The 57671-nt window shown below is 44.7% G+C and carries 57 protein-coding genes, 1 tRNA gene and 1 pseudogene (2 of these 59 only partly in view); 35 read left to right on the plus strand and 24 right to left on the minus strand.

The window, feature by feature from the left end; genetic code table 11:
- On the minus strand, positions 1-19 hold the 5' portion of the coding sequence (locus P4S59_RS04110; protein ID WP_337168002.1) for a heavy metal translocating P-type ATPase. It extends 2678 nt beyond the left edge of the window; only the first 19 of its 2697 coding nucleotides appear in the window; its start codon is at positions 17-19; the stop codon falls past the left edge of the window.
- 479 nt (positions 20-498) lie between these two features.
- Between P4S59_RS04110 and chiP the strand changes: the two genes are divergently transcribed.
- From chiP to P4S59_RS04130, 4 genes are all read left to right on the plus strand, one after another.
- A complete protein-coding gene (gene chiP / locus P4S59_RS04115; RefSeq protein WP_085342939.1) occupies positions 499-1620 on the plus strand; it encodes a chitoporin in 1122 nt (373 codons plus the stop codon).
- A 125-nt stretch (positions 1621-1745) separates the two neighbouring features.
- The gene (locus tag P4S59_RS04120) at positions 1746-2339 is read left to right on the plus strand and encodes a YccT family protein (protein WP_012842058.1); all 594 of its coding nucleotides are present in this window, start codon (positions 1746-1748) and stop codon (positions 2337-2339) included.
- 178 nt (positions 2340-2517) lie between these two features.
- The gene (gene gltX / locus P4S59_RS04125; RefSeq protein WP_337168003.1) at positions 2518-3945 is read left to right on the plus strand and encodes a glutamate--tRNA ligase; all 1428 of its coding nucleotides are present in this window, start codon (positions 2518-2520) and stop codon (positions 3943-3945) included.
- 639 nt (positions 3946-4584) lie between these two features.
- The gene (locus P4S59_RS04130) at positions 4585-5547 is read left to right on the plus strand and encodes an OmpA family protein (RefSeq protein WP_006743033.1); all 963 of its coding nucleotides are present in this window, start codon (positions 4585-4587) and stop codon (positions 5545-5547) included.
- Between the two features lie 113 nt (positions 5548-5660).
- Here the strand turns inward: P4S59_RS04130 and P4S59_RS04135 are convergent, their stop codons facing one another.
- The 3 genes from P4S59_RS04135 to P4S59_RS04145 all read right to left on the minus strand — a co-directional run bounded on the left by P4S59_RS04135 (position 5661) and on the right by P4S59_RS04145 (position 7832).
- Entirely contained in the window at positions 5661-6167 is a 507-nt protein-coding gene (locus P4S59_RS04135) for a hypothetical protein (RefSeq protein ID WP_031780328.1), read from the minus strand.
- 277 nt (positions 6168-6444) lie between these two features.
- Positions 6445-6521: transfer RNA gene (locus tag P4S59_RS04140), tRNA-Arg, on the minus strand.
- A gap of 177 nt (positions 6522-6698) precedes the next feature.
- Complete coding sequence (locus tag P4S59_RS04145; RefSeq protein WP_337168004.1) at positions 6699-7832, minus strand: flagellar assembly protein FlgT; 1134 nt, start codon at positions 7830-7832, stop codon at positions 6699-6701.
- A 169-nt stretch (positions 7833-8001) separates the two neighbouring features.
- Between P4S59_RS04145 and P4S59_RS04150 the strand changes: the two genes are divergently transcribed.
- Both P4S59_RS04150 and flgP read left to right on the plus strand, forming a co-directional pair.
- Positions 8002-8640: a FlgO family outer membrane protein gene (locus tag P4S59_RS04150; protein WP_005382013.1), complete on the plus strand. Its 639-nt coding sequence runs from the start codon at positions 8002-8004 to the stop codon at positions 8638-8640.
- A gap of 9 nt (positions 8641-8649) precedes the next feature.
- Complete coding sequence (gene flgP / locus P4S59_RS04155; protein ID WP_047009552.1) at positions 8650-9081, plus strand: flagellar assembly lipoprotein FlgP; 432 nt, start codon at positions 8650-8652, stop codon at positions 9079-9081.
- Between the two features lie 114 nt (positions 9082-9195).
- Here the strand turns inward: flgP and P4S59_RS04160 are convergent, their stop codons facing one another.
- The 3 genes from P4S59_RS04160 to flgA all read right to left on the minus strand — a co-directional run bounded on the left by P4S59_RS04160 (position 9196) and on the right by flgA (position 10826).
- Positions 9196-9621, minus strand: a complete 426-nt coding sequence (locus P4S59_RS04160; protein WP_337168005.1) for a flagella synthesis protein FlgN — start codon at positions 9619-9621, stop codon at positions 9196-9198.
- Between the two features lie 27 nt (positions 9622-9648).
- Positions 9649-9963 (minus strand): flagellar biosynthesis anti-sigma factor FlgM, encoded by a 315-nt coding sequence (gene flgM, locus P4S59_RS04165; protein ID WP_005382018.1) that lies wholly within the window; start codon positions 9961-9963, stop codon positions 9649-9651.
- Between the two features lie 116 nt (positions 9964-10079).
- Positions 10080-10826 (minus strand): flagellar basal body P-ring formation chaperone FlgA, encoded by a 747-nt coding sequence (gene flgA, locus P4S59_RS04170; RefSeq protein ID WP_046874279.1) that lies wholly within the window; start codon positions 10824-10826, stop codon positions 10080-10082.
- A 76-nt stretch (positions 10827-10902) separates the two neighbouring features.
- On the opposite strand from flgA, the gene P4S59_RS04175 reads away from it, so the two are divergent.
- The 16 genes from P4S59_RS04175 to P4S59_RS04250 all read left to right on the plus strand — a co-directional run bounded on the left by P4S59_RS04175 (position 10903) and on the right by P4S59_RS04250 (position 28363).
- Complete coding sequence (locus tag P4S59_RS04175; protein WP_005382022.1) at positions 10903-11829, plus strand: chemotaxis protein CheV; 927 nt, start codon at positions 10903-10905, stop codon at positions 11827-11829.
- Between the two features lie 11 nt (positions 11830-11840).
- On the plus strand, positions 11841-12668 hold the full coding sequence (locus P4S59_RS04180) for a protein-glutamate O-methyltransferase (protein WP_005393137.1): 828 nt from the start codon (positions 11841-11843) through the stop codon (positions 12666-12668).
- Between the two features lie 307 nt (positions 12669-12975).
- Positions 12976-13371 carry a flagellar basal body rod protein FlgB gene (gene flgB / locus P4S59_RS04185; protein WP_237283679.1) on the plus strand — a complete coding sequence of 132 codons (396 nt, stop codon included), beginning with the start codon at positions 12976-12978 and terminating at the stop codon, positions 13369-13371.
- 5 nt (positions 13372-13376) lie between these two features.
- Positions 13377-13790, plus strand: coding sequence for a flagellar basal body rod protein FlgC (gene flgC / locus P4S59_RS04190; protein ID WP_005393132.1), 414 nt, complete (start codon positions 13377-13379; stop codon positions 13788-13790).
- A 17-nt stretch (positions 13791-13807) separates the two neighbouring features.
- Complete coding sequence (flgD, locus tag P4S59_RS04195; protein ID WP_005393125.1) at positions 13808-14518, plus strand: flagellar hook assembly protein FlgD; 711 nt, start codon at positions 13808-13810, stop codon at positions 14516-14518.
- 30 nt (positions 14519-14548) lie between these two features.
- Positions 14549-15862, plus strand: coding sequence for a flagellar hook protein FlgE (gene flgE, locus P4S59_RS04200; protein WP_005393123.1), 1314 nt, complete (start codon positions 14549-14551; stop codon positions 15860-15862).
- A 289-nt stretch (positions 15863-16151) separates the two neighbouring features.
- A complete protein-coding gene (gene flgF / locus P4S59_RS04205; protein ID WP_005382031.1) occupies positions 16152-16901 on the plus strand; it encodes a flagellar basal-body rod protein FlgF in 750 nt (249 codons plus the stop codon).
- Between the two features lie 18 nt (positions 16902-16919).
- Positions 16920-17708 (plus strand): flagellar basal-body rod protein FlgG, encoded by a 789-nt coding sequence (gene flgG / locus P4S59_RS04210; RefSeq protein WP_005382032.1) that lies wholly within the window; start codon positions 16920-16922, stop codon positions 17706-17708.
- A 30-nt stretch (positions 17709-17738) separates the two neighbouring features.
- Positions 17739-18518, plus strand: coding sequence for a flagellar basal body L-ring protein FlgH (gene flgH / locus P4S59_RS04215; protein WP_006743029.1), 780 nt, complete (start codon positions 17739-17741; stop codon positions 18516-18518).
- Between the two features lie 43 nt (positions 18519-18561).
- Positions 18562-19653 carry a flagellar basal body P-ring protein FlgI gene (locus P4S59_RS04220; protein WP_006743028.1) on the plus strand — a complete coding sequence of 364 codons (1092 nt, stop codon included), beginning with the start codon at positions 18562-18564 and terminating at the stop codon, positions 19651-19653.
- A gap of 16 nt (positions 19654-19669) precedes the next feature.
- A complete protein-coding gene (flgJ, locus tag P4S59_RS04225) occupies positions 19670-20596 on the plus strand; it encodes a flagellar assembly peptidoglycan hydrolase FlgJ (RefSeq protein ID WP_046874278.1) in 927 nt (308 codons plus the stop codon).
- Between the two features lie 159 nt (positions 20597-20755).
- Positions 20756-22696, plus strand: coding sequence for a flagellar hook-associated protein FlgK (flgK, locus tag P4S59_RS04230; RefSeq protein WP_012842055.1), 1941 nt, complete (start codon positions 20756-20758; stop codon positions 22694-22696).
- A gap of 13 nt (positions 22697-22709) precedes the next feature.
- Positions 22710-23903, plus strand: a complete 1194-nt coding sequence (gene flgL / locus P4S59_RS04235) for a flagellar hook-associated protein FlgL (protein ID WP_005393113.1) — start codon at positions 22710-22712, stop codon at positions 23901-23903.
- A gap of 423 nt (positions 23904-24326) precedes the next feature.
- The gene (locus P4S59_RS04240) at positions 24327-25481 is read left to right on the plus strand and encodes a flagellin (protein ID WP_006743025.1); all 1155 of its coding nucleotides are present in this window, start codon (positions 24327-24329) and stop codon (positions 25479-25481) included.
- Positions 25482-25987: 506 nt separating this feature from the next.
- On the plus strand, positions 25988-27121 hold the full coding sequence (locus P4S59_RS04245) for a flagellin (RefSeq protein ID WP_337168006.1): 1134 nt from the start codon (positions 25988-25990) through the stop codon (positions 27119-27121).
- Positions 27122-27238: 117 nt separating this feature from the next.
- Positions 27239-28363 (plus strand): flagellin, encoded by a 1125-nt coding sequence (locus tag P4S59_RS04250; protein WP_337168007.1) that lies wholly within the window; start codon positions 27239-27241, stop codon positions 28361-28363.
- 81 nt (positions 28364-28444) lie between these two features.
- On the opposite strand, the gene crr is transcribed toward P4S59_RS04250, so the two are convergent.
- From crr to cysZ, 5 genes are all read right to left on the minus strand, one after another.
- On the minus strand, positions 28445-28954 hold the full coding sequence (gene crr / locus P4S59_RS04255) for a PTS glucose transporter subunit IIA (protein WP_005382041.1): 510 nt from the start codon (positions 28952-28954) through the stop codon (positions 28445-28447).
- Between the two features lie 121 nt (positions 28955-29075).
- Entirely contained in the window at positions 29076-30800 is a 1725-nt protein-coding gene (gene ptsI / locus P4S59_RS04260) for a phosphoenolpyruvate-protein phosphotransferase PtsI (protein WP_005393100.1), read from the minus strand.
- Positions 30801-30940: 140 nt separating this feature from the next.
- Positions 30941-31198: an HPr family phosphocarrier protein gene (locus tag P4S59_RS04265; RefSeq protein WP_005382043.1), complete on the minus strand. Its 258-nt coding sequence runs from the start codon at positions 31196-31198 to the stop codon at positions 30941-30943.
- Between the two features lie 300 nt (positions 31199-31498).
- Complete coding sequence (gene cysK / locus P4S59_RS04270; protein ID WP_225461904.1) at positions 31499-32467, minus strand: cysteine synthase A; 969 nt, start codon at positions 32465-32467, stop codon at positions 31499-31501.
- A gap of 164 nt (positions 32468-32631) precedes the next feature.
- Complete coding sequence (cysZ, locus tag P4S59_RS04275) at positions 32632-33375, minus strand: sulfate transporter CysZ (protein ID WP_134648072.1); 744 nt, start codon at positions 33373-33375, stop codon at positions 32632-32634.
- Between the two features lie 251 nt (positions 33376-33626).
- On the opposite strand from cysZ, the gene zipA reads away from it, so the two are divergent.
- The 3 genes from zipA (at position 33627) to P4S59_RS04290 (ending at position 38606) form a co-directional block, all read left to right on the plus strand.
- A complete protein-coding gene (zipA, locus tag P4S59_RS04280; protein WP_337168008.1) occupies positions 33627-34583 on the plus strand; it encodes a cell division protein ZipA in 957 nt (318 codons plus the stop codon).
- A 90-nt stretch (positions 34584-34673) separates the two neighbouring features.
- A complete protein-coding gene (gene ligA / locus P4S59_RS04285; protein ID WP_248381602.1) occupies positions 34674-36686 on the plus strand; it encodes an NAD-dependent DNA ligase LigA in 2013 nt (670 codons plus the stop codon).
- Positions 36687-37196: 510 nt separating this feature from the next.
- Positions 37197-38606, plus strand: coding sequence for a hypothetical protein (locus P4S59_RS04290; protein ID WP_006742721.1), 1410 nt, complete (start codon positions 37197-37199; stop codon positions 38604-38606).
- 339 nt (positions 38607-38945) lie between these two features.
- On the opposite strand, the gene P4S59_RS04295 is transcribed toward P4S59_RS04290, so the two are convergent.
- From P4S59_RS04295 to P4S59_RS04320, 6 genes are all read right to left on the minus strand, one after another.
- Positions 38946-39125: a hypothetical protein gene (locus P4S59_RS04295; RefSeq protein ID WP_074191004.1), complete on the minus strand. Its 180-nt coding sequence runs from the start codon at positions 39123-39125 to the stop codon at positions 38946-38948.
- A 325-nt stretch (positions 39126-39450) separates the two neighbouring features.
- Positions 39451-39912, minus strand: coding sequence for an NfeD family protein (locus tag P4S59_RS04300; protein WP_053807089.1), 462 nt, complete (start codon positions 39910-39912; stop codon positions 39451-39453).
- Between the two features lie 3 nt (positions 39913-39915).
- A complete protein-coding gene (locus tag P4S59_RS04305; RefSeq protein ID WP_337168009.1) occupies positions 39916-40833 on the minus strand; it encodes an SPFH domain-containing protein in 918 nt (305 codons plus the stop codon).
- Between the two features lie 155 nt (positions 40834-40988).
- Entirely contained in the window at positions 40989-41843 is an 855-nt protein-coding gene (locus P4S59_RS04310; RefSeq protein ID WP_150918277.1) for a co-chaperone YbbN, read from the minus strand.
- Positions 41844-42322: 479 nt separating this feature from the next.
- Positions 42323-43150: an SDR family oxidoreductase gene (locus P4S59_RS04315; RefSeq protein ID WP_337168010.1), complete on the minus strand. Its 828-nt coding sequence runs from the start codon at positions 43148-43150 to the stop codon at positions 42323-42325.
- Positions 43151-43190: 40 nt separating this feature from the next.
- Positions 43191-44105: a TIGR01777 family oxidoreductase gene (locus P4S59_RS04320; protein WP_337168011.1), complete on the minus strand. Its 915-nt coding sequence runs from the start codon at positions 44103-44105 to the stop codon at positions 43191-43193.
- A gap of 252 nt (positions 44106-44357) precedes the next feature.
- On the opposite strand from P4S59_RS04320, the gene P4S59_RS04325 reads away from it, so the two are divergent.
- The 6 genes from P4S59_RS04325 to yfcE all read left to right on the plus strand — a co-directional run bounded on the left by P4S59_RS04325 (position 44358) and on the right by yfcE (position 47593).
- Positions 44358-45092, plus strand: a complete 735-nt coding sequence (locus P4S59_RS04325; protein WP_005393081.1) for a DUF1538 domain-containing protein — start codon at positions 44358-44360, stop codon at positions 45090-45092.
- Positions 45089-45880, plus strand: coding sequence for a DUF1538 domain-containing protein (locus P4S59_RS04330; RefSeq protein ID WP_337168012.1), 792 nt, complete (start codon positions 45089-45091; stop codon positions 45878-45880). The genes P4S59_RS04325 and P4S59_RS04330 overlap by 4 nt, the downstream gene beginning before the upstream one ends.
- The gene (locus P4S59_RS04335; protein WP_005393077.1) at positions 45870-46220 is read left to right on the plus strand and encodes a P-II family nitrogen regulator; all 351 of its coding nucleotides are present in this window, start codon (positions 45870-45872) and stop codon (positions 46218-46220) included. The genes P4S59_RS04330 and P4S59_RS04335 overlap by 11 nt, the downstream gene beginning before the upstream one ends.
- Positions 46217-46624, plus strand: coding sequence for a CBS domain-containing protein (locus tag P4S59_RS04340; RefSeq protein ID WP_005393075.1), 408 nt, complete (start codon positions 46217-46219; stop codon positions 46622-46624). Before P4S59_RS04335 ends, P4S59_RS04340 begins: the two co-directional genes overlap by 4 nt.
- A gap of 149 nt (positions 46625-46773) precedes the next feature.
- Positions 46774-46983, plus strand: a complete 210-nt coding sequence (locus P4S59_RS04345) for a hypothetical protein (RefSeq protein ID WP_005393073.1) — start codon at positions 46774-46776, stop codon at positions 46981-46983.
- 64 nt (positions 46984-47047) lie between these two features.
- Complete coding sequence (gene yfcE, locus P4S59_RS04350) at positions 47048-47593, plus strand: phosphodiesterase (RefSeq protein ID WP_104974381.1); 546 nt, start codon at positions 47048-47050, stop codon at positions 47591-47593.
- Positions 47594-47632: 39 nt separating this feature from the next.
- Here the strand turns inward: yfcE and P4S59_RS04355 are convergent, their stop codons facing one another.
- Genes P4S59_RS04355 through P4S59_RS04370 form a run of 4 tightly spaced genes read right to left on the minus strand, consistent with a single transcriptional unit; the run spans position 47633 to position 50139 of the window.
- Positions 47633-47911, minus strand: coding sequence for a SelT/SelW/SelH family protein (locus tag P4S59_RS04355; protein WP_005382088.1), 279 nt, complete (start codon positions 47909-47911; stop codon positions 47633-47635).
- A 21-nt stretch (positions 47912-47932) separates the two neighbouring features.
- Complete coding sequence (locus P4S59_RS04360; protein ID WP_048626125.1) at positions 47933-48688, minus strand: sulfite exporter TauE/SafE family protein; 756 nt, start codon at positions 48686-48688, stop codon at positions 47933-47935.
- Positions 48689-48734: 46 nt separating this feature from the next.
- Positions 48735-49250, minus strand: a complete 516-nt coding sequence (gene toxS, locus P4S59_RS04365) for a transmembrane regulator ToxS (RefSeq protein ID WP_005393067.1) — start codon at positions 49248-49250, stop codon at positions 48735-48737.
- Between the two features lie 10 nt (positions 49251-49260).
- Positions 49261-50139 carry a transcriptional regulator gene (locus tag P4S59_RS04370; protein WP_046874266.1) on the minus strand — a complete coding sequence of 293 codons (879 nt, stop codon included), beginning with the start codon at positions 50137-50139 and terminating at the stop codon, positions 49261-49263.
- 271 nt (positions 50140-50410) lie between these two features.
- On the opposite strand from P4S59_RS04370, the gene htpG reads away from it, so the two are divergent.
- The 3 genes from htpG to hemH all read left to right on the plus strand — a co-directional run bounded on the left by htpG (position 50411) and on the right by hemH (position 54413).
- Positions 50411-52315, plus strand: coding sequence for a molecular chaperone HtpG (gene htpG / locus P4S59_RS04375; protein WP_005393063.1), 1905 nt, complete (start codon positions 50411-50413; stop codon positions 52313-52315).
- 321 nt (positions 52316-52636) lie between these two features.
- Positions 52637-53281, plus strand: coding sequence for an adenylate kinase (adk, locus tag P4S59_RS04380; RefSeq protein ID WP_005393061.1), 645 nt, complete (start codon positions 52637-52639; stop codon positions 53279-53281).
- Between the two features lie 169 nt (positions 53282-53450).
- Entirely contained in the window at positions 53451-54413 is a 963-nt protein-coding gene (hemH, locus tag P4S59_RS04385) for a ferrochelatase (RefSeq protein ID WP_337168013.1), read from the plus strand.
- 47 nt (positions 54414-54460) lie between these two features.
- Here the strand turns inward: hemH and P4S59_RS04390 are convergent, their stop codons facing one another.
- The gene (locus P4S59_RS04390; RefSeq protein WP_005393058.1) at positions 54461-55849 is read right to left on the minus strand and encodes a peptide MFS transporter; all 1389 of its coding nucleotides are present in this window, start codon (positions 55847-55849) and stop codon (positions 54461-54463) included.
- 334 nt (positions 55850-56183) lie between these two features.
- On the opposite strand from P4S59_RS04390, the gene rfaH reads away from it, so the two are divergent.
- Positions 56184-56684, plus strand: a complete 501-nt coding sequence (gene rfaH / locus P4S59_RS04395; protein ID WP_005393056.1) for a transcription/translation regulatory transformer protein RfaH — start codon at positions 56184-56186, stop codon at positions 56682-56684.
- Between the two features lie 147 nt (positions 56685-56831).
- Here the strand turns inward: rfaH and asnB are convergent.
- Positions 56832-57671 (minus strand): annotated as a pseudogene (asnB, locus tag P4S59_RS04400) (asparagine synthase B) (it continues 824 nt past the right edge of the window).

Consider the following 57671-nt stretch of genomic DNA (forward strand, 5'->3'; position numbering starts at 1 on the left):
GTATGACAAACTGATACATAATCTGCACCTCAATAATAGTGATACATTGAGCTTAAACCTTCCTGCAAGGGTAAGGTCAATACCCATTTTTTGCTCTCAACAATTTCGTCAAAATCGCTTGAATCACAAAAGTTCACTGCCATTTTACTTGCGAGTGATCTCAAGGTTTTTTCTCTCTGAATATAAAGTTCCGTTAAAACACCTAAAAGATGAATGAAGTCGCTCACGCTTTTGAGATGCTCTCAATGTCAGTTCAGTGTCAAAAAGTGCTTTTAACGTTTTTGATTTTTTATATTTAAATTTAAGTTTTTGATTTTTAATTGATTATATTATTTTTGATCTTCTCATTTTGAAGTCGCTCAGATTGCTGTAGGGAAAGTTTTTTAGTGCGAAAAAAGTTTGTCATATTTGCCCCGTCCAAACATTGTTTCAAGTTCCTGCCATGTCCTAGTTAGCGAATTTGAAAATGGAAAAAACTAAAAAATATAGGGGTTAAAAATGTCTTACCTAAAGAAAAGCCTACTTGCTACGGCAATCACAGGCATGATGTTCAGTGGTGCTGCATTTGCTGATGGTGCAAACAGTGACGCAGCAAAAGAGTTCCTAACCAAAGATTCATTCTCTTATGAAGTTTACGGGATCATCGCGATGCAGGCCGCGTACCGCGATTACGATTCTGGCAACAAAGCAACGGACGATGATCTAGGTGGCATGCAGCTAAACAACGAATCTCGCATCGGTTTCCGCGGTAAAAAACAATTTGCTAACTTCGGTCCTACTTTTATTTGGCAAATCGAAGGTGGTTACGTTGACCCTAGCTTTGGCGGCGAGGGTGCAGGTCTTGGTGAACGTGACACATTCGTCGGTTTTGAAAGTGCATCTTGGGGTCAAGTTCGTTTAGGTCGAGTATTAACACCGATGTACGAATTGGTTGACTGGCCTGCATCTAACCCAGGTCTCGGTGATGTTTACGACTGGGGTGGTGCAATCGGTGGTGCTAAGTATCAAGACCGTCAATCAAACACCATTCGTTGGGACTCGCCAATGTATGCGGATAAATTCTCTCTAGATATTGCGGCTGGTGCAGGTGACAAAGCGGGTCTGGGTGAAGGTGATGACTACTGGGGTGGTATCGCAGCGCACTACAAAATTGGTCCAATTCAGTTAGATGCCGCATACGAGGGTAACCGTAACATTAAGATGGAAGGCCAAACGTGGGAAAACAACACATACTTGGTGGGTGCTCAAGGCTGGTTTGATAACGGTATTTCCTTCTTCGCGCAATACAAATACATGGAAGCTGACGCAAGCAACGGCGTGAGTGAGAAGCAAGACGCAATGTCTGCCGCTATCATGTACACCACAGGTGATTGGCAATACAAACTGGCTTACGCAGCGAACTTTGATCTAGAGCGTGATGGTAAGACAATTAACGATACAGCAGACGATGTACTATCTGCACAAGTTATGTACTTCGTAGACCCATCGGCAGTGCTTTACGTACGTGCTCGTACTCTAGACTTTGGCGACGGTGCGTCTCAACTGGATAAACCAACAGAAGGGCGTTGGAAATCTGCGGACTACGATGAGTTCTCTGTGGGTGTTGAATACTACTTCTAATAAAGAAGCAGCTAAAAGGGCGGAAACGCCCTTTTTGTCTTGATACTGATTCAAATAAGCCTTTGGAATGACTGGCCTGTAAGTTTTAGAGGCTTATCTAAATTGGTATAAAGTGAGAAACCACGATGAAAAAAACAACGACACTTCTCGGACTTTGCGCAATGCTTTCTGCGCCTGCTTTTGCTGCTCAACTGACTCTGCAAGCTGAACTGGTTCCTCGCGTTCTCAACGGTGAGTTCGTGTACCCTGAGTGGATTTCCAAAAATAACAGCATCGAGCTGAAGGACGGGGAAAATCAGTTGGCGGTGACGGTTGGACAAATTGTCTTTGAAGATGGCAAGCGCCGTAAGTTCGATTCGCAGCCACTGGTATTAGAGTTTGAAGCAGAAAAAGACGCCGAACTATCGCTGACTTACAAAGCGTTCCGTACCATCGAAGAAGCGAAAGCTTTTGAACTCGATCCAAAAGTGGTATTGAAAGACAAACACGGAAAAGAAGTGGCATTCTCTATGGTTCAACTTCGTAAAGGTGGCTTGCAAGGTTTTCGTGATTACGAGCGAGAAGTGGCTGACTATAACAATGCAATGAACAAAGAATCGACCAAGGCAAGCATTGCGTCTTCTCCGGCGGAAACCAAAACAATCAAAGCATCGTTTAATGAGTTAAGCCGTGAAGAGCAGCAAGAATTTATGCAATGGGCGATGCGTAACCTGAAGTAATTTCGTTCTGCACTTTAACAGTAAATAGGAGGGCAGTACCTTTATTGGTGCTGCCCTGTTTGTATTTCTGGTGTCAAACCGATTGTAGAATTGACTTACGGTGGTAAAATGTCGCCACTTTTATCCTTGACATTACAACGAGAGATCTCTCGTTGCTCATTACCCCTAAGGAACTCAAATGACGGTTAAAACTCGTTTTGCTCCTAGCCCAACTGGCTATCTACACGTTGGTGGTGCGCGTACTGCACTTTACTCTTGGCTATACGCTAAAAACCAAGGTGGTGAATTCGTTCTACGTATCGAAGATACAGACCTTGAGCGTAACTCTCAGGAAGCGGTTGATGCAATTCTTGAAGGCATGGAATGGCTAGGCTTGGAGTGGGATGAAGGTCCTTACTACCAAACTCAACGTTTTGACCGTTACAACGAAATGGTTGATAAGCTGTTGGCAGAAGGCAAAGCTTACAAATGTTACGCGTCTAAAGAGCTGCTAGATGAAATCCGTGCAGAGCAAGAAGCAAACAAAGAAATGCCTCGTTATGATGCGAACCATCCAAAAATCAAAGCGGCAAACGAAGCGGCAAAAGATGGCGATCCATGTGTTATCCGTTTCCGTAACCCGAAAGAAGGCAGCGTAGTATTTGATGATCAAATCCGTGGTCGCATTGAAATCCGCAACGATCAAATGGATGACCTAATCATTCGTCGTACTGACGGTTCACCTACTTACAACTTTTGTGTAGTAGTGGATGACTGGGACATGGGTATCACTCACGTTGTTCGTGGTGAAGACCACATCAACAATACGCCTCGTCAAATCAACATCTACGAAGCACTAGGTGCGCCAGTACCAACGTTTGCGCACTGTGCAATGATCTTGGGTGATGACGGTGCGAAACTGTCTAAGCGTCATGGTGCTGTATCGGTCATGCAATATCGCGATATGGGTTACCTACCTGCGGCACTAAATAACTACTTAGTGCGTCTAGGTTGGTCTCATGGCGACCAAGAAATCTTCTCTCAAGAAGAGATGATCAATCTATTCAGCCTAAATGCAGTATCTAAGTCAGCGTCTGCCTTCAACACGGACAAACTGCAATGGTTGAACAACCATTACATCAAAAACTCAGATTCTGCGTACGTTGCAGAGCACTTACAATGGCACCTAGATCAACAAAAACTAGACGTAACGAATGGTCCTGCTATCACTGACGTGATCAAGCTAGTGGGTGAGCGTTGCAACACGCTGGTTGAGCTAGCTGAGCAAATCCGTTACTTCTACGAAGATTTCTCTGAGTTTGAAGCGGGCGCAGCGAAGAAACACTTACGCGGTGTGGCTAAAGAGCCTTTAGAGCTTGCTCTAGCGAAAGCTGAAGCACTGACCGAGTGGACAACAGCAAACATCAAAGATGGCGTTATCGCTGCAGTCTGTGAAGAGCTAGAAATCGGCATGGGCAAAATCGGTATGCCATTACGTGTTGCTGTAACAGGCGGCGGTCAATCTCCTTCTGTCGATGCAGTAATGGAACTGGTTGGCAAAGAGCGTTGTGTTGCTCGTATTAAGATGGCGCTTGAGTTCATTGCTGAGCGTGAAGCAAACGCATAATTGCTTTGAACTAAAGGTTCTTTTGAATAAATAGTCACAAAGCCGCGGTAAACACCCGCGGCTTTTTTGTATCTGAATCCTAGATAATGAGAAACCTTCTCATATGTCGGTGAAGGATGTGGTATTTAGGACCGTAATTCACCTAGGTATGGATAAGATTTTTTAATCCAAATATCGTTGGCATGAATAAAAAACGAGCGATTATATATCAAATATCTGATTGATTTTTATCCACCTTCCTTAAAGTTCCATTTTTGCTGTCTCATTTTTAAGAAAAAACTTTGCTTAAGTTGTAGTGTTCCAGAAAATAAAGCAAACGTTTGCGTCGTGATTGTGTGGGGATTTTTTTGCTTAGGATCACATGTTGTTGAGATTTTTGATGACAATAAATTGACAGAATTGGGATTTTTCTCGCGATTTCTTAGCGTTATAGTTCACCCCGTCAGTGATACCGAGATGGCGATATGTATCACTGAACAGGAAATGTACGTAAGTAGCTTCCATAAAAAAATGCATGTGCATAAAAAGAAGCTGACTAAGTATCTCACTCAAGGAATGAATAAAAAGAATTGAAATACAACGTCAGTCAGACGGCGCATTTCGGCATCTAACAAAAGAACTTCTTTAGAGGAATCAATAATGAAAAAATTAGCAGCGGTAATTTCAGCGTCTCTACTTATGGCTTCAGCAGCACAAGCAGAAGTATACGTTGGTGGTAAGATGGGTAAGTCATGGATGGAAGACGCGTGTGTAGCGGGCCAGGCTTGTGACAAAGACGACTCTACTCTTGGCGCTTTTGTTGGTTACGAAATGAATAAATACTTCGCAGTAGAAGCAGGTTTCGACAACATCGGTGATTTTAACCAAACTTCTTTCGGTGGCCATGTAGAAGCAATCACTCTTGCACCTAAATTCAGCCTACCAATCACTGAAGACATCGCACTTTACGGTAAAGTGGGTGGCGCTTACGTAATGTTTGATGGTAAAGATGATTACTCTTACCTAGGCGCAGCTGGCCTTGAGTTCAACCTAAGCCAAAACGTAACTGCTCGCGCGGAATACCAAACTCTGACTGATATCAGCAACGATGTAACTCGTGCGACAGGTAACACAGCAACACTGGGTGTTTCTTTCAAATTCGGTGGCAACGATGAGCCAGTAATCGTAGAAGAGCCAGTTGTTGTTGAAGAAGTGGTTGTAGAAGAAGTGGTAGAAGAGCCAGTAGTTGTAACGAAAACATTCGAAACTCAAACAATCGGCACTGGTAGCTTTGATCTAAACAGCACAACTCTAAAACCAGAGAGCGCTGCAAAACTTGATAACCTAGTTGCTTTCCTAAACGAGCACCCACAAGCGAACGTTGAAGTTGTAGGTTACACAGATACTTCTGGCCCAGCAGCTTACAACCTAAAAGTTTCTGAGAAACGCGCGGAATCTGTAGCTAACGCACTTGTTGAAAAAGGCATTGATTCATCACGTATTCAAGCGCGTGGCGAAGGTGAAAACAATCCAATCGCTTCAAACGACACTCGTGAAGGTCGTCAGCAAAACCGTCGCGTAGAAATCGTTGTTCCAGAATTTGAATACCAAGTTCAGCAATAAGCTTCTATCCGACCGTAGTATAGAAGACTAAAGCTGAAAGCCCCAAAGAGTTCGCTCTTTGGGGCTTTTTCATTTCTATTTGAAACGGACTGAAAAGTTAAAAACGGTAAACATCACTTGAGGTCAATGCTGTTTAAGCGCCCCATGAACGTTAGGATTTCCAAGTTGTCTTTATGTGCTTCTAGCAACGCTTTTTTGGTTTGCATGTAGGCGGCAAGCTTGCCGTATTTACTAATAGAGCGAACCACCGTTTTGTATTTGTAGTCACCGTCGTCATTGAACTCTCGCCACTTAGCGATGTAACACGTATCTCGGTTATCTGGGTTTTCAAGAGTGGGGTTAGGTTTGTGAACAATTTTTGGCTCAACGCTGTGTGGGAGTCTGGTCATGAGATAAGGATCCTTCAAAAGACGTCGCCAAAATTTGCCCCACATTTGCCGGCCTAATTCGTTTCTCAGCTTAATGGCTTTTTGTAAGCCTTTCTTTTCTCCAATACGAACAAACCCAACCGAGCGGTGCAATACCGTGTCCTCGGGGGTATGGATATGAATCTTAAAGGCAGTCTTGCCTTTAGAAATAAAGCGGTGTCCAGTGTTAGTTATTAAATTGCTCTTAGACATAGTGCTAACTAATAATTTTATTAATAGCTAAAAGGGTAAGCAAAACTCATAGATAATTAAAGTAATAAAATACAAAACTGTAAATAGGGCTTGTTGAAATGATTTCAAGGGGAAGAGGTCGGAACAGTAAAAGGTTTTATCTCGTCGAGTAAAGGAGCGAGGCGATCATATTGATTACTGAGGAAATTGTTTCACACGTTACTTGGAAACGCTCTGTGAAGCTCGAAATAGTGGATACAAAAAAGCCTTAGCTCAAGTGGGAGCTAAGGCTATGATATGGCGCCCCCAGTAGGATTCGAACCTACGACCTGTCCCTTAGGAGGGGACTGCGCTATCCAGCTGTGCCATGGGGGCGTAATACCAATAGTTGCAGTTCATTGAACCGTTTTACTGAATGCAAACCTAGCAACTTTGTTTAGGTCTTTATCAGCATCACTTTGAACGACTTACTACGGTCATTGGTATAATCAAATAAGATGCGCTGCCTATGATATTCAAAAGTGAGCATATCTCAAGACTTAATGTTTGCTTTTATAGGATCTTGTTCATTACGTCGCCAATTTGAACACTAGAGGCTAAATTTGGCTGATCAATCGTCAGCTCGGCTTCGTGTTCGTATATACGAGATACCGTCAATGTAATTTCACTTTGCGATACTTTATTTCTTGGTAATCCGTTTTGGTCGATAAATGATGCGGTGTGCCAAAGCTGCAATTTGTCTCCCTCTTTTACGCCATGCATACGGCCGAGATCCATCGTTACTGTGTTGCCGAAGACAGCAACGACCTCTGGCAGCGTAATTTTGCAAGACAGCTCTGACTCTAGATCCAGCATTATATTGCGACTAACGCGTAGCATCATCTCGCCATAGGTCGACGCCCAAAAGCGCGCACTGCGAGTATCCACTTGGCTCGTTTTGGCAAATGGCCAACGCGCCACTTCACGGTAGGCTTTGTTGAAGACTTCATGGCCAGTTTTACCATCAAATACTTTCATCTCTAACGCAAACTGACGATTGATGATGTCATCTTGCAGTAGTTGAGATTCGACCGTTGCAGTGAGATCGGTAATGACTCCCCCAATGATGTATTGTGCGCCGTTGTCTTGTGCAATCATTTGAGTACGAGCGGGATAGTTACTGCTAATTGAATAGTCCGTTGTACCCACAGATACAAAGCTGCGAGAGGTTTGATCCAGCTGGCGATTCACCACGCGGCTAAAATCGTCACCCACTTGGTAAATCTGTCCCATCACCGCTTGTTGTGGTGAGGCAACCTCAATATTGCCGACAAGGATCGTCTTTTTGTATTGATCTGTGTGGCAACCCGTTGCCGATGGATAAATATCGACGCGAATTTTTACCTCGACTTTACCTCGACGTTTACGTTCAGACTCGACCAAAATGTAACGGACTTCATGGTTGGTAAACAGGTACTCGTTACGGCTTTCTTCTAATAGCGGCATCAAATTGCTAATACTGCCAATATCTGCGCCCGAAAAATTGACGGCTTTGAACAGCGCGTCTTCCAACGCATGGAGCCTTGCCGTCTCTTCTGAAGAAACGATAGTGGCAACGCCTGTTACTTCATACCAAGATGCCATTACTTTAAAAGGCACAAGCATCACTAAAGTGATTAAAAACAGACTGTTTAATATTTTTTTCATTGATTACAACCGTTCGGGTATAAATATTGCTTTAACAATTTCAGTGAAGTTTGGTGGATTTTTCTTCGTTAGGCAAACAAAGAAAAGCAAAGACTGTTCCAATATTCACTTTCTTAGAAAGGAATTAATCAAGAACGGTATCACCTAAGATTATCTGGAGAATCAAACCATGAAAAAGTGGCTTGTCGCCGCATCGATGATGACGCTTCTGACATCGTGCGCGTACTCACCGATTTACAATGGTAAAGAACCGTACTCAGGAAGCCAGTTCATGCTTATGGATAGTCCACGTCATACGATGGACTTTTTCATTGAAAGCATGACCGAAGACCTGATGGTTTCTAATGTGGCGGTATCTGCGCGGACACCGATTGCGATTACCTCGTTTGTTGATCTACAAAATATGGATGCAACAAACTGGTTAGGTAACTCGGTCTCGGAAGGTTTTATCCATCAGTTCCAGCGCCGAGGGTTTAAAGTGGTTGATTTCAAAACTACGGGCTCTATCCAAGTGACGCAGCAGGGCGATTTTGCTTTAAGCCGTGATTGGCAAGATCTGGCGCAAGAGCAACAAATTCAGTATGTACTGACTGGCACGATGCTGCGCCAAGAGGGCGGGGTGCTGGTCAATGCACGTGTGGTCGGTATGCAGAGCCGTGTGGTTGTAGCAACGGCGCAGGGTTTCCTTCCGGCTGACCGTATTGGTCGTGACTTAGATACGTTAAACAGTATCCGTACGCAAGATGGCGTGTTGATTCGCTCAGACCCAACCATTCGTCAGCCGTACACTGTGATTCTGCGTCCATAGGATAGAAGCATGAAGAAGTTATTATTTATTATTGCCACACTGGTATTGGTGGGGTGTCAGCCACTACAACAGATGCGTCAAGATGAAATCTTAGTGGCAGTGGGTTATGCGAGTGTCAGTGAGCAAACAGGCCGCACAGTAGAAGAAAAGCGCGTACGAGCAATGCGCGCATCAAAAATTGATGCATACCGTGAACTGGCAGAACAAGTGTATGGTATGCGTGTTAGTGGACGTGCAGAACTGCAAGACCAGCGTTTAGGTATTGAGAGCACTACAGGTGCGGTTGATGGTGTGATTCGCGGTGCAGAAGTTGTGCGTAGTTATCTTGTTGAGGACAGTTACGTGACAGAGCTGCGTCTTGATATTCGTAAAATGGATAAGCTACGTGATTACGGAGAAGTTCAACAGGTGCCTGAGAAGCGTCAACAAACCTTGTTCTAATGCACTAAGCGCATTACTTCAGAAGACCAGATAATCTTTCCCGCGGCTGATTGGCAACAATGAGTCGCTTTTTTATATCTACATTCTAGAGATGGTGTGGGGTAGGAGTGACGTTTAGGCTTTTATATTGGTGCCAAGTGTCGAAATAGTGTGGGTTTTGCCACCAGCATTGTAGGTCATGCCCACTTTGCCATGAGTTCGCTGAAGCATGTTATTGAGTTTATTGAAACTCAGCTGTGCGCGACTAAGCGATTCACCATTTACTTTGTTGACTTGTTGACAGTCGAGGACGATCGATTGGATTTGAGCAACAACCTGACTTAGGTGCTCATCTTCAGTAAGTTGATTGACGTGCGGGTGAGAGGCGATTCGCTGATCAGTTGTTCTAAGCTGATCAATGAGTGTCATCTTCTGTTTGGCAATACTCTCAATCTCGGTAGAGACACGCGCAGTTATCGCTTGTGTTTCTTGACGCAAAACAGCAGAAAGTGCCTTAGCATTTTCTAGTTGGAAATTGACGAGATCGGCTAATGCTGCCATAAAATACTTACCTTCGGCCTAAGTCAGTTAGCTTTTGCCTTGCAATTCGTTTTCAAACTTAATCATGTTGTCAGCCAATTTTTCAGGATCGACTTTGTATGAACCGTTTGTGATTGCTTCTTTGATTGCCGCGACTTTGGCGCTGTCATAGGCCGGAGAAGCTGCCATATCTTTTTGGAGTTTGCTAACGGCTTTGCTTTGCTGGCTGAGTGATACAGCGTCTTGTTGTGCGGGTGCTTTTTTCGATTCAGTCGTGCTGGTAGCATTGGAATCGTTACGCGCAGGTGCACGACTTGTCGTCGTCATCATTTGCCCTGAACGTATATTATCTATACCTGCCATGTTTAACCTTTGCCTTGTATCGTAATACTGGTATCCAGACTATCGACCAGTGCAAAAATAACTTTAGTCATTTTTTGCATTTTTATTGATCAGTTTAAACACGCTACCAGTGGGTATTAAAAATTAACAGTGATTTCCGCAATGCCAGTCACTATGCCTTCTATTATACGCTGTGACTTATCATTTTTCACTCTTACTTGATCGCCAGCCGCACCATCTTGCAATGCTGTGCCTTGCGTGGTGATCGTCATGCCAGAATTCACCGCTTTAATTGTGACCTTTTCATTCCGGCAAACGACACAGACATCATTACGTTCAACAACATCACCTAGGCGAACGTTGCGTTTTAGCTTTGCGCCAACCACTTGATCGTAGCTAGAAAAGCCATCTTTGCGAAAGCGCTGCAGCTCGATCATAGAAGTGGTGACATCCGATGCGCTGACGATTTCTCCTCTCCCTAGCGTTCGTGTTGCGACGATCATTGGCACCGATACAGAAATCCGTACAGGCACATAGACTTTCCAGTCATCCGGTGGGCATTCCACTAGAACATTGATGTTGCTTCGAGTACTGCTGGTGGAAGAAGCTGACGTATCTAGGGGCACTGGGCAGTCCGTTGCTTTTATTCTCGAGTCGATATCTGCCGCATTAACAGATAGCTCGCCACCATCAGGCTGATCAACTGTAGCAAGAATATGTTGTTCTGCTGCCGTTTTTATTTGCTCGATCTGATTATCTGAAGCTGAATGAACAAAAAAGCTAAACATACTGAGCAAAATGCCGATAGACTTAGCGTACTTTGTAATTAGCGCTCTACATATTGTCATAGTCAATGGTGTCGAAGTGAAAGTGAAATACGCCATACTGTCTCCCTGGTATCGTGCTTGCCAGTGGTAGAGTATCATTTAAAAACAAAAAGTTTGAGATGGAGATGAGCATATGACGGGGATTCTTGACTCGGTGAATCAGCGTACGCAACTCGTCGGTCAGAACCGATTGGAATTATTGACCTTTCGACTGATGGGCCGACAGCGCTACGGCATTAACGTATTCAAAGTGAAAGAAGTACTGCAGTGCCCTAAGCTGACTTCAATGCCAAATCTACACCCGCTGGTAAAAGGTATCGCTCATATCCGCGGCCATACCGTGTCCGTTATTGATTTGAGCCTGGCAATTGGTGGCCGCCCAACCACTGATCTGGATAAATGTTTTGTTGTTATCGCAGAATTTAACCGTACGATCCAAGCATTTTTGGTATCATCGGTTGAGCGTATTATCAATATGCATTGGGAAGCGATTTTGCCACCGCCAGACGGTGCGGGTAAAGCGCACTACTTGACCGCAGTGACGAACATCGACAACGAGCTGGTTGAAATCCTTGACGTTGAAAAAATCCTGGCGGAGATTGCGCCGGTTGATGAAACGATGGATTCCGCTATCGGTGAAGAAATCGCGCAAGCAGAACAAGAAAAGCCTATTGTACGCCGTATATTGATTGCTGATGACTCGACTGTCGCGCGTAAACAGGTAGAGCGTGCGATTACATCAATCGGTTTCGAGGTCGTATCTGTCAAAGATGGCAAAGAAGCGTACAATAAGTTGATTGAAATGGCTCAAGAAGGCAATATCTACGATCAAATTTCGTTGGTTATTTCCGATATTGAAATGCCAGAAATGGACGGCTATACCTTAACGGCTGAAATTCGCAGACATGCCGATTTGAAAGACCTTTATGTTATCCTCCATTCTTCATTAAGTGGTGTATTCAACCAGGCTATGGTTGAGCGTGTAGGTGCCAATACCTTCATTGCGAAATTTAACCCAGATGAATTGGGTAACGCGGTTAAATCTGCATTAACACAATAAAAGAGACATTAATGACTGCTATTACAATCAGTGATCAAGAGTATCGTGACTTTAGCCGTTTTCTAGAATCGCAATGTGGCATCGTGTTAGGTGATAGCAAGCAATACCTTGTGCGTAGCCGACTGAGTCCTTTAGTGACGAAGTTTAAGCTCGCATCGTTATCAGATTTGCTACGTGATGTTGTTACAGGGCGTAATCGTGAATTACGAGTGGCCGCTGTGGACGCGATGACGACTAACGAAACCTTGTGGTTTCGAGATACTTATCCGTTCACAGTTTTAGCTGACAAATTATTGCCAGAAGTAGCGGCAAGCAAGCGCCCAATCAAGATCTGGTCTGCAGCCAGTTCATCGGGCCAAGAGCCGTATTCTATTGCAATGACGATTCTGGAAACGCAACAGCGCAAGCCGGGTTTGTTACCAAACGTGTCTATTACAGCAACAGACATTTCAGCAAGTATGCTCGAGATGTGTCGTGCAGGTGTGTATGACAATTTGGCTCTAGGGCGCGGACTTTCACCTGAACGTCGCCGCACCTTCTTTGAGGATGCGGACGGTGGCCGTATGAAAGTCAAAGACAACGTCAAACGTTTGGTGAACTTTCGTCCACAAAACTTGATGGACAGTTATGCACTGATGGGTAAGTTCGACATTATTTTTTGTCGCAACGTGCTGATTTACTTCTCACCGGAAATGAAATCAAAAGTGCTTAACCAAATGGCGAGCAGCTTAAACCCAGGTGGTTATCTGCTGTTAGGGGCATCAGAGTCGCTAACTGGTCTGACTGATAAATTTGAAATGGTGCGCTGTAATCCGGGTATCATTTACAAGCTTAAATAGCGGTATCTCTTCATTGATAAAAAGCCTGACCTAGTGTCAGGCTTTTTTTGTTTGCTGGTTTCCTGACTTCGAGTGTTTCCACGTTTTCACTTGCTAAATTGAAGCGCGATTTTGCTTTGTTCCCTCATCACGGTGTATCTTTATTAAGTGAACAAAGTGAAACGACATGACATTCCAGTCACTTTGGCTCACTTATTGCTATTCCAATGGGTGATAGCTATTAAGTAGATAGAGCGCTTTATGTTTTTGGCATGCTAATTGCTTTTTGGTTATCAATCACGGTCAGTTCTTAATTGTAGAGGCAAACATGGCTATATCTTTTGACAATGCACTAGGCATCCACCAGCACACGGTGGGCGTACGTGAGCGCAATGCTGAGGTGATTTCCACCAACATTGCACAAGCCAACACGCCTGGTTACAAAGCAAGAGGTTTAGACTTTGCGAAGGAATTGCAAGCGGCAACATCTGGGGCAAGCATTGGTCTTAGTCGTACGGATGGTCGGCATATTCCTGCCACTACAACGTTGGTCGGGGACAAGCTATATCGTCTTCCTATGCAGCCTGATACGGGTGATGGCAACACGGTAGACTTGGATTTAGAGCGTAACTTGTTTATGCAAAACCAAATCAGACACCAAGCATCACTCGATTTTCTAGGCAGCAAATTCAAGAACTTAACCAAAGCAATCAAAGGGGAATAATTTAGATGAGCTTATTTAACGTTTTCAATGTGACAGGTTCCGCAATGAGCGCTGAATCCGTTCGTCTGAACACTACCTCAAGCAACTTGGCGAACGCCGACAGTGTCAGCAGCTCTGCGAAAGACACTTATAAAGCGCGCCATGCTGTGTTTGGAGCTGAGTTAAGTAACGCCATGCGTGGCGGTGATACGGTGCCAGTGAAAGTGATGGGCATTGTAGAAAGCGATAAGCCGCTGAGTGCGGAGTACAACCCAGACCATCCCCTTGCAAACGAAGAAGGCTACATCTACAAGCCGAACGTGAATGTAATGGAAGAAATGGCGAACATGATTTCAGCTTCTCGCGCATACCAAACCAATGTGCAAGTAGCGGATTCTAGTAAACAAATGCTGCTGCGTACGCTGCAGATGGGTCAATAAGGATAAGGAGGTAGCGTATGGCCGGAATTAACAACGTTGGTCAAAGCGGCTTGTCCTATATCGACCAGCTTAAAAGTCTACAAGAGAGCAACAAGAAGACGGAAGAGAGCACGGGTAAGCAAGACCTAAAACAGGAAGACTTCTTATCATTGCTCACGAAGCAATTGTCTCAACAGGACCCTTTTAAGCCGGTAAGTAATGACCAGATGATTGCGCAAATGGCTTCATTTGCGACCGTTGATGGCATCGGCAAGATGAATACTCAGTTTGAGAGTTTGAACTCGTCAATGACATCAAACCAAGCGTTACAAGCTTCCTCTTTGGTAGGGCGTGACGTATTGGTCCCAGGAGCGGCAGGTGTGAAGCAGGACGACGCGCCAATGGCGGCAATGGTTAAGCTTTCACAATCTATCGATAATCTGTTTGTTCGTGTAGAGGATGAAGCTGGCCAACTGGTTCGTACTTTTGAGGTAGGGGCGAAACCAGCCGGCGACACGCGTGTGCTTTGGGACGGTAAAGATGAAAGCGGAAATCCACTGCCTGCTGGCAAATACAAAGTGAAAGCGTCTGGCTTGGTTGAAGGGGAGTCGCAAGAGTTCCCAGTATCGACGTATGCCAACGTAAACAGTGTATTGCTCGGCAAAGGTGACGGAAACGTATTACTCAATCTGGCTGGTTTTGAATCGCCAGTTCGACTTGCAGAAGTATTGGAAGTCGGCAAAGCGTAGTCATAGCTCGCTAGATTAGGAGATTTTGGAATGTCATATGTATCTTTAAGCGGTTTGTCCGCCGCACAACTGGATTTGAACACCACCAGTAACAACATTGCGAACGCCAACACGTACGGCTTTAAAGAGTCCCGTGCTGAGTTTGCTGATGTTTACTCTAACTCTTTATTTACTAACGCAAAAACCACGCCGGGTGGTGGTGCGCAAGCAAGCCAAGTGGCGCAGCAGTTCCATGAAGGCTCAAGCATTTACACCAACAACCCAATGGATCTGCGTGTTTCGGGTACAGGTTTCTTCGCCGTGGCGAAGGAGCGTTTGACTCCACAACAGAATGAACTCACACGTAATGGTGCATTCCATTTAAATAAAGAAAACTACATGGTGACCGCGAACGATGAGTTCTTATTAGGTTACCAAGTGGATCCAAGCTCTGGTGAGGTTTCTTCATACGAGCCACAACCTATCAATATTCCTGCTGAATTTGGTAAGCCAAAGCAAACAGCAAACATTGAAGTGGGCGTGAACTTGCCAGCTAACGGTGATTTGAAAGATCCAACTCAGTTTGATTTTTCAGACCCAGATACATACAACCGTTCAACCTCTTCGACTATTTATGACTCGATGGGTCAGTCTTACAAGCTAACGACGTACTACTTGAAAGATCAGACTCAGCCAAACACGTGGAACACTTACTACACCGTGACAGACAAAGAAGGTGAAAAGCCTTTAAACGTTGCGGCAGGTGATGCACAAACGCCAACAGGCCATGTGGGTCATACCATGAAGTTCAACAATGATGGTACGTTGGCGAGCTTGAACAATGGTCAGCCAATTACGTCTGTGGCATTAGGCGATCCGGCGACGAACACGACACCAGTCGATATGAATGGTGCCGATCCTGCGCAGACGCTTAACTTTGGTTTAGGCTCGGCAACACAGTTTGCTGCTCCGTTCGAACTGACTAAGTTCGATGAAGACGGTGCAACAACGGGTTTCCTAACCAAAGTTGACTTCGATGAAAACGGCAGCGTAATGGGGACTTACTCAAACGGCGAAAACGTCACATTGGGTCGTGTCGCGCTAGTACGTGTTCCAAACGAGCAAGGTCTTGATAAGAAGGGCGGTACGCAATGGGATTCAACTCAGTTCTCTGGTGACAAGATTTGGGGTGAATCTAACAAAGGCTCTTTTGGCACCATCAACAACGGTATGCTGGAACAGTCAAACATTGATATGACACAGGAGCTGGTGGACCTGATTTCTGCTCAGCGTAACTTCCAAGCAAACTCACGTTCGCTAGAAGTGCACAACCAGCTACAACAAAATATCCTGCAGATCCGATAATCTGCATCATCAAGCTAGGCGTGCTTTCGCCGCTTGGCTTGATAACATCATGACATTCATCTGATGCTTAGCCTGAAAATACCTCAGTTCAGGTTAAGCATGCTTTGATCTCTGATTTGCCGCCGTTGCCGCCATGCGGATCAAAACCTTGCCCCTTGTTGCAGTTTTCTGCCACTGAAACCCCTCTTAATCTTTTGTTTCTTATTTAAATATTTGATAAATAAGCTCATTTTGTGTTGGCATAACTATTGCTTTTACTCCGTGTACAGAGAAGTTTTTGGAGTAATTTATGGATCGCGCACTGTTTCTCGCAATGAGTGGGGCCAAGCAAAATATGCAGGCACTACAATTGCGTGCTAATAACTTGGCTAACGTAAGCACGACAGGGTTTCGTGCGGATTTAGCGCAGGCTCGCTCAATGCAGGCTTATGGTGAAGGCCATCCTTCACGTGTTTTCAGCATGACAGAGCGTCCAGGGCATAACTTTGCTCAAGGTAGCGTGATTACAACAGGGCGTGATCTGGATGTGACGATTGAAGGCAGCGGCTGGATATCGGTACTCGATCATACAGGGAAAGAAGGGTTGACCCGTAACGGTAACCTAAAAGTCGATCAAAATGGCATGCTTACTAACGCAAGTGGCCATTTGGTGCTGGGTGAAAACGATGCGCCGATTACTTTGCCTATCCCTCTCTCTAAAATTGAAATCGGTCGGGATGGCACCATCTCTGTGCTTCCTCAAGGTGCCCCGGCGGAAGAATTCCAAGCGGTTGATCGCATCAAGCTTGTTAAGCCTAATGATCAAAGCTTATTTAAAGACACCAATGGCTTATTTCGCCATAAAACTCCAAACCAACCTTACGAAGCAGACGCGACTGTTAGCCTCCAGACAGGAGCGATTGAAGGCAGTAACGTGAATGCCGTAGGTGAAATGACCGCATTGATTGACTTACAGCGTCAGTTTGAAATGCAAGTCAAGATGATGAGCACTGCTGAAGAGATGGATAAATCTTCAGATTCACTGCTTCGTATGAGTTAACAGAGTTAGAGGTTCACTATGCATCCAGCACTATGGGTAAGTAAAACAGGTCTAGACGCCCAACAAACCAACATTGCCACGATTTCGAACAACTTGGCGAACGCCTCTACTGTGGGCTACAAAAAGAGCCGTGCGGTATTCGAAGATTTGTTCTATCAGAACATCAACCAGCCTGGCGGCCAATCATCTCAGAACACTGAGCTTCCGAGTGGCTTGATGCTAGGTGCGGGTTCTAAAGTGGTTGCAACGCAAAAAGTGCACACGCATGGTAATGCGCAGACAACGACCAACGCACTAGACATGATGGTTGAAGGCGACGGCTTCTTCCAAGTGACGTTGCCGGATGGCAACATCGGTTACACCCGTAACGGTCAGTTCACGTTAAATGGTGAAGGCACGTTAGTCACGTCGGGTTCTGGCTACCCTGTAGAACCTGAAATTGTGATTCCAGAAGATGCGATTTCTATCACTGTCGGTACAGATGGTGAAGTATCGGTTCGCGTCCGTGGTCAGCAAGACAACCAAGTCGTTGGTCAGCTAACCATTACAGACTTTGTTAACCCAGGAGGCCTAGAGCCAATTGGCCAGAACCTTTACTTACCAACGGGTGCTAGTGGCGATCCACAAGAAGGTGTTCCTGGTTTGGACGGTTTGGGTGAAATCCGTCAATCCATGTTGGAAGCGTCTAACGTGAATGTAACGGAAGAGTTGGTCAACATGATCGAAGCCCAGCGCGTTTACGAAATGAACTCAAAAGTGATCTCGTCAGTCGATAAGATGATGAGCTTCGTTAACCAGCAGTTATAACGGTTAAGAGCAAGAATTGAGGAGCTCACGATGAAACGTATTTGTCTACTTGCTTTGATTGCCACGATGTCGGGTTGTGCCATGTTAGAGCCGATTGAAACGGATGAAGTGACACAAGCAACGACGGTGGTTGACGCGGTAGAAGGCGATAAATCGAAAGAAGAGAGCAGCGGTATCGTGGATACACTGCGTGGCAGAAGCGATCCGGTTGCGGGTGATCCTGCATGGGCTCCTATTCATCCGAAAAAGAAACCTGAGCATTATGCTGCTGCAACAGGTTCACTGTTTAGCGCCGAGCACATTACCGATCTTTACGACGATTCCAAGCCACGTGGTATTGGCGACATTATTACCGTGACACTGGATGAGACTACCAGCGCCACGAAAAGCGCCAATGCCGATTTATCGAAAACCAATGAAGCGCAAATGGACCCGCTTCAAGTGGGCGGAGAAGAGCTGCAAATTGGTGGCAAATACAATTTCTCTTATGACTTAAATAACTCAAACTCATTTGCGGGTGACTCTTCTGCTAAGCAGAGTAACAGCATCAGTGGTTACATTACTGTTGAGGTGATTGAAGTTTTAGCAAATGGCAACCTCGTTATCCGTGGAGAAAAATGGATGACGCTTAATACGGGTGATGAGTACATACGTTTAAGCGGCACTATTCGTCCGGATGACATTAGTTTCGACAATACTATTGCATCAAACCGCGTTTCTAACGCAAGAATTCAGTATTCTGGCACCGGTGTACAACAAGATATGCAAGAGCCGGGTTTCTTGGCACGATTCTTTAATGTAGCGCTATAACACGCCGTGCTGACGGCAATTTGACTGCAAGAGATAAGTAAGCATGAAAAAACTCCTTTTAATACTGATGAGCGTTGCTCTGTTTTCTACCGCTGCCCAAGCTGCACGTATCAAAGACGTCGCGCAAGTGGCTGGTGTACGAAGCAACCAACTCGTGGGTTATGGTTTGGTTTCAGGCTTACCTGGCACAGGCGAAGCGAACCCGTTTACGGAGCAAAGTTTCGCCGCTATGCTGCAAAACTTCGGCATTCAGATGCCGCCGGGCACAAAGCCAAAAATTAAAAACGTTGCCGCAGTCATGGTAACGGCAGAGTTGCCGCCATTCTCTAAACCAGGTCAGCAAGTAGACGTGACAGTCTCTTCTATCGGTAGTGCCAAAAGTTTGCGTGGTGGTACGCTACTGCAAACGTTCCTCAAAGGTCTCGATGGTCAAGTTTACGCGGTTGCTCAAGGTAACTTAGTGGTGAGCGGCTTCAGTGCTGAAGGCGCTGACGGTTCTAAAATCGTAGGTAACAATCCAACCGTTGGTCTTATCTCTAGTGGTGCGACAGTAGAGCGAGAAATTCCAAACCCATTTGGTCGTGGCGATTACATCACGTTCAACTTGCTTGAGTCAGATTTCACAACGGCTCAACGTATGGCGGATGCGGTAAACAACTTCCTTGGCCCACAAATGGCGAGCGCAGTCGACGCGACGTCGGTACGTGTACGTGCCCCTCGTGATGTCAGCCAGCGTGTGGCGTTCTTATCGGCAATTGAAAACCTAGAGTTCGACCCAGCAGATGGCGCAGCCAAAATCATCGTTAACTCTCGCACGGGTACCATCGTAGTTGGTAAACATGTTCGCCTTAAACCAGCGGCGGTAACCCATGGTGGAATGACGGTCGCAATCAAAGAAAACCTGAATGTTAGCCAACCTAACGGCTTTTCTGGTGGGCAAACCGTTGTCGTGCCAGACTCAGATATCGAAGTCAGCGAAGAGCAGGGCAAGATGTTTAAGTTCGAGCCAGGCTTAACGTTGGATGATTTGGTCCGTGCCGTTAACCAAGTCGGCGCAGCGCCGTCGGATTTGATGGCTATCTTGCAAGCATTGAAACAAGCTGGTGCCATTGAAGGCCAGTTGATCATCATTTAATGGTTAGGAGGTAGGTATAATGAACAATCCTAACGACATTGGTTTTATTCATGACATCAGTTCGCTGGATACCCTGCGTCAAAAAGCAGTGAAGGAAGGTAAAGATGGCGAGCAAGAAGCACTGCGTGCAGCGGCTCGTCAGTTCGAATCTATTTTCACCTCCATGATGTTGAAATCAATGCGAGAAGCCAATGAGGGCTTTGAGTCCAACATGATGAACAGCCAGAACGAGAAGTTCTACCGACAAATGCTGGATGAGCAGATGGCGAGCGAGCTCAGTTCGTCTGGTTCAATGGGCTTGGCCGATATGATTGTTAAGCAATTAACGGCTGGGCAAGGTAACGACAAGAGTGAAACGGCAATGCGTGATGCGGCAAATAATGCCGTGGAATATCGTCGTGTTGACCCGAAAAAAGCGCGTGAGATTGAACAGCGCTTGATTGAATCTGGTCAGCTATCTCGACCAAGCAATGAACCAACTCGATTCGATTCGCCAGAATCTTTTGTTAACTCGATGAAGCCATACGCGGAGAAAGCCGCGAAAGCCCTAGGTGTCGAGCCATCTCTGCTACTTGCGCAAGCGGCTTTGGAAACCGGGTGGGGACAAAAGGTCGTGAAGAACGCGCGTGGCAGCAGCAACAACTTATTTAACATCAAAGCAGATCGAAGTTGGCAGGGTGACAAAGTGACGACTCAAACGCTAGAGTTCCACGATAATACGCCAGTGAAAGAGACGGCAGCGTTTCGCGCCTACTCAAATTACGAAGACAGCTTTAATGACTTTGTGCGCTTTTTAAATGACAACCCACGTTACGAGACGGCATTGCAACAGCGAGGGAATTCAGAGTCCTTCATTCGCGGCATCCACAGCGCGGGTTACGCGACCGATCCGAATTACGCAGACAAAGTCCTGCAGGTGAAGCAGAAAATCGAAAGTATGTAATTTACTCTTCGCCAGTTCATGTTGTTTTCGAAGGCTTGCCACAGTGCAAGCCTTTACTTTTTCTGAACATTCACACCTCTATTTTATTTGGCACACCTTTTGCTTTGATGTGTCTAGGTGATCGGTTTTGCCGATTTTATTTCGTTTTTGGGGGCATGTATGGCGTCAGATCTTCTGAATGTAGGTACTCAAAGTGTGCTTACTGCTCAGAGACAATTAAACACCACTGGTCATAACATTTCTAATGTTAATACAGAGGGTTATAGCCGCCAGTCTGTTATCCAAGGTACGAATGATCCGCGCATGTTTGGAGGCTCTACCTACGGCATGGGTGTGCATGTGGAAAATGTTCGCCGCTCGTGGGATCAGTTTGCCGTGAATGAACTGAACTTGTCGTCAACCAACAATGCCAACAAAACGGATACCCAAGACAATCTTGATATGCTCTCTAGCATGTTGAGCTCAGTTGCATCGAAGAAAATTCCAGAGAACTTGAACGAGTGGTTCGATGCGGTCAAAACCATGGCAGATACCCCGAACGATTTGGGGGCACGGAAAGTGGTATTGGAAAAGGCGAAAATCTTCTCTGATACATTAAATGACTTCCATGAAACCGTGCGATTGCAATCTGATGTGACCAATAAAAAATTGGATATGGGCATTGAACGCGTGAACCAACTTGCGTTGGAAATCCGCGATGTGCATCGGTTAATGATGCGCACACCCGGTCCACACAATGATTTGATGGACCAGCATGAAAAGCTGGTTACTGAGTTATCTGAGTACACCAAAGTTACCGTCACCCCACGCAAAAATGCGGAAGGGTTTAATGTTCACATCGGCAATGGACACACACTTGTTTCTGGCACGGAAGCAAGCCAGCTCAAAATGATTGACGGCTATCCTGATGTTCACCAAAGACGCTTAGCAATGGTGGAAGGGGATGGCATTAAAGCGATCAAGTCTGACGACATGGATGGCAAAATCGGTGCCTTGCTTGAAATGCGCGACAAACACATTCCGCAACTTCAGGATGAAATGGGCCGCTTAGCGACGGGCTTTTCCTACAAAATTAATCAGCTGCAATCTCAAGGCCTGGATCTTAACGGTAAGATAGGTAAAGACGTATTTACCGACGTGAACTCTGAGCTGGTGGCAAAATCTCGAGTTTTTGCTGCGCCTGACTCTCAAGCAGATGTTGCGGTTTACATTGATGATATTTCAGCGATCAAAGGTGGTGAATATTCGCTACGTTATGATGGCGACCAGTATAGCGTGACAACACCGAAAGGTGAGCAAATGTCGTTGAACATTGATCAATCAGATTCTTCGTTTGTTCTGGATGGTATGAAAGTGCAAATCGGTGAAGGTCTTGCCGCTGGTGAGCGCGTATTATTGCGCCCAACACGAAGTGGCGCAGCCATCATAAAGATGGAAACCAATGATGCAAAAGCCATTGCAGCGCAAAGTTATGAAGCTTCAACCACTTTTGCTCAAGGTAACGCCAAGTTCAAAATTCGTGAGGCGGGGGATGTCAAAGAGTTTGAGGTCACCGTACAACCAGCCGACGAGAAACATGATAAGCCATGGTTAAAGATCACGGACAACAAAGGCAATTTGCTATCGGACAAATACTCATACCCGCTAGACAAAGATAACCCGATGATTGAAATCTCAGTGCCGAAAAGTCATCCGCTGTATAAAAATGGCGATGCGACTGTATTTGAGCTGAGCGAAGGTGCGCTGATGAATGACAAGTTCACCGCGAACTTGGTGCCTTCGGAAGGTGGTAATGGCAACTTGAGAAAAATGCAGAAGATCCAAACAGACAAGATGATGGACGGAAAATCCAGTACTTTGATTGATGTTTATCACAACCTCAATACCGAAGTCGGATTGAAATCTTCTACAGCAAACCGATTAGCTTCTGTCGCTCGCTTAGAGCATGAGGCGGCACAAGAGCGCGTTGCTTCTATCTCTGGCGTTAACCTCGATGAAGAAGCGGCCAACATGATGAAGTTTCAACAAGCGTACATGGCTTCATCACGTGTGATGCAAGCGGCGAATGACACCTTCAATACCATTTTACAACTGAGGTAAGGAGAAGAGATAAGTGCTAACCCGAATTTCTAGTTTCCATAACTATCAGTCCGTACAAAATGACTTGCGTCGTCAAGAGAATAAGGTTCACCATAACCAAGAGCAACTTGCTTCAGGGAAAAAGTTACTGAAACCTAGCGACGATCCCCTTGCGTCGCATTACATTCAAAATATTAGTCAGCAACAAGAGCAGCTACAACAATACCTTAGCTCAATAGTGTTGGTGCGTAATCGTCTAGAAAACCACGAAGTTAATATCGCCAATGCAGAGAATTTTGCCGACGAGTCGAAGCGCTTAACGATGGAGATGATTAACGGTGCGTTTTCTGCGGAAGACCGACAAGCAAAGAAGCGTGAGCTAGAAGAGATTGCGAACAACTTCCTTAACTTAGTGAACTCGCAAGATGAATCTGGTAACTACGTGTTTGCTGGCACTAAGCCAAAAAGCCAACCATTCTATCGCGATAAAGACGGTAGTGTTCAGTACGCTGGAGACGATTACCAGCGCAAAATGAAAGTCTCCAGCATGCTTGAGATGCCAATGAACGATCCTGGCAGCAAGCTGTTTATGGAGATACCAAACCCATTTGGCGACTACCAGCCGAATTACGATCTACAAAACGGTTCTGAGTTGCTATTAAACAGAGCCACTAACGTTGATACGAAGGATGATGCGGCGTATCGCGTGACATTTGTCGATATGAACAACGGCAAATTTGGTTACCAACTAGAGCGTAACGGTAAAGTCGTGGATGCCGATGAGTTTTCTCCAGAAAAAGGCATTGAGTACAAAGGCTTGAAAGTGCACGTAAAAGGTCAAATTACGCCTGGCGACAGCATCGAGATCGAAAAGCGGGCTGAGTTCAGCATTTTCGATACCTTCAAGGATGCAATGGCGTGGTCAGATAAATCGGTGTCGGATACGTCGGCGACCGCCAAATTGCACCAAATGACAGAAGAATTTCACGCTGCTTTTATCCATTTGAATAAAGCGCGTACTGATGCTGGCGCTCGATTGAGCACGCTCGATATCCAAGAGCAAAACCACGAAGACTTTAATTTGTCTCTGGCGAAAGCGAAGAGCAACTTTGAGGATTTGGATTACTCTAAAGCCGTTATCGAGTTCAGTGAAAACTCACGAGCGTTACAGGCATCGCAACAAGCATTCGGTAAGACCAAAGATCTAACTCTGTTTAACTATATTTAGTCTGACTTAAGACACACTGTCTGATTTTTGATGCCTTATGTGCAAAGCCTTAAGTGCGATAAATCGACGTAAATTGAGAGTCATGCTATGCGGCACGATTTTACCCAAAGCGGCAATGACGCAAGAGGCAAGTCGGGCGGCAACAAAGTAGCGGTCAATATCCATGAAGCAAGATGAGCCTCATTATCCTGAAATGGTTTAGTGATAACGCTAACTTATTGTTTATGCGCCTCTTTTAAAGGCGGTGAAATAAATTTTATAAGTTGGCACACAAATTGTATTGAAAATATCAGAACAGATTTAGAGATTCTAAACCCTGCGTTTAAGGCAGATTTAGCAAGTAATTTTTACGGTCAGTGCTTATCCAAATGAGAGTAAAGCTGGCCGCTTCGCAAAAGCTTGCGAACTCAAAAGGAGAGCAAAATGGCTGTAACAGTTAGTACTAACGTCTCCGCGATGACCGCGCAGCGTTACCTAAACAAAGCGACTGACGAATTAAATACGTCGATGGAGCGCTTATCTTCAGGACATAAGATTAACAGTGCAAAAGATGATGCGGCAGGTCTACAGATCTCCAACCGCTTAACTGCACAGTCTCGTGGTCTAGATGTCGCAATGCGTAACGCGAACGATGGTATCTCGATTGCACAAACCGCTGAAGGTGCGATGAATGAGGCAACATCTGTCATGCAACGTATGCGTGACCTTGCTATTCAATCATCGAACGGTACTAACTCTCCGGCTGAGCGTCAGGCGATCAACGAAGAGTCAATGGCATTGATTGACGAGCTAAACCGTATCGCAGAAACCACGTCATTCGGTGGCCGTCGTCTATTGAACGGCTCATTCGGTGAAGCGGCATTCCAGATTGGTGCGAGCTCAGGTGAAGCAATGATTATGGGGCTAACCAGCATTCGTGCGGACGATACTCGCATGGGCGGTGTGACCTTCTTATCGGAAAACGGTAAAGATAAAGATTGGGGCGTTGACCCAGCTAAATCGGATCTAAAAATCACTTTGCCAGGTATGGGTGAAGACGAAGACGGCAATGTCGATGATCTAGAAATCAACATTAATGCAAAAGCAGGTGACGACATCGAAGAGCTTGCAACGTACATTAATGGTCAGTCTGATATGATCAACGCGTCTGTAAGTGAAGATGGCAAGTTACAAGTTTTTGTTGCACATCCAAACGTTCAGGGTGAAATTTCAATTTCGGGTGGATTGGCGTCTGAGCTTGGTTTGAGCGATGAACCTCTTAGAACATCAGTACAAGATATTGATATGACAACCGTACAAGGTTCTCAAAACGCTATCTCTGTGCTGGATTCGGCACTGAAATACGTGGATTCACAACGTGCGGATCTGGGTGCGAAGCAAAACCGTCTGAGTCACAGCATCAACAACTTGGCAAACATCCAAGAAAACGTTGACGCGTCGAACAGCCGAATTAAAGACACGGACTTTGCGAAAGAAACCACGCAAATGACCAAAGCACAAATTTTGCAACAAGCAGGTACATCGATTCTTGCTCAAGCGAAACAGTTGCCAAACTCTGCAATGTCACTATTGCAGTAGTTTACTTAGCCTGTACTCAATACATTCAGACGTGGATGGGAATGCAGGCTTTTGGCAAGCAACTTTATAATAGAATGAGCGGCTCTCTCATCTCTCACCTGCCAATCATTTTCAATGTAAAGTTGCACTCGGTATGCCGGAAATGTGTTCATTTCTCTTGATCTCCACATAGGCTCTGGCGACCAACCTAGCCCCAGTTCTCTCAAAGGAAAAGGGGCTTTTTCTTTTCTAATTCTCACGTCTATCGTCTGCGAACTTACCTTCAATTGTTTCCTTTTGCTGATTTTCTATACAATTTGGCCCTCTCGGCTCGATTTGTGGAAACTTGAGCACTTTTTCTTACTTTTCTTCAATTTTTTTAGCCAAATCTCGCAATGTTATTATTTTAAATTTTTTTCTAAAGCTTCTGAATTTTGTGTCGTTAATAGGGGTAACTTTGAGAGAACTACTTGGTTTTCCGAGACGTCGGAAACCGCTATACCGGAAAATCAATTGGAGAAATCACCATGGCAGTGAATGTAAACACTAACGTATCAGCGATGACCGCTCAGCGTTACCTAAACAACGCAAACTCAGCTCAACAAACTTCTATGGAGCGTTTGTCTTCGGGGTTCAAAATCAACAGCGCAAAAGATGACGCTGCGGGTCTACAAATCTCGAACCGTTTGAACGTACAAAGCCGTGGTTTGGATGTGGCGGTTCGCAACGCGAACGACGGTATCTCAATTGCACAAACCGCTGAAGGTGCAATGAACGAGACCACTAACATTCTTCAACGTATGCGTGATTTGTCTCTACAATCAGCAAACGGCTCAAACTCGAAATCAGAGCGTGTGGCGATTCAAGAAGAAGTGACCGCGCTAAATGACGAACTAAACCGTATCGCAGAAACCACTTCTTTCGGTGGTAACAAGCTACTAAACGGCACACACGGTGCGAAATCGTTCCAAATCGGTGCGGATAACGGTGAAGCCGTGATGCTTGAGCTAAAAGACATGCGTTCAGACAACAAAATGATGGGCGGTGTGAGCTACCAAGCTGAAAGTGGTAAAGGTAAAGACTGGAACGTTGCTGAAGGTAAGAACGACCTAAAAATCAACCTAACGGACAGCTACGGTCAGGAGCAAGAAATCAACATCAGCGCAAAAGCGGGTGACGATATCGAAGAGCTTGCGACTTACATTAACGGTCAAACTGACCTAGTGAAAGCCTCAGTAGACCAAGACGGTAAACTGCAAATCTTTGCTGGCAACAACAAAGTCGAAGGCGAAGTCGAGTTTTCAGGAGGCCTATCTGGCGAGCTAGGTTTGGGCGAAGGTAAAAAAGTAACGGTAGATACTATCGACGTAACCTCAGCTGGTGGCGCACAAGAATCTGTCGCTATCATCGATGCGGCACTGAAATACGTAGACAGCCACCGCGCAGAGCTGGGTGCATTCCAGAACCGTTTCAACCATGCAATCAGCAACTTGGACAACATTAACGAGAACGTGAACGCGTCGAAGAGCCGTATCAAAGATACTGACTTCGCGAAAGAAACGACTCAAATGACCAAGTCACAAATTCTATCGCAAGCGTCAAGCTCAATCCTTGCGCAAGCGAAACAAGCGCCAAACTCAGCGCTAAGTCTGCTAGGTTAATCACCTTAATAAGACAAGATACAAAAGCCAGGCTCATCCCTGGCTTTTTTGCTTATCGGCTATAACGATTTAGATGCGTCCCAACAGGATGTTCGACAAGGCACTCATATCGATTAGATGGTCTCTTTAAATACCAATGTTGCCGCGATGGTGGCGCAGAGACACCTGAGTCAAGCGGCAGCGCAAAACGTCGAGTCACAACGCAACCTAACTTCTGGTTTTCGAATTAACTCGGCGAGTGATGATGCGGCAGGTTTACAGATATCGAATACTCTCCATGTGCAAACGAGAGGGCTTGATGTCGCCTTAAGAAATGCGCACGATGCTTATTCGGTCGCGCAAACCGCGGAAGGCGCGTTACATGAGAGCAGTGATATTTTGCAACGGTTACGCTCTCTAGGGCTTCAAGCGGCAAATGGTAGTTACGATACCAGTGACCGACAAAGCATCCAATACGAGGTCGTAGCGCTGCAGGATGAGCTTGATCGTGTCGCGATCACGACAACATTTGCGGATAAAAATTTATTTGATGGTTCTTATGGCTCGCAAAGCTTTCATATTAGCGCGAACGCTAATTCAATCTCTTTGACGTTACGTAACATGCGTAGCCATATCCCAGAGATGGGAGGGCAGCATTATGTTGGTGATGCGGTCGATAAAGATTGGCGAGTCACTAAAGATAACCAAACTCTAAAAGTCGAATACCAAGACAGTAAAGGGCAAACCCAAACGGAATCCATTGGGCTCAAATTGGGTGATCGCATAGAACAGGTCGCCACTTACATCAATGCTCAACAATCGGTAGTGAGTGCCTCAGTAACGGAAAACAATGAACTGCAATTCTTTGCCTCTACGATGAATACGCCAGAAGGAGTGGAGTTAGAAGGCAGTTTAGCGGATGAGCTTGATATAAGCACTGGTCAATTAGTCACAATGGATGACATCGATATGTCGACGGCTGGTAAGGCGCAGCTTTCAATTGGGGTGATTGATGCAGCGATCAAGTACGTTGATTCGCACCGAAGTGAAATTGGCAGCTTTCAAAATCGTGTAAATGGTTCGGTGGATAACTTAAATACCGTGAATCGGAGTGTTACGGAATCCAAGAGTCGAATAAGAGATACAGACTTCGCAAGAGAATCTACGGAAATGGTGCGTTCTCAAGTGCTCCAAGATGCGACAACTGCGTTATTGGCTCAAGCAAAACAAAGGCCGAGTTCGGCACTTGGTCTACTCAGTTGAATCCGGTAAGAAAGCATAAACTTCAGGTAATAAAAAACGCTGCCAATGGCAGCGTTTTTTTCGTGTTCGGCTAAGTAAAAATTACTTAGTTACACGTAGAACTGGAGTTTCACCAACAGTCACAGAACCAGAAAGCTTGTTCAGCTCTTTGATTTCGTCCATGTTAGAGATAACAACTGGAGTTAGCGTTGACTTCGCTTTCTCTTCTAGAAGAGCTAGATCGAATTCAATTACAGTGTCGCCAGCTTTAACAGTTTGACCTTCTTCAGCGATACGCGTGAAGCCTTCGCCTTTTAGTTCAACTGTGTCGATACCGAAGTGAACGAAAAGCTCAACACCGTCGTCAGACTCGATAGAGAATGCGTGGTTAGTTTCGAAGATCTTACCGATAGTACCGTTTACAGGAGCTACCATTTTGTTGCCTGCTGGCTTGATAGCAATACCGTCACCAACGATTTTCTCAGCGAAAACAACATCTGGCACGTCTTCGATGTTTACAATCTCACCAGAAAGTGGCGCGATGATTTCGATAGCACCAGCGTCAGCGCTGTCATCAGATACAAGCTTCTTAAGTTTGTCAAACAGACCCATTGTGTCATGCTCCTAAGGTTTGGTTTTATTCTGTCGAATTATAGTATACCAATATAGCGCATTAGACGACTTTTTTCGCCGTCTAATGACCATTAAGTATTGAATTACTTGGTACTACCGATTACTGAGCTTTCTCAGCAATAAACTTTTCTACCACTGCTTCGATTTCTGCAGCTGTTGGTAAAGAAAGGGCTTCTTCAGCCATTGCTTTCACTTCTGCGAAGTTAGAGTTACGAACTACTTTCTTCACTTTAGGGATTGAAATGCCGCTCATTGAGAACTCGTCCAGACCCATACCTAGAAGTAGAAGCGTTGCACGCTCGTCACCTGCAAGCTCACCACACATACCAGTCCATTTACCTTCTGCGTGAGAAGCGTCAATAACTTGCTTGATCACGGTTAGTACTGCTGGTGATAGTGGGTTGTAAAGATGAGAGATCATCTCGTTACCACGGTCTACCGCTAGCGTGTACTGAGTTAGGTCGTTTGTACCGATAGAGAAGAAAGATACTTCTTTCGCTAAGTGGTGTGCGATCGCTGCAGCAGCAGGAGTTTCAACCATAACACCGATTTCGATGTTTTCGTCGAATGCGTGGCCTTCAGCGCGTAGCTCTTCTTTGTACTCTTCGATCGCTTTCTTAAGCTCACGGATTTCTTCAACAGAGATGATCATTGGGAACATGATACGCAGTTTACCGTGTGCAGACGCACGTAGGATGCCACGTAGCTGATCACGAAGGATTTCACGACGATCCAGACTGATACGTACAGCACGCCAGCCTAGGAATGGGTTCATCTCTTTTGGAAGATCCATGTATGGGAGATCTTTATCGCCGCCGATATCCATTGTACGGATGATCACAGCTTGACCGTTCATTGCTTCTGCAACTTCTTTGTACGCTTGGTACTGTTCTTCTTCAGTTGGTAGCGCAGTACGGTCCATAAATAGGAATTCAGTACGGTACAGACCAACACCTTCACCGCCGTTACGGAGGATACCGTCACAGTCTTTCACTGTACCGATGTTACCGCAAACTTCTACACGGTGACCGTCAGTCGTTTCCGCGTGCAGGTCTTTCAGTTTCGCTAGCTCTTCTTTTTCAGCTAGGAATGCCGCTTTAACCGCTTTTGCTTCTTCTAGTTCAGCTTCTGATGGGTTAACAACAATCTTGTTGTTCATCGCGTCAAGAATCAGCATATCGCCATTCTTAACTTTTTTCGTGATGTCGTTAGTACCAACGATAGCTGGAAGCTCAAGAGAGCGAGCCATGATTGAAGTGTGAGATGTACGACCGCCGATGTCACAAGCAAAACCAAGAACGTAGTCTAGGTTAATTTGTGCTGTTTCAGATGGCGTTAGGTCGTAAGCAACTAGGATAACTTCTTCATTGATGTCGCTAAGCGAAACAATGTTGATACCCAGTGCGTTTTTCACAAAACGAGAACCGATATCGCGGATGTCAGTTGCACGTTCTTTTAGGTATTCGTCATCTAGTGACTCAAGAGCACATGCTTGCTCTTCGATAACTGAGTGGATAGCGTGATCCGCAGTCATCTTGTCGTTTTTGATAAGTGCTAGGATCTCTTCTTCTAGCTCTTCGTCTTCAAGAAGCATGATGTGACCTTCAAAGATCGCTTCTTTTTCTTCACCAAACGTTTCAAGCGCTTTTTGCTTGATAGTTTCTAGCTGAGCTGCAGATTTGTTACGAGCGTCGAAGAAACGCTGAACTTCAGCTTCTACTTGATCGTCAGAAATAGTGTTTGTGTTTAGGACAATTTCATCTTCTTGAAGTAGTAGTGCTTTACCGATTGCAATACCAGGAGATGCTAGGATGCCTGAAATCATAGCCTTACCTTAAGTTTGGTCAACTTTATAAAACGGGAGAATAATGGGTGCGCTAACGAATAGTTTTAGCTTAGTTTTGAGCCTATTTCCAACGAAGCCATTTTGCTTTCACAAAATGGCTTCTGGAGTAGGAGACCGGATTAGTGTAGTTGGTCCATTAGAGCAACTAGGTGGTCAACTGCTTGCTGAGCTTGTGGGCCTTCAGCAGAAATAGTTACTTGAGTACCTTTTACTAGGCCTAGTGTTTGTAGTTTGAATAGGCTCTTAGCGCTAGCGCTTTTACCGTTAGAAGTCACAGTGATGTCTGCGTCGAATGCTTTTGCTTCTTTAACAAACTGTGCAGCTGGACGAGTGTGAAGGCCGTTTTCTGCTGTGATTTCTACTTGCTTCTCGTACATGTGATATACCCCAATAAATGTATTTTTTTGTTAGTTTGTGACTAGATTTTAGCTTAACTGCTTTACATCTTGTGCGCTAGCACGGGAAGAGTTCAAAGCGCGTCAGTTCTGATACTAGTCAAAAGTTTGGTAACTACGCAACTGTTTGCGTGCGTAATCACTTTGAAACCTTTTTGTGTTCTGCTTCTTTATTTTGAAGCTAGAAATAAAACACCCTGATATTACCAAAGGTAGGGCAGGGATCAACAAAAAAGCCCCTAAACGGGGCTTTTTTAAACTAAAAATTGATTTGAACACATATTATTGTTGGTTCTCTTTTTCGGTAAAGATACCTGCAAAGAGTGCTGTGCTTAGGTAACGCTCACCTGAACTTGGTAGAACGGTTACAATTGTTTTTCCTTCAAATTCAGGGAGTTCTGCAAGTCGGTTGGCTGCAACAACAGCCGCACCAGATGAGATACCAGCTAGGATACCTTCCTCTTCCATTAGGCGACGAGCCATCTCAATTGCTTCTTCTGAGGTGACTTGTTCAACGCGGTCAATAATGTCTAAATCGAGGTTACCTGGGATGAAACCAGCACCGATACCTTGGATTTTGTGCGGAGCAGGTTGGATTTCTTCGCCAGCAAGTGCTTGTGCAATAACTGGAGACTCTGCTGGCTCAACTGCGACAGAAGTGATGGCTTTACCTTTTTCACCTTTGATGTAACGGCTTGTACCTGTGATAGTACCGCCCGTACCAACACCAGCAACGAATACGTCGATTTCACCGTCTGTCGCTTCCCAAATCTCAGGGCCCGTAGTCTTCTCGTGGATTTCTGGGTTCGCTGGGTTGTCAAATTGTTGAAGAAGTAGGTACTTCTCAGGGTTGCTTGCTACGATTTCTTCTGCCTTAGCAATCGCCCCTTTCATGCCTTTCGCCGCTTCAGTCAGCTCAAGGTTAGCGCCCAGTGCTTTAAGTAGCTTACGGCGTTCTAGGCTCATTGATTCAGGCATGGTCAATGTTAGCTTGTAACCGCGAGCGGCCGCTACGAATGCTAGAGCAACACCTGTGTTACCACTGGTAGGTTCTACAAGCTCTACACCTGGCTTAAGAAGCCCCGCTTTTTCTGCTTCCCAAATCATGTTTGCACCGATACGGCACTTAACACTGAAGCTAGGGTTACGCGCTTCAATTTTCGCGAGAACTTTGCCTTTGCTTACTTTGTTTAGACGAACGATAGGTGTATTACCGATAGTAAGAGAGTTATCTTCGTAGATTTTGCTCATAGTGATGTTCCTTCATTACACGTTGTGTGAATATGGATAGAAGAATATGCGGTATGAAAAAAAGGGAAAAGGATTAAAAAGTTATATCTTATTAGGTTGGCCCAGAACTCGATAAAAGAAAAGGGAAAAGCTGGCGCTGATCCCTTTCCTTAATCTCTAGTCGACTATCGTTGGTGCTTAAACTCCGCGACCCACATAGCGGTTGCACCACATATTGCTACAGGCATGACAATGAGGTTCAAAATTGGGATCGTCGTAAACACAGACACCAATACCCCAAAGCCATAGGCCTTACCTTGCTTTTGTTTCAATTTGTAACGCATGTCGTTAAATGGGATTTTATGGTTATCAAACGGGTAGTCACAATATTGAATCGCGAGCATCCAGGCGGTAAAGATAAACCATAAAAATGGGCCTACTGTTTGTCCAAGGGCAGGGATGAGCAATAACAGGAATAGGCCTATTGCTTTAGGTAAGATGTAAAGCAGCTTTCTCCACTCACGAGCTAAAACGCGAGGAATATCTTTCAGGACGGCAGTGAAACCATCATCATTTACTTTTTGTCCCGTTAAGTACTCTTCCACTTTTTCAGCTAAGAGGCCATTGAATGGCGCGGCGATAAAGTTCGCGAGTGTGCTGAAAAAATAGGAGAAGGTAGCGAGTATTGTCAGAGCGAGTAAAGGCCAAAGAATGTAAGTTAACCAGGATAAAAACTCAGGCAGCTGCCCAATCCAGTCTTCGATCCATATATTAAGGTTTGAAAATAGATAGAAGATGGCACCACCCACAAGCAAGATATTTGCAAGTAGAGGTAAGATGACAAAGCGTCTGATTTTAGGGGCAAGTGCCAATTGTATCCCGTATAGAAAATAACCGAATCCGGTTCTCTGCTGATTGTTTTGCTTCATGTCTATTTTGGCTTCGTGTAAATGAAAACTCATTGTACCTGTGAGGGCTTTTCTTTCAATGCCCTGACAAATGACGTCTTGTTAAGTGGAATCGTGGCAAGAATCACAACAAAAAACGGAACTTCTTGCATTAAGTTGTTCTAAATCTACATATAGTTTTGGTAAAGTAAACGTATCATTCAGATTTATTGCACTTGGGTTGCTGCTCAAGGAACTGCGAGTAGTAAAAACAAGTATATTGAGAGTAAATAATGCAGGAATTGCGATTCGTACTCATTGTTGTTGGCGCATTAGCCATCGCGGCATTGCTGTTTCATGGTTTGTGGAGCAGTAAAAAAGAAGGCAAAGCAAAGTTTGGTAACAAGCCGCTTGGTAAGCTGGATGTTGACCAAGGGGACAAAAATGATCTTGTCGAGAAAGAACGAGACTTCGCTCCCGCTCCTGAAGATGACTTTGAGATCATTCGTAAAGATCGCAAAGAACCAGATTTTGGGATGGCGAGTTCTTTCGACAACAAATTTGAATCTGACCCGCTATTCGGTGGTCCATCTGAAGTAACACAGACACAGCAGGAGCCAGATGACATCCCTTCATTTGTTGCAGAAAAAGATAAAGAAGAGGACGTTGAGCCTGTTGTTCAAGCACCAGTAGCTGAAGAGCCACTCCAGTCTGCTGTGGAAGAAGAAGCTATTCCCGCCGCGTTTGATATTGCTGAGAAAGAACAGCAAGTCGAAACGGTTAGTGAGCCTGTCATTGCAGAGCCTAAGGAAGAGCCAAAGCCAGAACCTGAAATGCAAGTGATTGTATTGAATGTGCACTGTGCGGGTGAAGAGCCATTTGTTGGTACTGCTTTATTTGAAAGTATGCAACAAAACGGCTTAATTTATGGCGAGATGGATATTTTCCACCGTCATGTCGACTTGTCCGGTAACGGCAAAGTGTTGTTTAGCGTCGCTAATATGATGCACCCTGGTACGTTTGAGCATGCTGATCCTGCTGAGTTTACAACGAAGGGTATTTCATTCTTCATGACATTGCCTTGTTATGGCGAGGCTGAACAGAACTTCAACTTAATGCTCCGAACTGCGCAGCAAATTGCTGATGATTTAGGTGGCAACGTTCTTGATGACCAGCGTAACTTAATGACGCCAGACCGTTTAGCGTCTTATCGACGTCAAATAGTTGAGTTTAATGCCGCTAACGCATAATCTTAACAGCAAATAATAATAGGGCTCCGGATGGAGCCCTTTTTCTTGGATTTCCCAACCTCACCGATTGAAAATACACGGGGCTTTACTATGTCTGAATCAGTACTTCAGCGATTAGAAGAACTAAAAGAGTCGTTGCATTACCACGCTGTGCGTTACTACGTGGAAGATAACCCAGAGATCCCTGATGCCGAGTACGACCGTTTAATGCGAGAGCTCCTGGATATTGAAGCTGAGAACCCTGATTTAATTACCGTAGATTCACCAAGTCAACGTGTCGGTGGACAACCTCTCTCTGCGTTTAGCCAAGTGACACATGAAGTACCGATGCTTTCGCTTGATAATGCGTTTGATGACAGCGAACTTGATAGTTTCCATAAGCGAGCACAAGAGCGGGTGGGCAGTCAGAGTGTAAAAGAATACTGTTGTGAGCCGAAATTGGATGGACTCGCAGTTAGTTTACTGTATGAGAACGGAGTGTTAGTGCAGGCGGCAACACGAGGTGATGGCACTACCGGCGAGAACATCACAGAGAATGTTCGCACGATTAAAGCCATTCCTTTAAAACTCAGGGGTAATGACTGGCCAAATCGTCTTGAAGTTCGTGGTGAAGTCTTTATGCCGAAAGCTGGGTTTGAAAAGCTCAATGAATTAGCAAGGAAGAAAGGCGAAAAAATCTTTGTCAACCCACGTAACGCTGCGGCTGGTAGCTTACGACAATTGGATTCACGCATTACGGCTTCTCGTCCGCTTAGCTTCTATGCATACAGTGTGGGCGTGGTGCAAGGCGCTGAATTGGCGGCAAGTCACTACGAACGCTTCTTGCAAATTAAATCTTGGGGATTACCAATGTGCCCGGAGACCAAGCGAGTTGAAAGCTTGGCTGATGTAAAAGCTTACTACCAAGATATCTTGCAGCGTCGTGATGCCCTTCCTTATGAGATCGATGGTGTCGTCATTAAAATTGACGATATTGCCGTGCAAGAGCGTCTTGGATTTGTTGCTCGCGCTCCACGTTGGGCGATTGCCTACAAATTCCCGGCTCAGGAAGAAATGACGACGTTGAATGAGGTGGAATTCCAAGTCGGTCGTACTGGTGCGATTACACCTGTTGCTAAACTAGAGCCTGTATTTGTTGGCGGGGTAACGGTAAGTAATGCGACGCTTCATAACGCAGATGAGATAGAACGTCTGCAAGTTAAGATCGGTGATCACGTTGTGATTCGTCGAGCGGGTGACGTTATTCCTCAAGTCGTTTCTGTCATCAAAGAGCGTCGACCAGAAACAGCGCGAGATATTATTTTTCCAACTCAGTGTCCGGTTTGTGGCTCGCATGTTGAGCGGATCGAAGGAGAGGCGGTAACACGTTGCACGGGTGGCTTAGTTTGCCAAGCCCAACGTAAACAAGCGCTAAAACACTTTGTGTCTCGTAAAGCGTTAGACGTTGACGGTCTAGGCGATAAAGTGATCGAGCAACTTGTTGATCGTGAGATGGTAAAAAACCCTGCTGACTTATTTAAGTTATCTGCGGGGATTTTAACGGTATTAGATCGCATGGGGCCAAAGTCTGCGCAGAATATTGTGAATGCGTTAGAAAAATCCAAAGAAACAACGTTACCTCGCTTTTTGTATTCGCTTGGGATTCGTGAAGTTGGCGAGGCAACCGCCGCAAACCTAGCAATGCACTTTAAAACGTTGGAAGCCATCCAAAATGCTAACGAAGAGCAGTTAATTGAAGTGCAAGACATCGGTGCTGTGGTTGCTCAACATATTACGACTTTCTTCAGTGAAGAGCAGAACCAAGCAGTGGTTAAAGATTTGCTTGAACAAGGGATCCACTGGCCAGAGATTAATACTACTGAGCAGGTAGGAGAGCTACCGTTAGAAGGTAAGACAGTTGTATTGACAGGAACACTTTCTCAATTAGGTCGCACAGAGGCTAAAGAAGCCCTCCAATCCCTAGGTGCAAAAGTGACAGGTAGTGTTTCTAAGAAAACGGATATTTTGTTTGCTGGTGAAAATGCAGGTTCGAAATTGGCAAAGGCACAAGAACTGGGTATCGAGATCAAAACAGAACAAGACTTACTCGAGTTGATGAATTAAGTCTCATCAAAAAAGCTAAAAAATAACTAAAGGCCCGACATGGTAAGCATGTCGGGCTTTTTTTTGCCCATAATTAAGTGCTTTTTTATTGAGTTTTTTTATGCTTTTTATCTTTTCAGTGATCAAGATCTCCCATTGAATTATTAAGGTTTTTTACTTCTTTAGTCTGCGAGTGACTTCAAGTTGGAGTTCTAGGGTGTGATTTAAATTATTGATATTTAATGTTTAACTGTCTTTTTGTGTTGGTGTTGTTAAAAGTAAGATCTGGATCAACAACTTATATGGAACTTTGGACTGGCTCATATTTTTTTAGAAAAAAATAAGTTCCGTTTGGATGTTTTTAGCTGCGAAGTTAGTCTTAATCACGTGGATACACGGTGTGTATGCAGGAACTAAAAAAAGCCAAATTAGAAATAATGAGGTTTGATCAGGAATTTACTTCTCTCCTTCGGCGGCCAACTAAAGGTGAGATAGAAAAATACAGCTATATCCATTTTTAGGAGTTTTTCCATGGACAAATTTTTTAAGGTTTCAGCGTTAACCGCAGCAATGTTTGGTGTTGTTGCTGTTGCTCCAGCTACAGCGTCTACTGAAAGTGCAGCAGGTGGCGAGTACGTAGAGAAAGTGAACGAATTTATGCAAGACTCTAGTCTTAATGCATTATTTCTAGTTGATACTCGTTCTCGTACTCGTACAACAGGTAAGCCTGGCGGTGAAAACGGTGACCGTTGGAGTCGTCTAAACTACTCTTCTTACAACGCAATTTTAGACTTTACTTCTGGCTACCATGATGGTTGGGTTGGTGCAGATGTTGCGGCTTACTATTCTGGCGACCTTTACAACGATAGCCTTTACAATTCAAACGAAGGCTACCTATGTAACGAAATTTCAACTTGTAACAACCTAGACTGGGGTGCAGGTGATGGTCAACAGCTTAAAGTTTACAAAGCAGCACTGAAGTTCAAAGCAAACGAAAGCTTCAACGCGCGCTTTGGTATGCTACAAGCGGGTGGTAACGGTACTATTGGTAACGTTTGGAGTTTCGTACCTGGTACTTACCGTGGTTTCGAACTGAACGCTAAACTAGGTGATTTCAACCTAAGCTACTTTGGTGCAGACCAATTTACAGCACCTTGGCTACTTCACGAAGATGACTACGCGCCAGCGCTTTGGTCTGACACTTCATGGAGCTACCTACACTCTCTAGGCCTAAACGGTAACCTAACTGACAGCTTGTTTATGCAACTTGGTTTGGGTCAAGCGACTGGCGTTCAATATGCAAATGGTATCGACTGGGGTGCAGGTCAAGTAACTAGCTACCACAACGAAACGGACAACACTTCTTACAAGGCTTACTTGAAGTACACTGTGAGTGACCGTACAACTCTAGCATTTGATTTCTACGGTGTTGACGATGATGTGAAATACGATGGTCTAGGTTTCCACACTGGTCTATCTTTGAATCAATCTTTCGGCAAGCTAGCTTGGATGTCTGAGCTACGCTACACAGACACAGACAACCGTGCTGACTTCGTTCCACGTACAATTCATACTTACGGTATGAACAACGGTACTTGGTCTCAGTGGTGGGATGCACTGTCTGACTGGAACAAAGCGGGTGAGCTAGCGTGGTACAACCGTCTATCTTACAACCAAGGTAACGGCTGGAACTACTACCTAGGCTTTGGTTACGGTACTGGAGCTGATTCTGCAGCAAGCGGTGCATCAGGTGACTGGGATTACGAAAGTGAATACGCAGTTAACGCGACAGTATCTTACTCTCTACAGAGTGGTGCACTGAAAGGTTCTACGATCCGTCTACACGGTACAATCCTAGAGCGTGATGAGTACGCTGGTGCTGGTGATGCGGATGAAACAGACCTACGTCTACAAGTTCTTATCCCTTACAGCTTCCACTAATACTTAGTGAGATGATAAAAAGGAGCCGCTAGGCTCCTTTTTTTATTTTACTTCTCGACCATCATATATTTTGCAATATAACGGCGGTAGCATATGCACGTTACCGTTTGGTAACTCACACTTTATCTCTGGGGCTAGCGTACGGCCACCTGAAGCACCATTAGCATGAGTAGTTAATGGAGCTAGGGCAAAACATGCTAACAATAGACCAGCTAAAAATTTCATAATCATCACCTTAATGTAGACATTGAATATCTACTTGCTTGGATAAATAATGACTTTACTGAAAAGTAAGGTATCAATAGTTTCTTAATATTGAACTAACTACTGACTTCTATATTAGTTCCATTCCCCGCCTCTAAATCGACACATTTCACTTGGAATATTAGTGACATCACCACTGGGCAATTTACATTCGACTATCGGTCCTAAATTAGTTGTACCACCATTTCCGTTGGTGTAGGCAAAGGAAGAAAAAGAAAAGATACCGCATAACATTAAAAAGAGAAGTTTCTTCATAGTACATCCTCTTACTTACCAAATAAAAAGCATTCAACTTAAATGCTTATGCGTTAAGTATGTATGGGGGAGCAAAAAGATCAAAAAATAATTCAATAAAGTTTTATTTTTTAAAATAAATTTAGAAAGATAATTTATATCGATATATTTCTATCTTATTGATTATCGTATGATGAAGAATTAAATAATTGGAAGAAGAGGGTAGGATATTAATAATATTTCTGCTACTTATTTTTTGTTCGATTTTAATTAAATCAATGAAATGAAAGCGGTTGTTTAGATTAAAGTAATGGAGCATAGTTATGCCCCATTACTTTGGCATAAATTACTTAGAATCAGGCTCAATGATTAAAATAATACCATCGATATCTTTTATTTTAACGCGCGTTCCTGCTGGAAGTGCTTGATCCGACTGTGCCGACCACGTGGTATCGGCAACCTTGATACGATTGAGCCCAACAGAAAAGTCCTCTTCAATGGTAAGTGTGCGTCCGATTAACTGCTTATACTTTTGGTTCAGATCTCTTTCTTGGTCTTCTTTTTTGTCTTGAGACCATTGTCGTCGCCACCATAACCAAGTGGTGATTAAGCTGAAACTTGCAAAGCAAAGCCATTGTAATTGCCAGCTCATTGGCAAAACGGTCATTAGTGCCCCAACGATAAGTGCAGAAACTCCGAGCCAGAGAAAATATCCCGCAGTCCCAAGTAGCTCTACCGCTAGAAGTGCAAAACCGAAGGCTAGCCAATGCCAGAAAGAGATGCCTTCTAGCAAACTGAAAAAGTCCATAAGTTATTCTTTATCTTGTTGTTTAAACATCTCTGCTATCCCTGCAACCGAGCCCATTAGTCCGGTCGCTTCTAATGGAAGCATAATGATTTTGCCGTTTTCGGCTTGACCAATACTTTTGATCGCTTCGGTATAGCCCTGAGCAATGAAGTAATTGACGGCTTGCATATCGCCTTTGGCAATCGCTTCAGAAACCATATAAGTCGCTTTTGCTTCTGCCTGCGCGGCGCGTTCTCGAGCTTCAGCATGGAGAATAGCAGACTGCTTTTCGCCCTCAGCTTTTAATATCTCCGATTGCTTATGACCTTCAGCCTTTAAAATTTCAGCTTGGCGTACCCCTTCTGCTTCGAGAATCTCCGCTCGTTTATTTCGCTCGGCTTTCATTTGAGCATTCATCGCCGCCGTTAGATCGGATGGTGGCTGGACATCTTTTATTTCAATTCGCGTGACTTTTACACCCCACGGGTTGGTGGCTTGGTCAACAATTGCCAGCAGCTTGGAGTTGATCATGTCACGCTGACTCAGCATTTCGTCCAACTCCATTGAGCCTAAAACGGTACGGATATTGGTGAGAGTTAAATTTCTAATGGCATGTTCCAAATCGTTGACTTCATAAGCCGCTTTGGCAGCATCGATGACTTGAACAAATCCGACCGCATCAATAACCACGTTAGCGTTGTCTTTTGAAATAACTTCTTGCGCTGGAATATCAAGAACGCGCTCCATCATGTTGACTTTTTGCCCTATCTTATCAACAAATGGGATGATCAAGTTTAAGCCGGGTTTTAGCGTATGCGTGTAGCGTCCGAAGCGTTCGACTGTCCAGTTATTTCCTTGTGGCACCGTCTTAATGGCTGAAGATAAGATAACTACAGCAAGAGCGACGAAAATACCGATGGTAATCAGTGAATCAATTGGCATTGGTTATTCCCTTAAGTGCATAATGTCCGATTCATTTTTACCTATTTATAGACAATAGACAATTGAAGTTCTGAGAACCTTAAGAGGTTATTGGTTTTTTATATAACAAAGGCCGGAATATCCGGCCTTTAGTTGAAGTTTCGCTTTTCAGCGAGTTAGTACAGAATCGAATACAGCTGACGGCGATATTTGCTTGCTAATGCGTTGCCTTGACCTAGCGCGCTGAGAATATCCATAAAAGTCTTCTTCACTTCACCGTCTTGGGCGCCCAAGTCTTTTTTAAGAATATTCCACAGCAGTTCCAGCGCTTCTTCATCACGACCCACTTGGTTGTACTGTACCGCCAATTCACAAGCAAGTTCGAAATTTGCCATGTCTGCTGCGTATGTTTGTTCTAGTCGTTGTAACTCAGGGCTATCTGCAGCCTGCAAATGCAGCTCGAGCTTGGCTATTAGACTCTTGTAGTAGTTATCTTGATACTCAAGAGGGATAGCGTTCAGTAGCTCTTGGGCGACATCAAATTGTTTGGTTTCTAATAAACAATCAGCCATCGCGAGTTTCACATCGCCACGCTCTTGCAGTTCTGGCGGCAAAGTGTGGATGATGCTTAAAGCCTGAGCATGTTCACCTTGCTGAAGAAGTTCACTTACTTGCTTTAATAGCTGTTCATCTGGGCTTGGCAAATGCTTTTGTAGCATGGTTGCAATGGCATCAATTGGCTGAGGGCCACCCAATCCATCGACGGCTTGACCATTTATAAACAGCGCGATAGTTGGCAATACTTGCACACCAAATTGAGACGCTAGAGCCGGCTGATCTTCACAATTTAATAAAGCAAGCGTAAATGCACCGTTGTACTGTTGAGCAAGAGATTGCAACTCAGGGAGTATCTGTGCGCTTTCTGGTTGAGCATTGGCCCAAAAGTGGATCAGAACGGGCGTGTTCATTGATCCTTCAAGAGTTTCGCGAAAGTTCTGTTCTGTTATCTCAACGATAAATGGGGATTGCATCAGAGTATCCTTGCTTTGTGTCTTGTCGTTGATAATAGATATGGAGTTGATTTAAGGGAAAATCAAGCGATGGTTGCTAATCGTCATCAATAATGAATCATTCTATTTTGTGAAAGGATGCGGTAAGAGAATAGTGTTACTGCTGAATAGGTGTAAGGCAAAAAGAAAACGCTGCCGAAGCAGCGCAGTTCTAATGCTATTTGTTAGTGCGGTATCAAAATAGGATGAACATGGTCAACACTACACCCACACTAAGCCAGTTAAGCTGATTTAATGTCATTGTTGCCTCGCAGTAGTATAAACATTGCTACAAAACGTAATGGGTGGCGATACCAAATCTAAGCAACTCATTCACTTTAGGCTGAATAGTGCTCACTGAATTGCGTAGAAATTGATTCGTTTGTTTGAGGTTTTTTTAACCTACATGCTCATAATGACATCACATTGTTACGATGAAATTACATTGTGACAAAACTTTTTTATGCAGCTTGTCGCAAAATTTTATCAAGCACACGGGTTGGTAATAACCTTTTCAAGATTGCGAATAATTTAGTCGGCGTAGTAATTCGATAGCGAATTTTAGGTGACGCGCTAGTTAATGCATGAAGAACAGGTGCGACGCAGGAGTCTGCAGGTAAAACAAATCGATTATTAGATTTGTCGTTGTTGAGTCGCTCTCTTTGTCCTTCATAGGCGAGGCGGTGAGGGCTGGATTCAATATCAATCCACTTCTCGAAGGCTTTTAATGCATTGTTTCTAAATTGAGTTTCGATAGGCCCAGGTTCTATCAATGCCACTTTGATATTCGTATCCGCAAGCTCTAGCCGTAGTGTGTCAGTCCAGCCTTCTAGGGCAAACTTTGACGCATTGTAGGCGCCGCGGTATTTCATTGCAGCAAAGCCAAGAACAGAACTGTTTTGTATTATCCGTCCTTCGCCTTGTATGCGCATGTGAGGAAGCACTTCTCTGACTAACTGGTGCCAACCAAAAAAGTTGGTCTGAAATTGAGCTTGAAGAGCCTCGGTGGGCAAGTCTTCCAATGCACCGGGCTGGCCATAGGCACCATTATTGAACACGGCATAAAGCTTACCCTCTGCTAGCTCTAATGCTTGCTTCACGCCCGAAGAAATACTTTCAGGGCTGTTTAGGTCTAGCTTGATGCAGGTTAGCCCTTTATTAATTAGACGTTGGACATCTTGCTCTTTCCTACAAGATGCTATGACATGAAATCCCTCGTTTTGCAGGGCGTGAGCGCACACGTAACCGATACCGGTTGAGCAACCCGTAATAAGAATCGACTTTTTCATAAACTAAGCCTCAAGAAACATTGAATGAGGTGATCATTCATCAGCTCCGGTCATGAAGCAAGTGCTTGAGTGCTGGCTCTATTCTGGAGTAGCTAAATTTGAAGCCAAGTTCGGTGAGCTTTTTGGGTTTGGCTCTCATGCTATCGAACAATAAGCAGGAAGATTCACCCATTAGGAGTTCCATTGCCCATTTAGGCGTGAACAAGATATGTGGTCGTTTGAGCGTTTTTGCCAACGTGCCGCTAAAGATACGGTTAGTCACAGGGTGAGGTGCGCACATATTGAACGCACCGTGGGCATGTGGTGTTTCAAGCAAGTACATGATGGCGCGGACCATATCCAGAATGTGAATCCAAGGCATGTACTGGTTACCGTTCCCGAGCGGGCCGCCTACGCCAAGTTTGTAAGGTAAGAGCATTTTCGCCAAAGCCCCGCCATTAAGGCCGAGTACTACGCCAGTTCGCAATAGACAAACACGTGTTTGTTCAGACTCTGCGCGTTTGGCTATTTGCTCCCACTTTGCGCAAACCTCGTGAGGAAAGTCTTCACTGTTAACATGCAGGCACTCATCAAACGGGTGGTCTTGTTGATCGCCATAGTAACCAACGGCCGAGCCACTAACAAAAACAGCGGGAGGTTCTGTGCTGGCGTGGATCAGCTCAACGATTTGTTCGGTAATTTTCCAGCGACTTTTGCAGATTTTTTCTTTCTGCTCGCTGGTCCATCTTTTATCTGCGATAGGCTCACCCGCAAGATTAATTATGGCATCAATGTGATTGAGATCGGCGAATGACTCAAGCGAGTCAAGGTATTCGATATTACCCAAATCAGCGTGTTGGAGGCGTTGTTTTGCTTGCTCCGGAGAGCGTGTAAGTAGCATAACTTGGTGAGTGGATAGCAGCTTGAGCAACTCCGAACCAATAAACCCAGTGCCACCTGTGAGTAATATCTTCATGTTATCTCTTTGAATGTACACGTATTAGAACATTATAGTCGTTTTGTGCTGAGCTTGATCATCTCAAGACTATTATTTCTAGGATAGTGGCAAGCCTGTAGCGAGGCTACTGACTTCACATATTGAAAAAATGTAACTAAATGTTATGCATGGCGCTAATTCGTTCACGGTAGGAGAACTAAATCTATGCCAGACTAAAAACATCGCTACCGGAACAAGCGTAATCAGTTTGCACCATCAAGGAGGATAGGTATGGAAGCATTTGTTGCTCTTTTTCGAGCGCTCCTTAATAGTGCTCGCGATCTGCTACCCATCGTTGTTGTTATCACTTTTTTTCAATTAGTTGTTTTGCAAGAGCCACTTCCTAATCTCATCTCCATTCTTTTTGGCTTATTGCTTGTGGTTTTAGGGTTAACGTTTTTTATTTTTGGTCTAGAGCTTGGTCTTTTTCCTATCGGAGAGAGTATGGCTCAAGCCTTTGCAAAAAAAGGCAGCGTATTCTGGTTGTTAGTTTTTGCGTTTTGTCTAGGCTTTGGTACCACGATCGCCGAGCCTGCATTAACGGCCGTAGCAGAAGAAGCATCAGAAGTTGCGGCAGAAGGCGGGATGATCCCAAACTCAGAGCAATCGATGCAGGATTATGGACAAGGGCTACGAGTAACGGTGGCTCTTTCTGTGGGAATCGCCATTGTTATTGGCGTTCTGCGCATCTTAAAAGGGTGGCCAATTCATTACATGATCATCGGCGGCTACGTCGGCGTTGTAGTCCTGACGTGGTTTGCACCGGAAGCCATTATTGGCGTTGCTTATGATTCTGGAGGTGTGACGACGTCGACTATCACCGTGCCTTTGGTCACTGCACTAGGGGTTGGTTTAGCATCGGCGATTAAAGGGCGCAACCCCATGGTGGATGGTTTTGGTTTGATCGCTTTTGCCTCGCTGCTACCGATGATGTTTGTGATGGTTTACGGAATGGTCGTAACATGATTTCAATTGAACATTTCCTAGACACTTTATTATCGACCGTTCGAGATGTCATTCCCATCGCCAGCATTATTTTTTGTTTTCAGTTAGCGGTGTTAAGGCGTCCAGTTAACAACCTTAAAAAGGTTTTGCTTGGGTTTGTTTATGTGATTCTTGGGCTTGCTCTTTTTTTGCTCGGATTAGAAATGGCTCTGTTTCCGCTCGGAGAGACCATGGCCGTGCAACTGACAGCGCCGGAATTTTTACAAGAGTTTAAAGTCTCTGTGGGAAAAGCCTTAGTGTGGGTCGACTACTATTGGGTGTATACCTTCGCCTTTTTTATCGGTTTTAGTACCACGATTGCTGAGCCTTCTCTAATCGCTGTAGCGATAAAAGCAAACCAAGTTTCTGGTGGCAGTATCAGTATTAACGGCTTACGCGTGGCTGTTGCATTTGGGGTGGCCATTGGCATCGCGCTAGGGAGCTATCGGATTGTTGTCGGTGACCCTATTCACTATTACATCATTGCGGGTTACATCGTGGTTGTGATTCAAACGTTTTATGCGCCAAAGCTTATTGTTCCACTCGCCTACGATTCTGGAGGCGTCACGACTTCTACTGTCACTGTTCCGCTTGTAACCGCATTAGGGCTGGGGCTTGCTTCTACCGTCCCAGGAAGAAACCCAATGATTGATGGCTTTGGCTTGATCGCTTTTGCCAGTCTGTTTCCTATGATCTCTGTGATGGGCTATGCGCAAATAACCCAATGGCTGAATAAAGATGTCTCGGAGGACGAAGAAAATGCGCTTTAAATTGATACTTGCGTTTGTTGAAGATAGCAAAACAGACAAGGTACTGGACGCTGCTCGCGAAGCTGGCGCGACTGGTGCGACGGTGATTAATAACGCTCGTGGACAAGGTTTAAATCAAAAGCGAACGTTTTTTGGCTTAACGCTGGAAGTACAAAAAGATGTGCTGCTGTTTGTCGTAGAGGAGCACCTTTCTCGACACATATTAGAAACCATCAATGAAGTTGGTGAGTTCGACCGAGAGTCGGGGCAGGGCATTGCTATTCAGATCGATATTGAGGATGCAGTCGGTGTCGCGCATCAAGTAGAGACGTTGACCAAAGTGGTCGAGGATGAGTTATGAGCAGTCAAACGATAATTAGAGTTCGAGATGTAATGGCGGCTACTTATGTCATGGTTGATGGGCTAATGACAGTTTATGAAGGCATAACGTTGGCTAAAAAATACCAAGTCAAAGCGCTGGTGGTGAAAAAGCGAGATGACAACGATGAATATGGCATCGTCTTGATGAATGATATCGCCAAAAAGGTGCTGGCGAATAATCGCTCTCCACAGCGCACGAATATTTATGAGATCATGACCAAGCCCGCTTTGTGTGTCGACCCTGATATGAATGTGAAATATTGTGCGCGCCTATTTGAACGATTTGGCATTAGCCGAGCTCCGGTCATTGAAGATGGGGAGGTCATTGGCATGGTGAGTTATAACAATATTGTCATCAATGGCATGGTGCGAGAAGAAGTGTAATAGGTTGATATAAATGAAAAATCAACGCATTTTTTCTCAAGTCAGCGACTGTTACAAAGAACTAAAATATTTAATATATGTTAGGTTGCATATGTGTTAATTCACCATTATTCTTTGCGCCCTAAGTCTATTGTCGAGGAATTTGTATCATGCCTTTAGTCTCTTGCCCTGTGTGTGAGAAACAAATCTCAAAGCGCGCTCACGCATGTCCAGGATGCGGAGAGCCAGACCCGCTGCACCACCTAGCTAAGTCAAAATTTATGTCGATGGTGTTTTGGATACTGGTGTTGGTTGGAACTGCGTATGCCGCATGGTTCTATATTTTGCCTATGGTCATTGAATCATTGCGTTATCAGTAGTCGTTGGTTGAGCTGTCATAAAAATGCCGTAGAATGACCTCGTACTTTGTGAGGAGACGATGTCGTGAAACTATTTTTTGCCTCAGATCTGCATGGCTCTTTGCCAGCAACTAAAGAAACTATTGAGCTATTTTTAGCCTCTGGTGCGGAGCACCTGATTTTGTTGGGGGATACGCTAAACCACGGGCCAAGAAACCCGATTCCAGAAGGTTACAACCCACCGCAGGTGGCGGAGCTACTGAACCAATACAGTGATCAAATTATTTCTGTGCGTGGTAACTGCGATAGTGAAGTGGACCAAATGCTATTGAAGTTTCCAATGATGATGGATTACTCGTGGGTGCTACTTGAATCTGGTAAGAGAATCTTTTTGACTCATGGTCACTTGTACAACTCTGAAAAACGGCCGCCACTGCGTGAAGGTGATATCATCGCCCACGGTCATACGCATGTTCCTGTCGCAGAGATGCAAGATGGGGTCATTATTTTTAACCCAGGCTCGATGACATTTCCACGTAATGGTTTACCAAGAAGCTTTGGTACTTTAGAAGACAATACGCTAACGGTAAAAACGCCAGAAGGCGAAGTCTTAGCACAAACCATGATTTAACGCTTTCACTAAGTAAAAATATAGGGAGCGAATTGCTCCCTATTTTGTGTCTGAATGTCCTAAATCGCGTTCTGGGTCGATAATGTCTCTTACGCGCTGTTTTAGCACCTTTGCTTCAGGAAAGCCGCTGTCTTTTTTCCGTTCCCAAATTTGCTGGCCATTACAGAAAATTTCGAAGCGACCACCCGTATCTGGGTGTAAGCTGATCGTTTCTATTTCTTCGCTAAAAGTATGCAGTAGTTCTTGCGATAGCCAAGTTGAACGCAACATCCAGTTGCATTGGCGGCAGTAATAAATATCAATGATCGCTTTATCCATGAAACTTTCCTTTTAATCGGTTTAAACTAGCAACTTGATGCCCACGGCAAACGTGAGAATTTCGAATGCAATTTTAATCACTCGGTTGCTGTATCGAGTCGCGGCCCATGCGCCTAAACTGCCGCCTAGAAAAGAGCTTAACAGTAAAATAGGCAGCCAAGCCCAATGTATCGGAGCGCCAGCTTGGACGACGGCAATGCCTCCAATGCCATTCCAAAACAGGCCGACACAAATCATGGTGTAAGCAACGGCTTGTTTATAGTTATACCCAAACCAGCGAACTAAAAATAGTGTCACGAGTAAACCAGAACCTGCGGTCAGCGACCCGTTGATGATACCGATGAGCATTAGTCCGACACCGCCGATGACCCCACCGATTGGGTGACGGTTACGTATTATTTCTTCTTGGCCTAATGATTTCTTAAACCGTGAATAGATGCCGAGCGCGAGAATCATGCTCCCTAGCATTTTTTCCGCCATACCATCAGGTATTTGGACAATTAGGTTTGCCCCTAAGACTACGCCAATGCTGCCAGAGACTATAAGGTAGAGCGCGACCTTCCACTTAATTGTGCCTGCTTTTAAATGTGTGCTTGCTGCCCCTAAGCCTAAAGCGACGGAAGCCACTTTATGTGTCCCTAGCGCAACCGAGAATGGCAAGCCGAGAAAGATGAGCAAAGGGAATTGAAGTAAGCCTGCACCGCCGCCAGAAAGCGAAGCCAGAGTATTGGCGATAAGTGAGCCGAAAAAGAGGGTGAGGGTATCTAGCCAATCCATAAGCAAAATAAAGGGGGCGTCTTGCCCCCTTATCATCAAATCAAAGTTAGTTTTTAAACAGCACCGAAGAACCGTGGTTCAAGCTAGTGAGCAATAGCGTTTTTTCGTTCACGACATCAATACGGCGACTTTGCTCAGCATCAAGCTTAAAGATTTGAGTGATCAAACGTAGCTGTGCTTCGGAGAAGTCTTTTGATTGAGAAGATGAAATATCTTTAAACTCAGAAGGCGAAACCAACAAATAGTTGTCACTGACTTCCCAGCGCCCTTTTTCCGAGATATTAATCGTGGATTCTGCCGTTGAACCTTGAGCGAATAGTTTGATATTTGCTACGCGAATATAGTCCCCATTAGGGAGATATTTCACATTTGATTCAACATTAACACGACGCAGTGGGCCGACAGGATCGTCAGGCAAGCTGTCTGTAATGACCGTCACCATGGTTGACTGCCACTCATTGGCAGTGAGGACCTGTTCCACTTTTAGGTCGCTACCCCAATATAACCAACCACTGAAAAGAACGGATACGGCCAAAACCGCAGATGCTAATTTTATCTTCATTCTGGCCTCCTTATTTACAGATATCGGTTGGGTCATTTTGACCAGCGAAAATACGCAATGTCACGTTCTCATATGAATGTTGACTGTCATGAATGTAGTTCAGAATCAGCTGATTGTTCTGGCCACCTGTAGCAATCACTTCTACCGGCATTGAATCTTCTGCATGGTATTTTACGTAGCGTTCAATGCACTGCTCAATGGACGGCAACCAACTATTGATTTGCGGGTGGTTCACTGGCGTCATCACAGGTACATTTTGATACTCACCAATCTGACGGAATTGGGATTCTGCAGGATTGGTGAATAGCAATACACAAATAGGAAGCAGCAGAGACAAAAGAACGATCATACGCGGCAGCCAGTTATTAGTGTTAGCTGCTGGTTTTGGCTGTGCCTTAGGTAGTTCTACTTGAGGCTCTACTTCAGTCGTGGTGTCTGTCGCCGCTTCTGTTGACGGCGCGTCACTTGTTTCTATTTCAGCAGCGTGCACTTCATTTTCAGAAGTGGCTTCTTCAACGTCAGTATTAGAGTCCGCAGATAATGGGCTTAAGCGTTCCACTGAACAAATGAGTTGATAACCGCGTTTAGGAACCGTTTTAACAAACTCTGGAGATTTTGTTGAGTCCTTCAACATCTTACGCAGAGTAGAGATCGCTTGAGTCAGGCTTGAGTCATCCACCTCAAAACCTTGCTCACGCCAAACAAACTCGTGAAGCTCGTTACGGGTTAAAACTTCGTTTGGTCTCTCTGCCAACATCAGAAGTATACGGCTTTCGTTGCTTCCTAATCGTACAACGTCGTTGCCGTTTTGTTGGTCAGCGAGCGAATTACTATTTGGATCAAAGGTGAACCTTTGAGCAAGTAGAAATTTGGTGCCGATGTTAGTCATTTAGTTCTTCTTAGATGGATGATGTTGTAATTATAGTGATTTATGTCACAAAACTACCGAAGCGCATGGAGTGCGCACGACATTTTAGATGCTTTTAGGCTGGTAGGATAATTAAATTTTTCTAAAAAAACACCGTTTTTAGCAATATTGACCTTGAATTTACATTTGTCAGCCACATGTTAAATGACATCTCAGTAAGGTAATTTCAAGGGGAAAGTCACAAACTTATCTCCATGAAAAAACCAATTAGTTTAGATGTTATGGAGCACACATGAGCGAAACCGTATCTCAAAACAAAGAAACTCGTGGTTTTCAATCAGAAGTAAAACAACTACTGCATTTAATGATCCATTCTCTTTATTCAAATAAAGAGATCTTTTTGCGCGAGCTGATTTCTAACGCATCAGATGCATCGGACAAGCTGCGCTTCCAAGCGCTATCTAACCCAGACTTATATGAAGGTAATGCAGACCTTTGCGTGAAACTGTCGTTTGATGAAAGCGCAAATACCTTAACCATTTCTGATAACGGTATCGGTATGAGCCGCGATGATGTGATCGAGCACTTAGGTACGATCGCAAAATCCGGGACCGCGGAGTTTTTCTCAAAGCTGTCTGAAGAGCAGAGCAAAGACTCTCAGCTTATTGGTCAGTTTGGTGTTGGTTTCTACTCGGCGTTTATCGTTGCTGATGCCGTCACCGTACGCACTCGTGCTGCGGGCCTAGCCGCTGATGAAGCAGTACAATGGCACTCAGCCGGTGAAGGTGAGTACACCATCGAAAACATCACTAAAGAATCGCGTGGTACTGACATCATTCTTCATATGCGTGAAGAAGGTAAAGAATTCCTAAATGAATGGCGTCTACGTGATGTGATCAGCAAGTACTCGGATCACATTGGCATCCCAGTTTCCATCCAAACTGTTGTTCGCGATGACGAAGGCAAAGAAACGGATGAGAAGAAGTGGGAGCAAATCAACAAAGCTCAAGCTCTGTGGACGCGTAATAAATCGGATATCTCAGATGAAGAGTATCAAGAGTTCTACAAGCACGTATCACATGACTTTGCCGATCCATTGGTTTGGAGCCATAACCGTGTAGAAGGTAAAAACGATTACACGAGCTTGCTTTACATCCCATCTAAAGCGCCATGGGATATGATGAACCGCGACCACAAATCAGGTTTGAAACTGTACGTACAACGCGTGTTCATTATGGACGATGCAGAGCAGTTCATGCCGTCTTACCTACGTTTTGTACGTGGTTTAATAGACTCCAATGATCTGCCACTCAACGTATCGCGTGAGATCTTACAAGACAACAAAGTGACTCAGTCTCTACGTAATGCTTGTACTAAGCGTGTGCTAACGATGCTAGAGCGCATGGCTAAGAATGATGAAGAGAAATACCAATCATTCTGGAAAGAGTTTGGCCTTGTGATGAAAGAGGGTCCGGCAGAAGACTTCGCAAACAAAGAGAAAGTTGCAGGCCTATTGCGCTTTGCTTCAACTGAAGTGGATTCTGCGGAGCAAACCGTGGGTCTAGCTGCTTACGTTGAGCGCATGAAAGAAGGTCAAGATAAAATCTACTACTTGACGGCAGACAGCTATGCAGCTGCGAAAAACAGCCCTCACTTAGAGCAGTTCAAAGCGAAAGGCATTGAAGTTATCTTGATGTACGACCGCATTGATGAGTGGCTGATGAACTACTTAACTGAGTTTGACGGCAAGCAGTTCCAGTCAATCACAAAAGCTGGGCTCGATCTAAGTCAGTTTGAAGATGAAGCAGAAAAAGAGAAGCAGAAAGAAACTGAAGAAGAGTTTAAGTCGGTTGTAGAACGCACGAAGTCTTACCTAGGCGATCGTGTGAAAGAAGTTCGTACGACCTTTAAACTCGCGTCTACACCTGCTGTTGTGGTAACGGACGATTACGAAATGGGCACTCAAATGGCGAAGCTTCTTGCAGCGGCGGGTCAGGCAGTGCCAGAAGTGAAGTACATCTTTGAGCTAAACCCTGAGCACGAGCTGGTTAAGCGCATGGCTGACGAAGCGGATGAAGAGGCATTTGGTCGTTGGGTAGAAGTCCTGCTTGGTCAAGCAATGCTTGCAGAGCGAGGCTCAATTGAGGACCCAACGGAGTTCTTAGGAGCTGTTAATAAACTTTTGACTAAGGTGTAATAACCTCAGTACATCAAAAAGCTCGCATTTCGCGAGCTTTTTGTTTGTTGTCGCAAAATTTTGCATCTCAGGTGTTGAGTTAATAATCAATAGGGCGTGAAAGAGGGTATCGTTAACATTCTTTAGTCTTAATACACTCTTTGCGCGGCGAACCTGTGATAGAATCTGCGACTTGAATGTGAGTAATAAGGCGTGTATTTTTGCTCGCCTATATACGTTATACCGAAACTTATCGTTGCGAGTGCTTCTCGGGTTTGATGTCTAAGAAGCCCAGCTATTGTGAGCTTCGGTATAAATCTTAAATATTAAAGAGGATAAATCATGCGCATCATTCTTCTAGGTGCTCCAGGTGCAGGTAAAGGCACACAAGCAAACTTCATCATGGAAAAATACGGTATTCCACAAATCTCTACTGGTGATATGCTTCGTGCTGCTATCAAAGCAGGTACAGAGCTTGGTAAACAAGCTAAAGCTGTTATCGACGCTGGTCAGCTAGTTTCTGATGAAATCATCCTTGGTCTTATCAAAGAGCGCATCGCTCAAGAAGACTGTGCAAACGGTTTCCTACTAGATGGTTTCCCACGTACTATCCCTCAAGCTGACGGCCTAAAAGAAATGGGCGTAGACGTAGACTACGTTATCGAATTTGACGTTGCAGACGATGTGATTGTTGAGCGTATGGCTGGTCGTCGTGCTCACCTTCCTTCTGGTCGTACTTACCACGTTGTTTACAACCCACCTAAAGTGGAAGGTAAAGATGACGTAACTGGTGAAGATCTTGTTGTTCGTGATGACGACAAAGAAGAAACAGTACGTGCACGTCTAGGTGTTTACCACGAGCAAACTGCACCACTAATCAACTACTACGGTAAAGAAGCTGAAGCAGGCAACACTAAGTACCTTAAGTTTGATGGTACTAAGCAAGTAGCTGAAGTTAGTGCAGATATCGAGAAAGCACTTTCTTAATTTGCTGAAGTCAAAAATTTAATATTTTGATATATTGAAAGCGACCCAAGTGGTCGCTTTTTTTAGTTTACTCGTAAACATATATCTAAATAACTTCAAGCTGCAGCGATGCAGCACTTTGAGGCTATTTAAGTATATGAACCAAGCCGTTTACCATGAATAGGATGTTATGAAAGAGAATAATAAACAGGGTGTACTCCTCGTGAACCTGGGTACTCCTGACGCACCAACCGCTCCTGCCGTAAAGCGCTTTTTAAGTCAGTTTCTTCATGATCACCGAGTGGTAGACATGACTCGATGGCTTTGGTGTCCGCTATTGCACGGCGTTATCCTTCCAATCCGAGCTCCCAAGGTTGCTAAACTCTACCAATCAGTTTGGATGGAAAAGGGCTCGCCACTGATGGTGTACTCTAAGCGTCAAACAGAAAAGTTGGCTCAAAAGCTTGATATGCCAGTCGAACTTGGCATGACTTATGGAAATCCAAGTTTGCAATCAGGTTTTGAAGCGCTGTTGGCTCAAGGGGTAGGGGAAGTCATCGTTTTACCTTTGTATCCGCAATACTCGGGCACAACAACGGCAGCGGTTTCTGACGGAATCACTAAAGCGTTTAAAAACCTGCCCGTGATACCGAGCTTTAGCTTTATTCGGGATTACTACAATCACCCGAAATACATTGAAGCGTTAGCGCATTCAGTTCGTGAACATTGGCAAGAGTATGGTAAGGGAGACTACTTGCTATGTTCTTATCACGGTATTCCAAAACGTTACGCTGATAATGGAGATGTTTACCCTCAGCACTGTGAAGAAACGACTCGCTTACTCGCTGAAGCGTTAGGGTTAAACGAGCAACAGATAGGTATGACGTATCAGTCTCGATTTGGCCGAGAAGAGTGGTTACAGCCCTATACCGATAAAACCCTAGAGGCACTTCCTGAAAAAGGGGTAAAAAATATCAATGTAGTGACACCAGCATTCTCTTCGGATTGTTTAGAAACGTTGGAAGAGATCTCGGAAGAGTGTAAAGAGATTTTCCTTGAAGCAGGTGGTGAAAGCTTTACCTACATTCCTTGTTTGAACGATAGTGAGCTTCATATAGAAATGATGGCTGAGTTAGTTCACTCTAAGCTTTAGGTACAAAAAGGGTCGCAAAAGCGACCCTTTCATTTTTTGTAGAGCGATTAAGCGACTTGTACTTGCTGCTCTTCTACTTGTTCTGCTGTGCTGTGAGTATTCTCTGCACCATGCATCCAGCGAACGAGCGTATTCGAGAACAGAAGTAGGATGACACCACTCACGGTAGCACTGACTGCAATGCCACTAAAGATAGCCATTGCGCCCAATTCTCCTACGTGAGATCCCACATAGCCCGCAACGTAGTTTGCAATCGCATTGCAGCCAAACCATGCACCCATCATGAGTGAAGCTAAGCGAAGCGGTGCTAACTTGGTCACCAGTGAAAGACCAATTGGAGATAAGCACAGTTCGCCCAATGTATGGAAGAAGAAAGCACCCACCAGCCACAACATTGATGTTTTTACCGTTGTGTCTCCACCTTGTTCTAGCACAGCGCCAACCATACATAGGAAGCCAATTGCCAAGAAAAATAGTGCCATTGCAAATTTCACTGGCGACGTAGGTTCGCGTTTACCCAGTTTTACCCAAAGGACCGCTAGAACCGGTGCTAGGGTAATAATGAAAAATGGGTTTAGCGATTGGAACCACGCAGCAGGTACTTCAAAGCCACCAATCATACGATCAGTATATTGTTGAGTGTAGATGTTCATCAGGCCACCGGCCTGCTCAAAGCCAGCCCAGAAGACGATAGTGAATAAGCTCATGACCAAAATTACTTTTAGTCGGTTTACTTCTTCTTTCGTTAAGGGTTGCTTCGTGGTTGAGTTTTTGTTGCTTAGATCTCGTTTTGCTGCGGGCTCGCGACCGATGTCACCAAGCCAAGACTGAGCTAGCACCATTTGCATCACTAGGCTAATAATCATACCTACACCTGCGGCCACAAAACCAGCTTTCCAACCGTACGAGGTTGTCACAGAGCCAGAAACGACGCCGGCAAGTAACGCACCTAAGTTGATACCCATATAAAAGATAGTGAATGCGCCGTCACGACGGTTGTCACCCTCTTTATATAAATCGCCAACCATGGTTGAGATATTCGGCTTAAAGAGGCCGTTACCAGTGATAAGCAGACCAAGACCTAAATAGAAACTGTGTAGCGAACCAATACCCAGAGCGTCAGCAGGAAGTGCGAGTGTAAACTGGCCGATAGCCATTAACGCGCCACCAAGCAAAATTGAACGGCGTTGACCTAGATAGTTATCCGCTAAGTAACCTCCGATGAGAGGTGTGATATACACAAGACCAGTATAAATACCGTATAGGTCTAGTGCGTCTTTGGTTGACCAGCCAAGGCCGCCATTCATCGTTGTATCTGTAAGGTAAAGTACTAGAATGGCGCGCATTGCGTAGTAAGAAAAGCGTTCCCACAGTTCAGTACCGAACAATAAGAACAAGCCACGAGGATGGCCGAAATATTGATGTTGGTTTGACATAAGCTCTTCTAATAATAGTTATTACATTTTTTAACGACTTCTACGTATACATTGCAATTTAATGAGTGACAAACAATAAAATTTTGCATTACGACTAAAGTTGTTTGTTAAGTGACTGTCTTTGGGTGAATTTGCAGATGATATGATGGTGTGTTGGCTGTGTTACAAACTTAATTTCCATTTTTGTCTATGGACTTCTTCTCGTAAGTTCTTGAAAAGATACCGTTAATGCGAGCGATGTATAATCATACTTTTATAGATAAACTGAATGTCAATGACTCAACTTTGGCTTAATGCTAGGATAAAAGCAAAATAGAATTGGCTAGTAAAAAAGATGAAACGTTGGTATCTACTTTATTGTAAACGTGGGGAGCAGGTTAGGGCGAAACAGCACCTTGAAAACCAAGGTGTAGAGTGCTTTTATCCAACTGTAGAAGTTGAGAAGATTTTGCGCGGGAAAAGACAAAAAGTCGAAGAGCCGCTGTTTCCTTGTTATGTGTTTGCGTACTTTGATTATGAACAGGGACCTAACTTCACCTCAGTCCGCTCCACTCGAGGGGTTGTTGATTTTGTGCGTTTTGGTGCTCAACCGAAAGAAGTCCAAGGTGACTTAGTCTTTGAGTTGATGCAGCTAGAAAAATGCTGTAATGAAAATACCGCTTCTGAGTGTATGCCAAAACCAGGTGATCAAATCCGAGTTAAGAGCGGTCAGTTTGCAGGTATAGATGCTATCTTCCAAGAGCAAGATGGTGAGAAACGCTCAATCATGTTAGTGCAGATGATCACTAAACGAGTGCCTGTCAGTATTGATAACAGCGATTTAGACTTGAAATAGCTAATGTGTACAAACAAAAAAGAGGTGCTTTGGCACCTCTTTTTTAATCTTGCTGGTAATCACCAGCAGTGGGACGCTGTTTAGCGAGCTTAGCAAAACAACGATGGTTACCGATTAGGAGTAGGGCATGACACCCTACTTAGTCGCTTAGTAAGCGTCGTTATGGACGGTTTGCACCGCACGACCTGACGGGTCTACACAGTTTTGGAATGACTCATCCCATTCAATCGCTTTCGCTGATGAACAAGCTACTGAAGGACCACCTGGCACACACTCAGCCGCTGAAGGTAGTGGGAACAGCTCTTCAAAGATTTCTCGGTACACGTAACCTTCTTTTGTGGTTGGCGTGTTGTATGGGAAGCGGTATTGAGCCGTTTCCATCTGCTGATCCGTCACTTTTTGCTCTGCGACTTCTTTCAACGTATCAATCCAGCTGTAACCTACGCCATCAGAGAACTGCTCTTTTTGACGCCATGCGATCGACTCTGGCAAGTAATGCTCAAAACACTCGCGTAGAATGTGTTTTTCCATTTTGCCGTTGCCACACATCTTATCTGCTGGGTTTAGGCGCATTGCAACGTCGATAAACTCTTTATCAAGGAACGGTACTCGGCCTTCAACCCCCATGCCGCTAGCGATTTGTTTGCGCGCGCGCAGTCAAACATGTTCAGAGCAAGCAGCTTACGTACCGTTTCTTCGTGGAACTCTTTCGCGTTTGGTGCTTTGTGGAAATATAGGTAACCACCAAAGATCTCATCTGCACCTTCACCAGACAATACCATCTTGATGCCCATCGCTTTGATCTTACGACCCATTAAGAACATAGGTGTGGATGCGCGGATGGTGGTCACATCGTACGTTTCGATGTGGTAAATCACGTCGCGAATCGCGTCGAGACCTTCTTGAATTGTATAAGTCATTTCATGGTGAACGGTACCGATTTGGTCGGCAACTTCGCGAGCGGCTTTCAGGTCAGGCGCGCCTTCT

This window comes from Vibrio sp. M60_M70 (genome assembly GCF_037162085.1).
Taxonomy (GTDB): domain Bacteria; phylum Pseudomonadota; class Gammaproteobacteria; order Enterobacterales; family Vibrionaceae; genus Vibrio; species Vibrio diabolicus.

Excerpts from the sequence above, each read along its gene's own strand:
- chiP (WP_085342939.1), top strand. The coding sequence starts at position 499 with ATGTCTTACCTAAAGAAAAGCCTACTTGCTACGGCAATCACAGGCATG.
- P4S59_RS04120 (WP_012842058.1), top strand. The coding sequence starts at position 1,746 with ATGAAAAAAACAACGACACTTCTCGGACTTTGCGCAATGCTTTCTGCG.
- gltX (WP_337168003.1), top strand. The coding sequence starts at position 2,518 with ATGACGGTTAAAACTCGTTTTGCTCCTAGCCCAACTGGCTATCTACAC.
- P4S59_RS04130 (WP_006743033.1), top strand. The coding sequence starts at position 4,585 with ATGAAAAAATTAGCAGCGGTAATTTCAGCGTCTCTACTTATGGCTTCA.
- P4S59_RS04135 (WP_031780328.1), bottom strand. The coding sequence starts at position 6,167 with ATGTCTAAGAGCAATTTAATAACTAACACTGGACACCGCTTTATTTCT.
- P4S59_RS04145 (WP_337168004.1), bottom strand. The coding sequence starts at position 7,832 with ATGAAAAAAATATTAAACAGTCTGTTTTTAATCACTTTAGTGATGCTT.
- P4S59_RS04150 (WP_005382013.1), top strand. The coding sequence starts at position 8,002 with ATGAAAAAGTGGCTTGTCGCCGCATCGATGATGACGCTTCTGACATCG.
- flgP (WP_047009552.1), top strand. The coding sequence starts at position 8,650 with ATGAAGAAGTTATTATTTATTATTGCCACACTGGTATTGGTGGGGTGT.
- P4S59_RS04160 (WP_337168005.1), bottom strand. The coding sequence starts at position 9,621 with ATGGCAGCATTAGCCGATCTCGTCAATTTCCAACTAGAAAATGCTAAG.
- flgM (WP_005382018.1), bottom strand. The coding sequence starts at position 9,963 with ATGGCAGGTATAGATAATATACGTTCAGGGCAAATGATGACGACGACA.
- flgA (WP_046874279.1), bottom strand. The coding sequence starts at position 10,826 with ATGGCGTATTTCACTTTCACTTCGACACCATTGACTATGACAATATGT.
- P4S59_RS04175 (WP_005382022.1), top strand. The coding sequence starts at position 10,903 with ATGACGGGGATTCTTGACTCGGTGAATCAGCGTACGCAACTCGTCGGT.
- P4S59_RS04180 (WP_005393137.1), top strand. The coding sequence starts at position 11,841 with ATGACTGCTATTACAATCAGTGATCAAGAGTATCGTGACTTTAGCCGT.
- flgB (WP_237283679.1), top strand. The coding sequence starts at position 12,976 with ATGGCTATATCTTTTGACAATGCACTAGGCATCCACCAGCACACGGTG.
- flgC (WP_005393132.1), top strand. The coding sequence starts at position 13,377 with ATGAGCTTATTTAACGTTTTCAATGTGACAGGTTCCGCAATGAGCGCT.
- flgD (WP_005393125.1), top strand. The coding sequence starts at position 13,808 with ATGGCCGGAATTAACAACGTTGGTCAAAGCGGCTTGTCCTATATCGAC.
- flgE (WP_005393123.1), top strand. The coding sequence starts at position 14,549 with ATGTCATATGTATCTTTAAGCGGTTTGTCCGCCGCACAACTGGATTTG.
- flgF (WP_005382031.1), top strand. The coding sequence starts at position 16,152 with ATGGATCGCGCACTGTTTCTCGCAATGAGTGGGGCCAAGCAAAATATG.
- flgG (WP_005382032.1), top strand. The coding sequence starts at position 16,920 with ATGCATCCAGCACTATGGGTAAGTAAAACAGGTCTAGACGCCCAACAA.
- flgH (WP_006743029.1), top strand. The coding sequence starts at position 17,739 with ATGAAACGTATTTGTCTACTTGCTTTGATTGCCACGATGTCGGGTTGT.
- P4S59_RS04220 (WP_006743028.1), top strand. The coding sequence starts at position 18,562 with ATGAAAAAACTCCTTTTAATACTGATGAGCGTTGCTCTGTTTTCTACC.
- flgK (WP_012842055.1), top strand. The coding sequence starts at position 20,756 with ATGGCGTCAGATCTTCTGAATGTAGGTACTCAAAGTGTGCTTACTGCT.
- P4S59_RS04240 (WP_006743025.1), top strand. The coding sequence starts at position 24,327 with ATGGCTGTAACAGTTAGTACTAACGTCTCCGCGATGACCGCGCAGCGT.
- P4S59_RS04245 (WP_337168006.1), top strand. The coding sequence starts at position 25,988 with ATGGCAGTGAATGTAAACACTAACGTATCAGCGATGACCGCTCAGCGT.
- P4S59_RS04250 (WP_337168007.1), top strand. The coding sequence starts at position 27,239 with ATGGTCTCTTTAAATACCAATGTTGCCGCGATGGTGGCGCAGAGACAC.
- crr (WP_005382041.1), bottom strand. The coding sequence starts at position 28,954 with ATGGGTCTGTTTGACAAACTTAAGAAGCTTGTATCTGATGACAGCGCT.
- ptsI (WP_005393100.1), bottom strand. The coding sequence starts at position 30,800 with ATGATTTCAGGCATCCTAGCATCTCCTGGTATTGCAATCGGTAAAGCA.
- P4S59_RS04265 (WP_005382043.1), bottom strand. The coding sequence starts at position 31,198 with ATGTACGAGAAGCAAGTAGAAATCACAGCAGAAAACGGCCTTCACACT.
- cysK (WP_225461904.1), bottom strand. The coding sequence starts at position 32,467 with ATGAGCAAAATCTACGAAGATAACTCTCTTACTATCGGTAATACACCT.
- cysZ (WP_134648072.1), bottom strand. The coding sequence starts at position 33,375 with ATGAAGCAAAACAATCAGCAGAGAACCGGATTCGGTTATTTTCTATAC.
- zipA (WP_337168008.1), top strand. The coding sequence starts at position 33,627 with ATGCAGGAATTGCGATTCGTACTCATTGTTGTTGGCGCATTAGCCATC.
- ligA (WP_248381602.1), top strand. The coding sequence starts at position 34,674 with ATGTCTGAATCAGTACTTCAGCGATTAGAAGAACTAAAAGAGTCGTTG.
- P4S59_RS04290 (WP_006742721.1), top strand. The coding sequence starts at position 37,197 with ATGGACAAATTTTTTAAGGTTTCAGCGTTAACCGCAGCAATGTTTGGT.
- P4S59_RS04295 (WP_074191004.1), bottom strand. The coding sequence starts at position 39,125 with ATGAAGAAACTTCTCTTTTTAATGTTATGCGGTATCTTTTCTTTTTCT.
- P4S59_RS04300 (WP_053807089.1), bottom strand. The coding sequence starts at position 39,912 with ATGGACTTTTTCAGTTTGCTAGAAGGCATCTCTTTCTGGCATTGGCTA.
- P4S59_RS04305 (WP_337168009.1), bottom strand. The coding sequence starts at position 40,833 with ATGCCAATTGATTCACTGATTACCATCGGTATTTTCGTCGCTCTTGCT.
- P4S59_RS04310 (WP_150918277.1), bottom strand. The coding sequence starts at position 41,843 with ATGCAATCCCCATTTATCGTTGAGATAACAGAACAGAACTTTCGCGAA.
- P4S59_RS04315 (WP_337168010.1), bottom strand. The coding sequence starts at position 43,150 with ATGAAAAAGTCGATTCTTATTACGGGTTGCTCAACCGGTATCGGTTAC.
- P4S59_RS04320 (WP_337168011.1), bottom strand. The coding sequence starts at position 44,105 with ATGAAGATATTACTCACAGGTGGCACTGGGTTTATTGGTTCGGAGTTG.
- P4S59_RS04325 (WP_005393081.1), top strand. The coding sequence starts at position 44,358 with ATGGAAGCATTTGTTGCTCTTTTTCGAGCGCTCCTTAATAGTGCTCGC.
- P4S59_RS04330 (WP_337168012.1), top strand. The coding sequence starts at position 45,089 with ATGATTTCAATTGAACATTTCCTAGACACTTTATTATCGACCGTTCGA.
- P4S59_RS04335 (WP_005393077.1), top strand. The coding sequence starts at position 45,870 with ATGCGCTTTAAATTGATACTTGCGTTTGTTGAAGATAGCAAAACAGAC.
- P4S59_RS04340 (WP_005393075.1), top strand. The coding sequence starts at position 46,217 with ATGAGCAGTCAAACGATAATTAGAGTTCGAGATGTAATGGCGGCTACT.
- P4S59_RS04345 (WP_005393073.1), top strand. The coding sequence starts at position 46,774 with ATGCCTTTAGTCTCTTGCCCTGTGTGTGAGAAACAAATCTCAAAGCGC.
- P4S59_RS04355 (WP_005382088.1), bottom strand. The coding sequence starts at position 47,911 with ATGGATAAAGCGATCATTGATATTTATTACTGCCGCCAATGCAACTGG.
- P4S59_RS04360 (WP_048626125.1), bottom strand. The coding sequence starts at position 48,688 with ATGGATTGGCTAGATACCCTCACCCTCTTTTTCGGCTCACTTATCGCC.
- toxS (WP_005393067.1), bottom strand. The coding sequence starts at position 49,250 with ATGAAGATAAAATTAGCATCTGCGGTTTTGGCCGTATCCGTTCTTTTC.
- P4S59_RS04370 (WP_046874266.1), bottom strand. The coding sequence starts at position 50,139 with ATGACTAACATCGGCACCAAATTTCTACTTGCTCAAAGGTTCACCTTT.
- htpG (WP_005393063.1), top strand. The coding sequence starts at position 50,411 with ATGAGCGAAACCGTATCTCAAAACAAAGAAACTCGTGGTTTTCAATCA.
- adk (WP_005393061.1), top strand. The coding sequence starts at position 52,637 with ATGCGCATCATTCTTCTAGGTGCTCCAGGTGCAGGTAAAGGCACACAA.
- hemH (WP_337168013.1), top strand. The coding sequence starts at position 53,451 with ATGAAAGAGAATAATAAACAGGGTGTACTCCTCGTGAACCTGGGTACT.
- P4S59_RS04390 (WP_005393058.1), bottom strand. The coding sequence starts at position 55,849 with ATGTCAAACCAACATCAATATTTCGGCCATCCTCGTGGCTTGTTCTTA.
- rfaH (WP_005393056.1), top strand. The coding sequence starts at position 56,184 with ATGAAACGTTGGTATCTACTTTATTGTAAACGTGGGGAGCAGGTTAGG.